Origin of the sequence: Vibrio sp. 10N.222.52.C3, from assembly GCF_041474195.1 — a bacterium.
Classification (GTDB): domain Bacteria; phylum Pseudomonadota; class Gammaproteobacteria; order Enterobacterales; family Vibrionaceae; genus Vibrio; species Vibrio crassostreae_C.
In genome coordinates this window covers 1-57,671 of record NZ_JBFRTQ010000022.1, presented here as the reverse complement: position 1 = coordinate 57,671, position 57,671 = coordinate 1, and the positions used below count along the sequence as shown (strand labels likewise).

General features: G+C 44.9%; 46 protein-coding genes and 2 tRNA genes (1 of these 48 running past the window's edge). 35 read left to right on the top strand and 13 right to left on the bottom strand.

The features are described from left to right. The 5 genes from AB4517_RS03360 to AB4517_RS03340 form a co-directional block, all read right to left on the bottom strand. Positions 1–916, bottom strand: partial view of an ABC transporter permease gene (locus tag AB4517_RS03360; RefSeq protein ID WP_017059409.1) — the 5' portion only. The gene continues 71 nt to the left of window position 1, outside the view; the window shows 916 of its 987 coding nt (coding positions 1–916); the start codon lies at positions 914–916; its stop codon lies beyond the left edge, outside the window. Positions 917–1,085: 169 nt separating this feature from the next. After that, positions 1,086–2,768, bottom strand: a complete 1,683-nt coding sequence (locus AB4517_RS03355) for an ABC transporter substrate-binding protein (RefSeq protein ID WP_372147892.1) — start codon at positions 2,766–2,768, stop codon at positions 1,086–1,088. A gap of 711 nt (positions 2,769–3,479) precedes the next feature. Then, on the bottom strand, positions 3,480–6,869 hold the full coding sequence (locus AB4517_RS03350) for a response regulator (protein WP_017063266.1): 3,390 nt from the start codon (positions 6,867–6,869) through the stop codon (positions 3,480–3,482). 216 nt (positions 6,870–7,085) lie between these two features. Then, positions 7,086–8,108: a 16S rRNA (guanine(1207)-N(2))-methyltransferase RsmC gene (rsmC, locus tag AB4517_RS03345; RefSeq protein WP_372147891.1), complete on the bottom strand. Its 1,023-nt coding sequence runs from the start codon at positions 8,106–8,108 to the stop codon at positions 7,086–7,088. Positions 8,109–8,218: 110 nt separating this feature from the next. Next, a complete protein-coding gene (locus AB4517_RS03340) occupies positions 8,219–9,304 on the bottom strand; it encodes an AI-2E family transporter (RefSeq protein WP_017059406.1) in 1,086 nt (361 codons plus the stop codon). Positions 9,305–9,380: 76 nt separating this feature from the next. Between AB4517_RS03340 and AB4517_RS03335 the strand changes: the two genes are divergently transcribed. Continuing rightward, entirely contained in the window at positions 9,381–9,506 is a 126-nt protein-coding gene (locus tag AB4517_RS03335; protein WP_004734537.1) for a hypothetical protein, read from the top strand. 141 nt (positions 9,507–9,647) lie between these two features. Here the strand turns inward: AB4517_RS03335 and hemL are convergent, their stop codons facing one another. Then, the gene (gene hemL, locus AB4517_RS03330; protein ID WP_010436060.1) at positions 9,648–10,943 is read right to left on the bottom strand and encodes a glutamate-1-semialdehyde 2,1-aminomutase; all 1,296 of its coding nucleotides are present in this window, start codon (positions 10,941–10,943) and stop codon (positions 9,648–9,650) included. 296 nt (positions 10,944–11,239) lie between these two features. Between hemL and erpA the strand changes: the two genes are divergently transcribed. The 3 genes from erpA to AB4517_RS03315 all read left to right on the top strand — a co-directional run bounded on the left by erpA (position 11,240) and on the right by AB4517_RS03315 (position 16,184). Next, the gene (gene erpA / locus AB4517_RS03325) at positions 11,240–11,581 is read left to right on the top strand and encodes an iron-sulfur cluster insertion protein ErpA (RefSeq protein ID WP_372099994.1); all 342 of its coding nucleotides are present in this window, start codon (positions 11,240–11,242) and stop codon (positions 11,579–11,581) included. A gap of 375 nt (positions 11,582–11,956) precedes the next feature. Beyond that, positions 11,957–13,081 carry an efflux RND transporter periplasmic adaptor subunit gene (locus AB4517_RS03320; protein WP_372147890.1) on the top strand — a complete coding sequence of 375 codons (1,125 nt, stop codon included), beginning with the start codon at positions 11,957–11,959 and terminating at the stop codon, positions 13,079–13,081. Positions 13,082–13,091: 10 nt separating this feature from the next. Further along, positions 13,092–16,184 (top strand): efflux RND transporter permease subunit, encoded by a 3,093-nt coding sequence (locus AB4517_RS03315; protein ID WP_372147889.1) that lies wholly within the window; start codon positions 13,092–13,094, stop codon positions 16,182–16,184. 84 nt (positions 16,185–16,268) lie between these two features. Here AB4517_RS03315 and AB4517_RS03310 read toward each other — a convergent pair whose 3' ends face one another. Further along, on the bottom strand, positions 16,269–17,558 hold the full coding sequence (locus AB4517_RS03310; RefSeq protein ID WP_372147888.1) for a peptidoglycan DD-metalloendopeptidase family protein: 1,290 nt from the start codon (positions 17,556–17,558) through the stop codon (positions 16,269–16,271). 129 nt (positions 17,559–17,687) lie between these two features. Here AB4517_RS03310 and tyrS point away from each other — a divergent pair, with 129 nt between their 5' ends. Both tyrS and AB4517_RS03300 read left to right on the top strand, forming a co-directional pair. Beyond that, positions 17,688–18,875 carry a tyrosine--tRNA ligase gene (gene tyrS, locus AB4517_RS03305; RefSeq protein WP_372147887.1) on the top strand — a complete coding sequence of 396 codons (1,188 nt, stop codon included), beginning with the start codon at positions 17,688–17,690 and terminating at the stop codon, positions 18,873–18,875. A gap of 396 nt (positions 18,876–19,271) precedes the next feature. Beyond that, positions 19,272–20,117: a magnesium transporter gene (locus tag AB4517_RS03300; protein ID WP_372147886.1), complete on the top strand. Its 846-nt coding sequence runs from the start codon at positions 19,272–19,274 to the stop codon at positions 20,115–20,117. A gap of 125 nt (positions 20,118–20,242) precedes the next feature. Here AB4517_RS03300 and dacB read toward each other — a convergent pair whose 3' ends face one another. Then, positions 20,243–21,676, bottom strand: a complete 1,434-nt coding sequence (gene dacB, locus AB4517_RS03295) for a serine-type D-Ala-D-Ala carboxypeptidase (RefSeq protein ID WP_372147885.1) — start codon at positions 21,674–21,676, stop codon at positions 20,243–20,245. A gap of 111 nt (positions 21,677–21,787) precedes the next feature. Then, positions 21,788–22,861, bottom strand: coding sequence for a porin (locus AB4517_RS03290; protein ID WP_372147884.1), 1,074 nt, complete (start codon positions 22,859–22,861; stop codon positions 21,788–21,790). A 512-nt stretch (positions 22,862–23,373) separates the two neighbouring features. Here AB4517_RS03290 and greA point away from each other — a divergent pair. Next, positions 23,374–23,847 (top strand): transcription elongation factor GreA, encoded by a 474-nt coding sequence (greA, locus tag AB4517_RS03285; protein WP_017059397.1) that lies wholly within the window; start codon positions 23,374–23,376, stop codon positions 23,845–23,847. 125 nt (positions 23,848–23,972) lie between these two features. Here greA and yhbY read toward each other — a convergent pair whose 3' ends face one another. Next, positions 23,973–24,269, bottom strand: coding sequence for a ribosome assembly RNA-binding protein YhbY (gene yhbY / locus AB4517_RS03280; protein WP_004738252.1), 297 nt, complete (start codon positions 24,267–24,269; stop codon positions 23,973–23,975). Between the two features lie 114 nt (positions 24,270–24,383). Between yhbY and rlmE the strand changes: the two genes are divergently transcribed. From rlmE to AB4517_RS03195, 17 genes are all read left to right on the top strand, one after another. Next, positions 24,384–25,013, top strand: a complete 630-nt coding sequence (rlmE, locus tag AB4517_RS03275) for a 23S rRNA (uridine(2552)-2'-O)-methyltransferase RlmE (RefSeq protein ID WP_017059396.1) — start codon at positions 24,384–24,386, stop codon at positions 25,011–25,013. Positions 25,014–25,120: 107 nt separating this feature from the next. After that, positions 25,121–27,088 carry an ATP-dependent zinc metalloprotease FtsH gene (gene ftsH / locus AB4517_RS03270; RefSeq protein WP_017068905.1) on the top strand — a complete coding sequence of 656 codons (1,968 nt, stop codon included), beginning with the start codon at positions 25,121–25,123 and terminating at the stop codon, positions 27,086–27,088. 88 nt (positions 27,089–27,176) lie between these two features. Next, positions 27,177–28,007 carry a dihydropteroate synthase gene (gene folP / locus AB4517_RS03265; protein WP_372147883.1) on the top strand — a complete coding sequence of 277 codons (831 nt, stop codon included), beginning with the start codon at positions 27,177–27,179 and terminating at the stop codon, positions 28,005–28,007. Between the two features lie 21 nt (positions 28,008–28,028). Then, positions 28,029–29,369, top strand: coding sequence for a phosphoglucosamine mutase (gene glmM / locus AB4517_RS03260; RefSeq protein WP_017059393.1), 1,341 nt, complete (start codon positions 28,029–28,031; stop codon positions 29,367–29,369). 294 nt (positions 29,370–29,663) lie between these two features. Beyond that, the gene (gene secG, locus AB4517_RS03255) at positions 29,664–29,996 is read left to right on the top strand and encodes a preprotein translocase subunit SecG (RefSeq protein ID WP_017059392.1); all 333 of its coding nucleotides are present in this window, start codon (positions 29,664–29,666) and stop codon (positions 29,994–29,996) included. A gap of 16 nt (positions 29,997–30,012) precedes the next feature. Beyond that, positions 30,013–30,097: transfer RNA gene (locus AB4517_RS03250), tRNA-Leu, on the top strand. A gap of 53 nt (positions 30,098–30,150) precedes the next feature. After that, a tRNA-Met gene (locus tag AB4517_RS03245) sits at positions 30,151–30,227 on the top strand. Between the two features lie 234 nt (positions 30,228–30,461). Further along, the gene (rimP, locus tag AB4517_RS03240; RefSeq protein ID WP_004738265.1) at positions 30,462–30,917 is read left to right on the top strand and encodes a ribosome maturation factor RimP; all 456 of its coding nucleotides are present in this window, start codon (positions 30,462–30,464) and stop codon (positions 30,915–30,917) included. A 35-nt stretch (positions 30,918–30,952) separates the two neighbouring features. Then, the gene (gene nusA, locus AB4517_RS03235; RefSeq protein ID WP_017059230.1) at positions 30,953–32,440 is read left to right on the top strand and encodes a transcription termination factor NusA; all 1,488 of its coding nucleotides are present in this window, start codon (positions 30,953–30,955) and stop codon (positions 32,438–32,440) included. 22 nt (positions 32,441–32,462) lie between these two features. Beyond that, on the top strand, positions 32,463–35,153 hold the full coding sequence (gene infB, locus AB4517_RS03230; RefSeq protein WP_017059231.1) for a translation initiation factor IF-2: 2,691 nt from the start codon (positions 32,463–32,465) through the stop codon (positions 35,151–35,153). A gap of 134 nt (positions 35,154–35,287) precedes the next feature. Beyond that, entirely contained in the window at positions 35,288–35,701 is a 414-nt protein-coding gene (gene rbfA, locus AB4517_RS03225) for a 30S ribosome-binding factor RbfA (RefSeq protein WP_017059232.1), read from the top strand. After that, complete coding sequence (gene truB / locus AB4517_RS03220) at positions 35,701–36,654, top strand: tRNA pseudouridine(55) synthase TruB (protein WP_017059233.1); 954 nt, start codon at positions 35,701–35,703, stop codon at positions 36,652–36,654. Before rbfA ends, truB begins: the two co-directional genes overlap by 1 nt. 213 nt (positions 36,655–36,867) lie before the next feature. Then, a complete protein-coding gene (gene rpsO / locus AB4517_RS03215; protein ID WP_010436144.1) occupies positions 36,868–37,137 on the top strand; it encodes a 30S ribosomal protein S15 in 270 nt (89 codons plus the stop codon). 378 nt (positions 37,138–37,515) lie between these two features. Continuing rightward, the gene (gene pnp / locus AB4517_RS03210; protein WP_017059234.1) at positions 37,516–39,636 is read left to right on the top strand and encodes a polyribonucleotide nucleotidyltransferase; all 2,121 of its coding nucleotides are present in this window, start codon (positions 37,516–37,518) and stop codon (positions 39,634–39,636) included. A gap of 124 nt (positions 39,637–39,760) precedes the next feature. Further along, positions 39,761–40,684 (top strand): lipoprotein NlpI, encoded by a 924-nt coding sequence (gene nlpI, locus AB4517_RS03205; protein ID WP_372147882.1) that lies wholly within the window; start codon positions 39,761–39,763, stop codon positions 40,682–40,684. Positions 40,685–40,837: 153 nt separating this feature from the next. Then, positions 40,838–41,245, top strand: coding sequence for a MarR family winged helix-turn-helix transcriptional regulator (locus tag AB4517_RS03200; protein WP_229647644.1), 408 nt, complete (start codon positions 40,838–40,840; stop codon positions 41,243–41,245). An 89-nt stretch (positions 41,246–41,334) separates the two neighbouring features. Next, positions 41,335–42,672 (top strand): MATE family efflux transporter, encoded by a 1,338-nt coding sequence (locus tag AB4517_RS03195; protein ID WP_372147881.1) that lies wholly within the window; start codon positions 41,335–41,337, stop codon positions 42,670–42,672. An 85-nt stretch (positions 42,673–42,757) separates the two neighbouring features. Here the strand turns inward: AB4517_RS03195 and AB4517_RS03190 are convergent, their stop codons facing one another. The 3 genes from AB4517_RS03190 to AB4517_RS03175 form a co-directional block, all read right to left on the bottom strand. Beyond that, a complete protein-coding gene (locus tag AB4517_RS03190) occupies positions 42,758–43,636 on the bottom strand; it encodes a U32 family peptidase (RefSeq protein ID WP_017059237.1) in 879 nt (292 codons plus the stop codon). Between the two features lie 18 nt (positions 43,637–43,654). Further along, positions 43,655–44,668 carry a peptidase U32 family protein gene (locus tag AB4517_RS03185; protein ID WP_408063655.1) on the bottom strand — a complete coding sequence of 338 codons (1,014 nt, stop codon included), beginning with the start codon at positions 44,666–44,668 and terminating at the stop codon, positions 43,655–43,657. A 168-nt stretch (positions 44,669–44,836) separates the two neighbouring features. Further along, a complete protein-coding gene (locus AB4517_RS03175; protein ID WP_372147880.1) occupies positions 44,837–46,876 on the bottom strand; it encodes an EAL domain-containing protein in 2,040 nt (679 codons plus the stop codon). A gap of 258 nt (positions 46,877–47,134) precedes the next feature. On the opposite strand from AB4517_RS03175, the gene AB4517_RS03170 reads away from it, so the two are divergent. The 11 genes from AB4517_RS03170 to AB4517_RS03120 all read left to right on the top strand — a co-directional run bounded on the left by AB4517_RS03170 (position 47,135) and on the right by AB4517_RS03120 (position 57,614). Continuing rightward, positions 47,135–47,662, top strand: coding sequence for an SCP2 domain-containing protein (locus AB4517_RS03170; protein ID WP_029235120.1), 528 nt, complete (start codon positions 47,135–47,137; stop codon positions 47,660–47,662). Further along, positions 47,646–48,149: a GNAT family N-acetyltransferase gene (locus AB4517_RS03165; protein WP_017063279.1), complete on the top strand. Its 504-nt coding sequence runs from the start codon at positions 47,646–47,648 to the stop codon at positions 48,147–48,149. The genes AB4517_RS03170 and AB4517_RS03165 overlap by 17 nt, the downstream gene beginning before the upstream one ends. 198 nt (positions 48,150–48,347) lie before the next feature. Beyond that, positions 48,348–48,746 (top strand): DNA polymerase III subunit psi, encoded by a 399-nt coding sequence (locus AB4517_RS03160; RefSeq protein ID WP_017063280.1) that lies wholly within the window; start codon positions 48,348–48,350, stop codon positions 48,744–48,746. Beyond that, positions 48,739–49,194, top strand: a complete 456-nt coding sequence (gene rimI / locus AB4517_RS03155) for a ribosomal protein S18-alanine N-acetyltransferase (RefSeq protein ID WP_017063281.1) — start codon at positions 48,739–48,741, stop codon at positions 49,192–49,194. The genes AB4517_RS03160 and rimI overlap by 8 nt, the downstream gene beginning before the upstream one ends. A gap of 172 nt (positions 49,195–49,366) precedes the next feature. Next, positions 49,367–50,947 (top strand): peptide chain release factor 3, encoded by a 1,581-nt coding sequence (gene prfC, locus AB4517_RS03150; RefSeq protein WP_372147879.1) that lies wholly within the window; start codon positions 49,367–49,369, stop codon positions 50,945–50,947. Between the two features lie 105 nt (positions 50,948–51,052). Continuing rightward, on the top strand, positions 51,053–51,208 hold the full coding sequence (locus AB4517_RS03145; protein ID WP_157938685.1) for a DUF5363 family protein: 156 nt from the start codon (positions 51,053–51,055) through the stop codon (positions 51,206–51,208). Beyond that, the gene (locus AB4517_RS03140) at positions 51,189–52,001 is read left to right on the top strand and encodes a TatD family hydrolase (protein WP_372147878.1); all 813 of its coding nucleotides are present in this window, start codon (positions 51,189–51,191) and stop codon (positions 51,999–52,001) included. Before AB4517_RS03145 ends, AB4517_RS03140 begins: the two co-directional genes overlap by 20 nt. 204 nt (positions 52,002–52,205) lie before the next feature. Continuing rightward, on the top strand, positions 52,206–53,468 hold the full coding sequence (locus tag AB4517_RS03135; RefSeq protein WP_017058833.1) for a NupC/NupG family nucleoside CNT transporter: 1,263 nt from the start codon (positions 52,206–52,208) through the stop codon (positions 53,466–53,468). A gap of 520 nt (positions 53,469–53,988) precedes the next feature. After that, positions 53,989–54,765, top strand: coding sequence for a deoxyribose-phosphate aldolase (gene deoC, locus AB4517_RS03130; protein WP_010436196.1), 777 nt, complete (start codon positions 53,989–53,991; stop codon positions 54,763–54,765). A gap of 223 nt (positions 54,766–54,988) precedes the next feature. Next, positions 54,989–56,317 (top strand): thymidine phosphorylase, encoded by a 1,329-nt coding sequence (deoA, locus tag AB4517_RS03125; RefSeq protein WP_017063283.1) that lies wholly within the window; start codon positions 54,989–54,991, stop codon positions 56,315–56,317. Positions 56,318–56,393: 76 nt separating this feature from the next. Further along, complete coding sequence (locus tag AB4517_RS03120) at positions 56,394–57,614, top strand: phosphopentomutase (RefSeq protein ID WP_372147877.1); 1,221 nt, start codon at positions 56,394–56,396, stop codon at positions 57,612–57,614. Positions 57,615–57,671 lie beyond the last annotated feature (57 nt).

Genomic DNA, 57,671 nt, shown 5'->3' with positions numbered 1-57,671 from the left:
GCATGAATAGCGTCATGATAAGCAGCTGACCTTGCAGTACTTGGTAGTCACGAGCGTTAATTGCGTTGAAAAGTACGCTGCCAAGACCTGGGTAGTTAAAGATGATTTCGATAATTAACTGACCGCCGATTGCCATACCTAGCGACATTGACAGGGCTGTCACACTAGGTAGCATCGCGTTACGAGCTGCGTAGTTGAATACCACTCGGTTTTCGCTCAGGCCTTTGCCTTTCGCCATGGTGATGTAGTCTTCGGCTAATAGGTTGATCATGTTGTTACGCATGTTTACTAGGAAGCCACCAATTTGAACAACAGAAGCACAGAACAGTGGTAAGAAGGCGTGGTAAGCGACATCTTTAATGAATGCCCAGCTTGTCCAATCAGGTATAGTACCAGCGGTGTAGGCATACCCTGTTGGGAACCACTTCAAGCCAATTGCAAAGGTAAATAGTGCAATCATCGCGATAACAACTTGAGGAACGGCTTGTAGAATCAGCATCCCTGGCGTTACGAAGGCATCGTACTTACTGCCGCGTTTCCACGCTGCGAAAATACCTAGGATTGAACCAATCGAGAAAGAAAGAATAACTGCGGTGCCGGCTAAGAAAAGCGACCAACCGAATGCTCCACCCAACAGTGTGTTTACAGAAAGTGGGTAGAATTGAATTGATGTACCAAGTTCCCAGCTAAGAATGTTCTTCATGTACGCCACGTATTGAACTAAGTAGCCACCATCAACGAAGCCTAATAGTTCTTTCATTGCAGCAATACGCTCTGGAGTAACTTGTACAGAAGCGTTCGCAAACATCATGGTAACTGGGTCACCAGGCATTGCTCTTGGAATAATAAAGTTTAACGTCGCAGCAACTAATAGCGCGACAAAATAAAATGACAAACGTCTTAAAAAATAACCCATAACTCACACCTTACTCACCCAGATTGTTTCCCTGTTTCTGGATTCAGGTCGCTCCTAGCGAAATTTGGAACGAAAAATCCCCTGACGACTAGCGCCATACTTTCAATTGAGAGTGTGGGGATTTTTATAAGCGGCGTAAGAGGTTACGCCGCAAGGATTGAACGATTACTTATTTAACTGGTTTTAGGTCCAGTACATGAAGTAGACGCTCTGGAATACCAGCCCAAATGTTTGGACGGCCTTTTGGATTTTCTTCGTTCCACCAACCAGTGAAGCGAGTTGTGTTGTATTGGTACATGTAAGCACCAGACATCACAGGGATTGTCACTTGGTCTGCAGCGATGATTTGCTGGATACCGTGTGCAATATCTAGCTGTTCGTTCTTATCAGCTGTTTTGTAGAAGCTGTTTAGAAGACCATCTAGCTTGTCGTTTTTGTAGAAGTGCATTGCGAAACGAGGCATACCATCACCAGATTGTAGTGATGAGTTGTAAGCACTGTTCCAGTACGTGTATGGATCCGCACCGTGGAAGTAGTTTGTGTATGCTACGTCGTATGTACCTTCAAGCATTGCTTGGTTGTAAACAGAGAAATCAGGTGTACGAGCTTTTGCTTTAATACCGATTTCGTTTAGCTGTTCTACCGCTAGTTGAACTGTGTTGTTGAAGTCAGTCCAGCCGTTTGGCGATTGAATCATTAGTTCGAAAGACTTGCCTGATGGAGTGTCAACAAAACCATCATTGTTTACATCTTTGAAGCCTGCGTCAGCAAGAAGCTTCTTCGCGCCTTCAGCGTTGTAAGTGTTAAAGCCTTTGTACTTGTTGTGAGTCTTTTCATCAGACCAAGCTTCGAATGCGTAGCCAAGACCAGATGCGAAGTCGTTCACTGTACCGCCACCGTAGAATGCGATGTCGATGATAGTTTGACGGTCAAGAGCCATAGAGAAGGCACGACGGAATTCAACGTTGCTCAATGCTTCATGCTTCGCAGCATCTGGGTGCTTGAAGTTAACAACGAATGCTTGCGTACCTGCTGGCGGGTACCAGTAGTGGTGTTTAGGGCTAGCTGCCGCGTACGTACGGTCGATATCTGGAACGAAAGAAGACGTCCAGTCCATTTCACTGTTTACAACTTTACCTAGGAATTGGTCGTTGTTAGCAATTTGTGGAACACGTAGACAGTCAACGTCTAGGTTGTCTGCATCCCAGTAGTTCGGGTTTGCACACTGGATGTATAGTTGCGCTGTAAACGTATCGATTTCTGTAAATGGACCAGAACCTACCGGGTTTTCATTGGTAAACGTTGATGGATCTTTAACGTCTTTCCAGATGTGCTTAGGTACTACAGGTACTTTAGCAATCTCGTAAGGTACGTTTGAGTTTGCTTCTGTTAGGTTGAACTTAACTTGGTTGTCGTTTAGTTTTTCTACAGAAGTTACCCAAGAGTTGATACCAGATTGGTCAAGCTCTGGCTTCTCTTTTACAAGGTTGAAAGAAAAAACAACGTCATCAGCAGAGAAAGTTTCTCCATCAGACCATTTAACACCCTTACGAATGTCGAAAACAACGCTCATCAGATCATCTGACATTTTGAAGTTTTCAGCTAGACGGAACACAGGAGTGTTACCGTGCATTTCGTTAAATACTACTAGCGGCTCGTATAGGAAGTCAGTTGTAGTATGAAGGTTAGTAGCACCAAGGTACGGGTTAAAGTTACGTACGAATGTTGTGTACTCTTTCGGGTGAATAGTCAGTTCGCTGCGTTCTGCAGCTGTTGCTACTGATGCAAAACCTGTCGTAGCAGTTGCAATAATTGCTGTTGCTAGTGCTGTTTTTTTTATATTGGCAAGCATAGCTGTTCCTTACTATTTGCTTTCATTTCACTAATGGATTGAATGTTATCTGTCGCTAAATTGGTTAGTAGATACACACTCTGGTTAAAGGCCTACCTCTTCTTCGTTACTCCAGATTCATCGCTGTTTCTGAGAAGTGGTAAGAGTGGCCTGTAGGCCTTTGGCAGGAGTAAGAAAACACCTTATCGATGAATTAATCAAACTCGTTTCCCGTCAAAAACGTTAAAAACAGATAACCTCACGTCATTAACGTCAAAATAGGGCGCTCTGGTGGTTTTTTGTACGCAATTGTTAAAGTGATGTGACTCGCATTTGGTTTTGAGGTTCTTGCAGGTTGTAAGTGGCCACTAACTTTAAAGGCTTTTTATTATAATGCCTTACCCTACGTTGGTATAATTGTAGATCTCGGTCACTTGCCAGTTTTACGTTAAATTTCCCTAGAAAATTAAATCTGCCGTTCTGTTGTGACTCGCTTCTCAAACTGCAACAAAGAGTCAGATAACGGTCAGATATGATTGAGAATAGAACGAAAAGTACTGACGGTTACCAGCACGCACTGTGCGTAATTGGCGTGAATTCCTCCTTGTTTAAAGACGTGAAAAAAGTGCGTTGCAAGCGTTGGGATTCTACTTTTTGTGTTTATGAGGCGTACAAAAAAGCCCACGCTAGGTGGGCTCTATTATTCAAAGTATCGTGATGTTGGTTCAGGGTTTAACTGGTCAGTAGTTTCTGCAGTTTATCCCTTAGCATCTCAATATGGGTTCTTTCTGGCGTCTGTTCTTTGCAGTGTTCCAGTATGAATTCGATTGAGCTCAGTACCGTTCGCCAGCGAGGCGTTTTCGGTAGGGTTTCGACGCGTAGGTATTTGTCTAGCGTTCGAGTTTGCAGCGTACTGCGGTCTAAGTAGACGCGCCACAAGCCACTCTTCTCGGCGAAAGCAAACTTGGTTTCACCCGTCACCGATTCCCAGTAGATGATGGCATTCGTCATCGCATCGACCAGTACCTCACGCATTAACTCTTGCTTGTTTTTACCTTCACCGGTTGCCTTGTCAGCAAGACGAGTAAATTCTCCGCCAAGCTCTTTAAGCTGCTGTAACTTATCTTTGTCGCCTTCAAAGGCATAACTAGAGAGAGCTTCAACCGCCGTTTCAAGGTTATTGATTCGGTTTGAGTTAACACCACCACCTACATTGAAGATATACATGGTGTCGAGCCCTGAGCCTTCAGGCAGCTTAAGGATGTCACTTGGTATGCGCTGACGTGTGTCGTCTATATAGATATCAATATCACCGCAGTAGTGGGCTTGTTCTACCTTAAGGTATTTAGGCGCAATGATCTCGTCGGCCATTGAGCGTTTGAGTTGTTCCTGTCCGCGTCTGAATAGCTTAGCTGCGGCTTCGTTAGCAAAGCGAATGCGTTGGTCATCACGAATACAGATGATGGCTTCAGGTGCCGATTCTAGTTGCTCTAGTAAGCGGCCTTGAGTTTCTAGCAAGTTAGCTTCAACCATCGCTCTATGTTTGAGCTCGAGTTGCAGTTGGTCGTTTTCAAGGCGTCTTTGTTCAGCTTTGCTTGCTGATAGATGTGCTGTAATTCGAGCCGCTAGTTCTTGTTTGTTGAACGGTTTAGACAAGTAGTCATTGGCGCCAGCTTCGAAACCTCGAACACGGTCTTCTGCTTGGTTGAGTGCCGTTAGCATGATGATTGGCAACTGAGCATGGTCATACTGTTTACGCAGTGCTTCACAAACCTGATAGCCGCTCATTCCTGGCATCATGATGTCGAGTAGAAGCAGCTCTGGCTTCTCTTTCTCAATCAGTTCAATGGTTTCAGGGCCATCACATGCAGTACGTACTCGATAACCTTCTAACTTCAAGAAGCTGTCTAATACTCGCAGGTTAACCGGCTCATCATCGGCGATAACCAATAACGGGCCATCTGGGTTTTCACTGATAACACTATTTTCTTGTTGGCTGTTATCAATTAAATCAGGCGCTTGGAAGTGCGAGTAGTGACCTGATTCGTTGTAACTGTCTAACTCATCTTGAGTAGCTAGGGGCAGGGTAAAGCTAAACGTAGTGCCGAGCATTGGTTGGCTACTAACGTACAGTGAACCGCCCATTAGCTCGATCAACTGACGACTGATCGATAATCCAAGCCCTGCACCTTGGCGGTAGTTACTCGCATCTTGGCCTGCTTGAATCAATGGCTCAAAGATGTGCTCAAGGTACTCGGCCGGTATACCTTGGCCAGTATCGACAACTTGTACACGAATGTTGTCATCGATAACGCTGGCAGAGATAACAATTTTACCTTCTGAGGTGTACTTGATGGCATTGCCGACCAAGTTATACATCACTTGCTCAAGTCGTTGAGGATCCGATGAAACCAGACCTAAATCACTTGGGACTTGGTTAATAATACGGATTGGCTTATTGCCCAATAGGTGATGAGACAACTCTAGGACCAAGCTGGTGGCTGCCGACAAATCAACGGCTGATTTCTTAATATCTAAGCTGCCATAGCGCATCTTGTGATAATCAAGCAGATCATCAACCAAGGTCGCCAATCTCTGACCGCTATTGATGATGATATCCAACTGATATTTCTGATTAGCAGGAATAGGGCCGTTAGCTCCAGATATCAACGCTTCAGCGATACCCACCATGCCATGCAGTGGTGTTCTCAATTCATGTGAAGTAGTCGCTAAGAACTCATCTTTGAGTTTATTTGCCAGTTGTAACTCTTCGTTTTGCTTTTGAATGGTCTTAAGGTTGTCCTCAAGCTCATCGTTTTGGCTTTTGATGAGCTGCATTTTTTCACGAATAGATCGCTGCATTCTTTCGAAGCTCACCGCGAGTCGGCCTATCTCATCTTTGCGCTCGGTATTGATCATGGTTTCATCGAGATCACCCGCCGATACTTTTTCGGCAGCCCACGTCAGTTTAAGCAGTGGGGATGTGATGAAGTTAGACAGATAGTGCGATGCAACGACTACCAGAATGATCGCCGTTAGCATCACGATCACGAAGATCTTTTCTAACTGATGAATACGGGCAAACGCCTCTTTCTCTGGCAGCTCTACGACAAGAGCCCATGTTGCGTATTTCAGCTCAATTGGCGTATATGCCGCGATGATCGCTTGATCTAGGGTGTTGTCGAAGGTGCCAACCGCTGTTTCGCCAGCCAATGCTTTATCGACAACATCTAGGCTCAAGTTGATAGATTCTTGTGAATGAGCAAGGCTACGCGGCAGGTGATCATCACCTACAAGCAGCGTTTGAATATTCGAACTCTTGTTGAGATCCGCAATCAACTTAGTAATGCCGTTGATTGGTAGCCTAAACATCGCGTAACTGTGTAGGTAGCCTTGTTGAACGATAGGTGCGCCTAGCCATGCGGTCTGTTTGCCATTCTCGTCTTTAAAGTCAGAAACGATAACCGGCGTGTAATCTTCGTTAGATTTGCGTCGGTCGGTTACGTCTTTGGCTAGTCGTTGAAAGGTAATACCTAGGTTGGAGTCCTTGTATTTTCCTGTCAGCAGATTGGTGCCGTAATCGTCATTTTTAAAGACGGAATAAGCGACGTTACCGTTGATATCAACTAAGAGAATATCGTCAAAATCAGAGCGTTTAAGCAGTTCTAGGTAAGCATTATGGTAGCGCTTGTGGAGCAGGCGATAACGCTCGCTGCCAATAAAGCTGCTGGATTCAGGGAGGATCGACGTTTTGATTTGATCGCCAGAGCCTTGAATATAGCGCTGCTGTGCATTACTGCGTGCCTCGTCAATATCTAACCCCAATCGTTGAAATGCATTGATCAAACCATAAAATCGCCCGCCACTGGCATTGGCCAATTCTGAGCGAACAAAGCCCATCACTTGGGATTCTTGAGCTTGTAGGTAATCGACAATTTGCTGCTGCTTAGTATCACGAACCGAAACAAGGTGTGAGGTGCTTTGTTCCTGGAGATCCTGACTGTGCGATTGGAGGAAAAATATCGCGATAAGTGTCACAGGGGTAATACTGAGGACAAGAAATGCCAGCATTAGGGTATTTTGAAGGCGCTTAAACTTCTGCTTACGATAGAATCTAAACATAAATTGGGTACTACTTTCCTTTGATGTACTGCTAAAAGGGGCGAAAACAAGTACAGAGAATAGAATTAACGGGTTCCAATTTAACGAAATTAACGAGTTTTTTTACTTTGACAAGTAAGTGGTATTTAAAGCGTGTGCAAAAGCTCATTTTTATAGAGTTTTGACAAAAATATGAACAGACAGCGCAGATAATGCCCCTGCGCTGTGCTAGAGAGGTTATTTGTTTGCGTGATAGATCGCGAATTTAGTGGTCTTATTTAGAGTCGCGCATTTTCCAAACGCTTGTTCAATAATTGGAATGTATTTTAAGAAACTATTCGCAACAATAATCATCTCACCAGAACGCTTCAAATGCTTAGGAGCCTGAGAAAGTAAGGTCTCAGTCGCGCTGTAGCTAGTGTCTAAACCTGAATGGAATGGTGGGTTACTGATGATGAACTGATAGTCTTCTGCAGTATCAGAATAGACATCGGATGCGAAGACTTTACCCGTTAAACCATTCGCTTCTAGCGTTGCTTGGCTTGATGCCACGGCAAATGCACTGATGTCGCACATTTCTAGCTCGATATCTGGGTTACGAGATGCCATCACCGCGCCCAATACGCCTGCACCACAGCCAAAATCCAGTACCTTGCCTTTTAGTTTTGGCAGAGTATCCAACAGAAGTTGGCTACCGACATCGAATTGACCGTGACTGAAGACGCCAGGAAGGCTTTTTACCGTAAGTGATTGCTCACCAATGTTAACCGTGTAGGTCTTAAACCAGTCTTGCAGGTTGAACGCTTGTGGTTGCTCGCAGCATTGACCCCAGTAGAAAGAGCAACGACGCGCTGAATCGTATTTAACAACTTTGCCGTAAGGAGCAAACATCTTCTCGATGCTTTTCACGCCTGAACGGTTTTCACCAACCACGACGATCTCTGTATCTTTGCCTAGCTTGGCAAATAGCATCGCCAACAAAAATTCCGCTTCCGCTTTGGCTTTTGGCCAGTACAACATCACTAAGTCGGCTTTGGTTTCTTCGGTAAACTCCGCACCATAAAAACGTTGGATGGTGTTGTAGCCTTCTAATTGACGGTAGTAGCTGTAATTAGAAGTAAACACAGAGACAGATTCACAATGCTTCGCTAACTCAACAGGGAACAAGTCTTCTGCCTCACCGGCAACTAAAACATGTTTGCCTTCAAAGTAGGCGAGTTGGCGTTGAGCAATCTGGCTTGGTGCAATATAAGCTGACATAGGACACTCTGTTGAATCGTTAGCAAAAAATGAGGGCGGATTTTCGCATAATCCGCCCAAAGCTTGAAGTGTTTAATACGGGTTCGCCAATCAAGTTGACGTCAAGTTCGTTAACTCTTGTCTTGCTGGTTTAAAAAGTCCTTAAACTCTTCATCGTAGATGTTGAATAGGACAATGGTAATCGCAAAAATCAGTGGTCCGTAGATAAGACCAATTAGGCCAAACAGTTGAATACCACCCAATAGTGAGAAGAAGATCATCAGGGTATTCATGCCTGCACTGCCTTGCATTAGCAGCGGACGCAGAAGGTTATCAATTGAACCAACAATCGCTACACAGTAAACCGTTAGGAAAATCGCCCACGTGGTATCACCAGTTAGGAACAAGTAGGTTGCTGCTGGAATCCAGATTAATGCGGTACCCACAACTGGGATGAAAGAGGCAAAGCCCATCATAGTACCCCAGAATAGACCTGGGAAACCGGCAATCCACATACCTAAACCGCCGGCAAAACCTTGCGCGATTGCGGTTAAGAATGAGCCCATTACTGCTGATTTAGATACTTGTTCTATCTCTGTTAGAAGTTTGTCTTCTTGGCTACGAGACAGCGGCAGAATATGACGAACCACACTGATGATTTTGTCGTGATCTCTTAATAAGAAGAACAAAACGAACAGCATCAAGAAGAAATCCATCAAGAAATTGGTTGCGTCACCTAAGATTTTGGCACTGATACCAACTAGCTTAGAACCAAAGCTTGTCGCAAACTCACCGACTTTTTGTGCGATGGCTTGGGGCTCAATATTGTCGAAAGGCAGGTAGTTATTCACAAATGACAGCGCTTTGACCACTAACGGATGAGCAAACAGAGTCTGAATGCCACCGTGGGTCACCCATTGGTAAGTATTCTGAGAGAACAGAGAACCTTGCTGAACAATTGCTGCGAATACTGCCAATAAAGGGATAACAATAATGAAGGTCAGTATGATACAGGACAGCAGAGAGACGATGTTTTCTTTATTCGGGAGCTTTTTTTCAAGCCACTCATGGATTGGGAACATCAATAGTGAAATGATAAAGGCCATCACGATAGAGTTAACGTATGGCTCGATAAGCAAGTAACAAGCATAAGCCGCCGCGAGTAGGGCAATGATGATCACCCAGTGGCTGGAATTGATTTTGAGTTTTTCTGACACGGTAATGGTCTCTATATTTGCGTTCTGAGTTTATAATGGCTGCAAAACAGAGAGTTAGCAATGAGGAGTTTTGATAATGGGATGCTGTAATAAAGATAAGAAATGCCAAGACGAAGAACAGCAAACAAAAAAAGAGATCCCTTGGTTCAGAATGTTCCTTGGTACCTTGATGTTGTTGGTTTTTCTTTTCTGGGAACGTTAATCGCTTTTGGTTCAGCTTTAGCCTTAGTCGACGGCTAAATAAGCTGTCATATTTTTTGGCTGGTGAGCGCGATATATAAAAAGGGCTGCATTTAATGCAGCCCTAAATTCAATCGGTTAGCGACTTATAAAGTGCTTTCGATTATTTGCTTTCAGCAGCAATGATCGCAAGAGAGCGGTCAGCAGCTTCTAGTGTTGCATCAAGTTCTTTTGAACCATGAGCAAGAGAAGTAAAGCTTGCTTCGAATGCTGAAGGTGCAAGGTAAACACCGTGATCTAACATTAGGTGGAAGAAGCGCTTGAAGCGTTCTACATCACACTTAGTTACATCTTCGTAGCACGTCACAGTTTCTTGGTCAGTGAAGAAGAAACCAAACATACCGCCAACTTGATGAACTAGCATCGGGATGCCGTGCTTGTCAGCAAGTTGCTTGAAGCCTTTTGCCAACTGCTTAGTTTTTGAAGCTAGACGCTTTTCGTTGCCTTCTTCTCGTAGAAGGTTCAAACATGCGTAGCCAGCAGCCATTGCAACAGGGTTACCTGAAAGCGTACCCGCTTGGTAAACAGGGCCAGTTGGTGCGATGTATTGCATCACGTCTTTACGACCACCGAAAGCACCGACAGGCATGCCGCCGCCAATCACTTTACCAAGACACGTTAGGTCTGGCTTGATGTTGTAGTAAGCCTGAGCACAACCTTCAGCAACGCGGAAACCTGTCATTACTTCATCAAAGATTAGCAATGCACCTTCTTGATCACAGATTTCACGTAGACCTTCGTGGAAGCCTTCTACAGGAGGGATACAGTTCATGTTACCCGCTACTGGCTCAACGATGATACAAGCGATCTCGCCTTTGTTTGCTGCGAAGATTTCACGTACTGAATCTAGATTGTTGAAGGTTGCTGTTAGCGTTAGTTTCGCAAAATCAGCCGGTACGCCTGGAGAGCTTGGTTGACCTAAAGTCAGTGCGCCAGAACCAGCTTTTACAAGTAGGCTGTCTGCGTGGCCGTGGTAGCAGCCTTCAAACTTAAGAATTTTGTCACGACCAGTGAAGCCACGAGCTAGACGAATCGCGCTCATTGTTGCTTCTGTACCTGAGCTCACCATACGTAGCTGTTCCATTGATGGAACCATCTCAGATACCAGTTCAGCCATTTTGATTTCAGTTTCGGTTGGAGCACCGAAGCTAAGGCCGCGTTGAGCTGCTGCAATAACAGCGTCACGAATAACCGCGTGGTTGTGACCAAGGATCATTGGACCCCAAGAGCCAACGTAATCGATATACGCTTTACCATCAGCATCAAAAATAAGTGGGCCATCAGCGCGTTCAACGAAGATTGGAGAACCACCTACGCCATTGAATGCACGAACTGGAGAGTTTACGCCACCAGGAATGGTTTGCTGTGCTTTTTCGTACAGCTCTGCTGATTTGGTCATTGATATATCCTCTTTTGACTGTCGGACCAATTGGCACGCATTGTACCTATCCCTAATCCAACTAGGAATGCTTTCGCCCAGATAATCACCCGAATCTGGTTGTTTTGTGTGGTTACACGTTTTAATTGTTAGATATTGGCGAGTTTACAGCAGTAAAAGGACCGATCCTGTGGTGAATACTTGAACGTTTCAGTCAGGTATTAGATAATCACCGGAATATAAGAAAATACTCAACAACTATGGTCTCGAATTAGATTTGTATCATGTTGTTTTTGACACAGGTAAGAGAGGTTGTCGTGAGCGAAATAAATATCCCATTGTCTTTTTCTGATGCAGCAGCTACCCGCGTACAAACGCTAATTGCTGAAGAAGAAAACCCAGAACTAAAACTGCGTGTATACATTACTGGTGGTGGTTGTAGCGGTTTCCAATACGGCTTCACATTTGATGAAAAAGTAAATGATGGCGACACTACAATTGTAAACAGCGGTGTAACGCTGGTTGTTGATCCAATGAGCCTACAATACCTAATGGGCGGCATGGTTGATTACACTGAAGGCCTAGAAGGCGCACGCTTCTTTGTGAACAACCCGAACGCTACAACAACATGTGGTTGTGGTGCATCATTCAGCGTATAGCTTGAAAGATAGCTAGAGTTAAAAGACAGCTTTAGCTGAAAGCTACACCAGAAGGTTGTAAACGCCGAACTTATGTTCGGCGTTTTTGTTTTTATATCCCCAAATTTCTCTTCATAACAAAGCTCGGTTCTGAACAAGGCACTTGTTTTTCACGCAGCTTCAAAATTGATAAGACATATTAAGTCATTGCTTTTAAAACCATTCCAACCCTCTATTTTGACATTTTTAGTACACGGCATATTTTTTAAACTGTCGATAGCGTCCAACTTCGTTTGATTTTGGTCTGTTAAGGTTACCTATGTGTATCAGGAAGTTGCACATGACAGTGTTAAGCCATTTAGCGCGCCTTAATCACATCGGACAAAAGGATTTGTTATGCCCACTCTATCTTCTAACTCACCACTTTTTCAGAAACTGAAACAGCCGTGGCTGGTGTCTCTGATTTTAGTGATGTTGTTGTCTATCTGGCTTGGTTTAGGGGGGGGGCAGGCAGAAGAGTCGCCAGAGAAAAAAGCGACAGAAATCCCGTTAGCCAAAGTTTCCTTTCAAACCTTCACCTCATCACCCACCTTTAAAACCATTGATTTATACGGTCGAACGGCACCCGATAGGCATGCTCGATTAGGCGCGGAAGTCGCGGGAAAGATTGTTCGATTGAACGTTGTGAAAGGCGATGCGGTTAAAGCAGGGCAGGCTATTGCTCAGATTGATAAAGGTGACTTGGAAATACAGTTAGAGCGTGCAACGGCTCTGTATCGTTTAAAGCAGAAAGAGTTCAAAGCAGCGCAATCACTGAAGAAAAGAGGTCTGCAAGGTGAGATCGCCTACACCACAGCAGAGGCTTCGTTAACGGAAGCAAAAGCCATGATGCGCAATGCGGAATTGGCTTTAAAGAATACCGTTATTAGCTCGCCTTTTTCGGGTGTGGTTCAAGATTTGATGGTCGAGTTGGGTGACTTTGTTGGGGTTGGCGATCCGGTTGCGGGCGTGATTGACCTTGATCCTTTGGTTATTGAGGCCGATGTCAGTGAACGTCATATCCAGCATTTGTTAGTTAACCAGTCTGCCTTGGTTCGCTTGCTAGGAAGAGAAGAGGCGGAAGGGCGCTTGCGTTATGTGTCTCGAATTTCTTCGGCCTCAACTAATACTTTTCCAATCGAGATAGAAATCGATAACTCTAAAGGCCTACTGCCTGCAGGTGTCAGTGCCGAAGTTAAACTCAACCTAGAAACAAGAGATGCAATAAAGATAACACCGGCGATGCTAGCATTGGATGAGGCGGGTAACCTAGGGGTCAAAACCTTGGTTTCAGTCGATGACTCACCAACGGTGAAGTTTGTAGGCATTCAGCTAGTAAAGGCCGAACAAGATGGAGTTTGGCTCACAGGACTTGGACAACGCGTCGATATCATCACAGTAGGCCAAGGGTTTGTGCGTGATGGTGATTCGGTGATTGCTGTTGAGCAAGTCGCTGAACTCTCTAACGTAACCGCAGAGTAGGAGATAACCGATGTATTCAATTATTGATGCAGCCTTGTCTCGTGCTCGAACAATGCTCTCCCTTTTAGCGTTAATCCTTGTAGCCGGTGTCGTCACCTATATCACGATACCTAAGGAATCGAGCCCAGACATTACCATCCCAATTATCTATGTTTCGGTCGGGCACCAAGGGATCTCGCCAACGGATGCAGAACGTTTATTGGTTCGACCTATTGAGCAAGAGCTGAGGTCGATTGAAGGCGTAAAAGAGATGACAGCAACCGCAGCAGAAGGGCATGCCTCTGTTGTGTTGGAGTTTAATGTTGGCGTCGATCTCACCAAAGCAATGGCCGATGTGCGTGACGCGGTTGATCTGGCTAAACCAAAACTACCAGAAGACAGTGACGAACCGACCGTAAATGAGGTGACGCTGGCTTCTGAGCAACCTGTTTTGTCTGTTGTGCTATTCGGTACCGTTCCTGAGCGCACCATAGTGCAAATTGCCCGAGAGCTTGGAGACAAATTAGAAAGCTATCGCCAAATCCTTGAAGTCGATATTGCGGGCGATCGCGCTGACATCGTCGAGATCATTGTTGATCCGTTATTGATGGAGAGCTACAGCTTAGATCAAGCGGATATCTATAATCTGATCGCTCTGAACAATCGAGTGGTGGCCGCAGGTTTTGTTGATACTGGCTACGGACGTTTTTCTGTCAAAGTCCCTTCGGTATTTAACTCCTTAAAAGACGTGCTTGAGTTGCCTATTAAAGTGGATGGCAAGCAGGTGGTCACTTTTGGCGATGTCGCTACGGTTCGTCGAGCGTTTCGAGATCCTGAAAGTTTTGCTCGTTTAGATGGCAAATCTGCGGTGGTGTTGGATATCAAGAAGCGTGCAGGTGAGAACATCATCGAAACCGTTGAGCTAGTCAAAGCGGTAATGGCTGGTGCTCAGCAGCAAGCGGAATGGCCAAATAACCTGTTGGTCAAATACACCTGGGATGAATCTAAAGATGTGAAGATCATGCTTAATGATCTGCAAAACAATATCTTATCCGCCATTATTCTGGTGGTGATCGTTATCATCGCGATTCTTGGTGTGCGTACCGCTTTGTTAGTGGGTATTTCCATTCCAGGCTCATTCCTAACCGGGTTATTGGTTCTTTCGGTGTTTGGCTTAACCGTCAACATCGTAGTGCTGTTCTCTCTGATTATGGCGGTGGGGATGCTAGTAGACGGTGCGATTGTGGTGACCGAATTTGCAGACAGGCGAATGCAAGAGGGTGAAGGGCGCAAAGCCGCTTACCGAGATGCAGCGAAACGGATGGCGTGGCCGATAACCGCATCGACTGCCACAACCTTAGCCGCATTTGCTCCGTTACTGTTTTGGCCTGATGTGACGGGCGAATTTATGAAGTTCTTACCACTAACTCTGATCGCGACTTTAACTGCATCATTGATCATGGCGTTGTTGTTTGTGCCCGTGCTGGGCGGTTTGATTGGCAAACCTCAATACGTATCGTCTAAAAGCCAAGCTCGAATGGTCGCACTGCATAATGGTGACTTTTCACAGGCTACTGGTTTAACCAAGGCTTACTACCACACGCTTTCTTTAGCGATTAAACACCCCTTTAAGATTTTGTTCAGTGCGATACTGCTCGCGGTTGCAGTTGGTTTTACTTATTCAAAAGCGGGTCTAGGTGCAGAGTTCTTTCCTGAGGTTGATCCGCCATTCTTTAACGTCAAAGTTCGTTCTCATGGTGATCTGTCTATCCAAGAAAAGGATGACATCATGCGTGATATTGAATTGATGATGCTCAATCATGATGAGTTCGATACCGTTTACACGCGTACTGGTGGTGACGACCAGATTGGTTTGATCTCAATTACGCCTGTTGACTGGCAATACCGTCGCAGTGTTAAGGCGATCATTGATGAGTTAAAAGTGCAAACTCATCAATACGCAGGTGTTGAGATTGAATATAAGTTTCCAGATGCAGGACCTCCAGTTGAAAATGACTTAGTGATTGAGCTGTCGGCACGAACGCCAGAGCAACTTAATCAGGCTGCAAAAATTGTGAGAGGTTGGGCAGATGGCAATCAAGCACTGACCAATATCAGTGATACCGCGAGTAAAGACGGCATCGATTGGAAGGTGGATATTCGCCGCGACGATGCTGCGCGCTTTGCAGCTGATGCGACCTTAGTGGGTAATACCGTTCAATTCGTGACTAATGGTCTCAAGATTGGTGATTATCTGCCCGATGACTCTTCAGAAGAGGTCGATATCTTGGTGCGCTACCCTAATGATAAGCGTGATATCGGGCGCTTCGACCAGCTTAGGGTGAAAACGCCAGCGGGTTTAGTACCTATTACTAATTTCGCTCAGATCGTTCCCGACCATAAGCAAGACACCATTAAACGCCTTGATGGCAAGCGTGTGGTGAACATCATGGCGGATATGGAAGAAGGTTATAACCTTGCTCTCGAACTACCAAAGATCGAACAAGCATTGAGTGAGCTAGGGCTGCCGAGTAGCGTGGAATTTCGCATCCGTGGTCAAAACGAAGAACAAGAAAACTCGTCAGCCTTTTTACAAAGTGCTTTCTTGGTTGCTTTGGCGGTAATGGCTTTGATTCTGATTACTCAGTTCAATAGCTTCTATCAAGCGTTTTTGATTCTGAGTGCTGTATTGTTTTCGACCGTTGGCGTGTTCGTTGGCTTACTGATCTTCCAACGTCCGTTTGGCATTGTGATGTCGGGAATTGGGGTAATAGCGCTCGCCGGCATAGTCGTGAACAACAACATCGTGTTGATTGATACTTATAATCAGCTCATCAAAAGAGGCTTGGACAAGCGAGATGCGATTCTAAGAACCGGTGTTCAGCGTTTAAGGCCAGTAATGCTCACGACGGTTACGACTATCTTAGGTTTAATGCCGATGGTGTTAGAGATGAACATCGACCTGATTAATCAAAAGATAGAGTTTGGCGCGCCAAGTACACAATGGTGGTCACAGCTTGCGACCGCTATTGCTGGTGGTTTGGCGTTTGCCACGGTGCTGACTTTAGTATTAACCCCTTGTTTGTTAATGCTTGGACGGAACAACAAACCTGAAAAACAGTAGCTAGTTGTGGTATGTGAGCATAAAAAAGAGCGCCTTGATGGGCGCTCTTTGCATTTTTCTATTTTGCAGTGAAGCTACAAAGGCCTAGTTAGTCGCTAGTAACTGACCGTATCGCTCAAGGTTTCTTAATCGAATCTCTGAGTTGGCAATAAAGGTTGCTTTTGCTTTACCAGTTAACGACTTGGATTGAGGCAATTTCACGGTACGCGCATTTTTATGTACGCCATTGACCAAGAATTCATAGTGTAAGTGTGGGCCAGTCACTCGGCCCGTACCACCCAAAGTACCAATGGTTTGGCCTTGTTTTACGCGCTGACCAGTTTTCACCATACGTCGCTTCATGTGCAGGTATTTGGTGATGTAGGTGTTGCTGTGGCGTATGAACACGTAGTTACCATTGAATTGGTTGTAACCCGACTTCTGAACGATACCGTCACCGGCAGCCCAGATAGGCGTGCCAACAGGGGCTGCGTAGTCAGTGCCGCGGTGAGCGCGAACCTTACCGGTTACTGGGTGTTTTCTGTTAGGGTTAAAGTTCGATGTTACACGACGAAAATCAATAGGAGAGCGCAAGAACGCTTTCTTCATTGCACGACCATTTTCATCGAAGTAGTTGCCGCTCTTATCATCTAATACCGCGGTAAATGAATCACCTTGGTTTTTGAATACGGCTGCCATGATCTTACCGCGACCAACCACTTCACCTTCAACTACTTTTTCTTGGTATAAGATTTTGAAGCTGTCATTCTTACGAATATCTAACGCAAAGTCGATATCCCAGCCGAAGATGCCCGCCAGTTCCATAATTTGGTTTGCGGTTAAACCTGCGCTTACGCCAGCATTCCAGAAATTCGAGGTGATGTCGGCTTCGGCATAATTGTATTGGTAGGCAACCTCTTTCTTGTCGAAACTAGAGGAAAACGAATCGCCAGACTTAGTGATCTTAAAGCTTTCAAACGCACTAAGCTGTCGCTTTAGCTGAATAAGGTCGTTGTTTTCATCAAAGCCAAACTGCAATACATCACCAGGTCTTAGGTTAGACAGCTGCTTCTTAATATCATTGTTGGTATTGAGTAGGGTGATCAGCAAGCGGTATGAGAGGCCAATACGTTCGAATAGAACAGAAGTGCTTTCGCCAGAACGAACGGTATATTTTTCCCAATTGAGCACAGCTGTTGGTGGCGCATCACTTGAGCCCATAAGCGCGGATGTATTGATAGTCAGTGGGTAATGTTTCCCCACCACTAAAGCGCCCGTATCGTCACGTAAACTGTTGACGTCGGGGAGTAAGAAAATCGCGACGAAAATTATGGCACTAAAAAATGCGATAAAAGCCCGGTGCAAAATAGGAAGGCGTGCAAAAATAGACAACATGTTCCGGTTCGTTCTGTAAATATTATGAAAATCGACGACGGAATAGTGTAACTGGTTTCAAAATACATCGCTATTCAAGTAAGATGTCTAATTAATGTATTTTTGCCAAATCTGTGGGAGTGAACAAGAATGGCGAGTATTGAAGCTGCACTAGCCGAGATCAAACGTGGCGTAGAAGAACTGATTCCAGAAGACGAACTGATTGCAAAACTAAAAGAAGGTCGTCCTTTACGCATTAAGCTGGGTGCCGATCCAACAGCTCCAGATATCCACCTAGGCCATACGGTTATCTTTAACAAGCTTCGTGCTTTCCAAGAGCTTGGTCATGAAGTGACATTCCTTATCGGTGATTTCACTGCAATGGTTGGTGACCCATCAGGTAAAAACTCAACACGTCCACCGCTAAGCCGCGAAGACGTATTGAAGAATGCTGAAACTTACAAAGAGCAAGTCTTCAAGATTCTAGATCCTGCGAAGACGCAAATTCGTTTCAACTCTGAATGGCTATCTGAGCTTGGCGCTGAAGGCATGATTCGTCTTGCTTCTAACCAAACTGTTGCTCGTATGCTTGAGCGTGATGACTTCAAAAAGCGTTACGCTGGTGGTCAACCGATCGCAATCCACGAATTCATGTACCCACTTCTACAAGGTCACGACTCTGTTGCACTAGAGAGCGACGTTGAGCTTGGCGGTACTGACCAGAAGTTTAACCTTCTAATGGGTCGTGAACTGCAAAAAGCAGCAGGTCAAAAACCACAAGCGGTACTAATGATGCCACTACTTGTTGGTCTAGACGGTGTTAAGAAGATGTCTAAGTCTGCGCATAACTACATCGGTATTAGCGAAGCACCAAGCGAGATGTTTGGTAAGATCATGTCTATCTCTGACGATCTAATGTGGAGCTACTACGAGCTGCTGTCTTTCCGTCCTCTTGAAGAAGTTGCGGAACTGAAAGCTGGCGTTGATGCAGGTAAGAACCCGCGTGACGTTAAAGTGCTTCTTGCTAAAGAGATCATCGCTCGTTTCCACAGTGAAGCAGATGCTGAAGCCGCTGAGCAAGAGTTCGTTAACCGTTTTGCTAAGAACCAAGTTCCTGATGAAATGCCGGAGTTTGAATTCGAAGCAGGCCTGCCAATTGCGAACGTTCTAAAAGAAGCGGGTCTTGTAAACTCGACTTCTGATGCGATGCGTATGATCAAGCAAGGCGCTGCTAAGATCGAAGGCGAGAAAGTTGAAGACAGCAAATTCGTGCCTGAAGCAGGTACTGCCGTTTACCAAGTAGGTAAGCGTAAGTTTGCTCGTATTACTATTAAGTAATAATGCACATCAATAATTGAACCAAAGGCATCCACGGATGCCTTTTTTATTGACCCCTATTTATTGACAGGAATTTGACGAAGTTTTTGAACGGCTATTGCTACACTATGCGCGCTGTCAAATTGACAGTAATTCTGGAGATTTTTATGAACAATACCGACCATCCTCCTAGTTTGAATGGAGAAGAATAACCTGTCTCGGTATTGATCTATTGTCCTGCCGTTCAGGTAGGGTATCTTTGTTTTTCCCCCGCATTCTTTTCCACACACTAGATTCTAACAAGTAGACACATCAGTAGCTTTCAGCTCTTGGTGCGCTTAGCTGTACGCTCTTGGTGTATTAGCTATAGGCTATTTGTTTTGATGGTCGTTACCTTTGCCAATCGGGAGATTCGCCATGACGGTAATGAACAACACTTTTTTATCTATTGAAGCTCTGTACTCAGAGCAAGACATCCAAGCTGTATCGAATGCATTTCAACAGTACGGACGTGAACAACAAATTAATCTTTTGAATCGAATGCCGCTCGAAGATGCGGTGCTAGTGCTGGGGCAATGCTCTTTGAGTACGATTCAGACTTTACTTAGTGAGCTAGAAGAGCAGGGCTTTGAGAAGCGCTCTCGACATCTAGCTCACCAACTAGGGCTGATCTACTCTGAGGTAGAACCTCAACAGGGTTACCTTTCGACTGGCGTCATGAGCCACGTCAGGCAGCGTATCGGTTGGATTATTTCGTTAGCACTATTGGGAATCGTCTCAGGGCTTATCATTGCTCAGTATGAAGACATTCTCAGTCAGTTGGTACTTTTGGCAATCTACATGCCGGTAATTGCTGCTGCTGGTGGTAACACCGGAACACAAGCAGCGACTTTGGTGATCCGAGCCTTAGCCACAGGTGAGTTGAAAAAACGCCAATGGGCTAACGTTCTATGGAAAGAGTTTAGAGTTGCTATTTGTTTAGCTTTAGCGATTGCTGTAGTGATGATTGGACGTATTTTGCTCTTTAGTGAAAACCAAGCGACAGGTGGTTATGATATCAACATGATTGCGTTAGCTATTGCGGTAGCGCTGTTTATTCAGGTGACCATATCAACCGTGCTTGGCGCTGGATTGCCGATAGTTGCTAGGCTATTTAAGCTTGATCCAGCGGTGTTAGTGAGCCCAGTGCTTGCTTCCATAGTTGATATCTCAGGAATGTGGATCTACTTCACTGTGGTTAACTCATTCCTCGGTATCGCTTAGCTCCTATAAAAATAGGCACCTATAAAAATAGCTAAATACATCTGAGAAACAAAAATGGCGCTGAAGATTTAAGGTCTTTAGCGCCATTTTTATTGTTTGAGTAGAAGTTTACACAGAGCTAAGCATTACTTCGATTTGCTTTGTGTTTGACTGAACTCGACCACATCTTTGTAGAAAGCACGCTCAAACTGGGTGATAGGTGCTTCCACTGGTTTGTCTGGATCTTGTTCTTCAGGGAAGTAATCACGGACAAATTGCACAAACAGAGAGTTTGGTTTTCCCGCTTTATCTAATCCGTATCCCGCCATGTTGTAACTGCCGTATAGAGAACCACTCTTGGCGATAATGTTGCCTTGAATCGGCGCTTTTCTCATGCTTGGACGGTACTTGAGCGTTCCATCAGTGCCAGATGTAGGCATAGCCTCAATCAGGTTGAGCTGTTGATCGTTTTCCCAGATATAACGAAGCACTTGAGCCATGGTCTGTGACCTCATTCGGTTGTTTCTGGATAACCCTGAACCATCGACGAGCTGCGCTTTACTGAGGTCAATATTAGCCTTGGTCAGCAGTATCTGCTTTATCGCTTCAGTACCGTTATTGAAGCTACCCGGTTGAACATAAAATGTCGCTCCTAGCGTTTTAGTTAGATTATCTGCGATAAGGTTATCCGACTTCTTGAGCATGATATCGAGCAGTTCAGGAAGCTTTTCTGAGTTGTGACTAGCGACTAACGTGGTTTTGTCTGCTTGCGCTTTTTTACCAATAATCACATCACCTTTTACTTCTATTTTCAGTTCTTTGAGAAGCGATGTAACGACTTGATAGGTGTAAAGTTCTGGATTTTGAATCGCGAACTTGAGTGGCAGTGGCTTTTTACGCTCAACCAAGCAACCAGAGAGCTTGTAAGCGTTATCTGGTGTGGTGATGAGTTCCAAGTCGCATTGTGTTGCCTTCTGCCCAGAGCGAGTTACCGTGGCAGCGGTGGTCGTCACGTCTATCGGATAGTGAGCGGGAATATAAACGCGTGTCGCACCATTATCTTTTGTATAAATAGAGGCTTGTGCGCAGTTGCTGTCTAAGGTCATTGCACTAGAAGGCGCGCTGTAACAAACCCCTAGAATGTCCCAAGGCCAACCCACCGCTCGCTGATAGCCGGTATAAGCCGAGTTATCGAGGTATAAGTTGCCTTTGATGGCTCTTGATTGAGACTTAGCGTATTGAGCCAAAAGGCTTTTAAGCTGTTCTCGTTGCAGCGTTGGGTCGCCACTAAATGAAATGATCGAATCATTGCCAGAACGAACAATGCTGGTCGTGTAGTGAAAGTCATCCCCTAACTCCAACTTAGCCGCCAAAGCTGTCACCAGCTTCAAAGTACTGGCGGGTGGATAGAAGCCATCACTATTGGAATTTAGTTTGTTTGAATCGCCTTTCAGGGATTCCAAAATTACACTGGTGCTACTGCCATCAGGCAGTTTATCTAGAGGGGGGTAAGCGAAAGCGTTAACTGAGAAAGCGCTAATGGAAAAACTACATACCAGTAGTGTGGATAGAAGGCGCATAGAAGATTTCTTGGGTGGCTGATGTTTTCAGTATACAGATATAAAAAACGCCCGCTAGATAGCGGGCGTTTTGATTCTCAATTAACTAATTAATCAATTAGATAATCAGAATTAGAAGTCGTAACGTAGACCTAGAGCGATTTCGTCTTCAGCTTGAGCAGAAGTTGCTTTGCCGTTAGAAGCTAGGTTTGTTGTACCGATCGTATCATTTTCAGAGATTAGGTTGAAATTGTACGAGATGTAAGTACGGAAGTTAGGCTTGAAGTAGTAAGTTGCATCGATTGCAACGTTATCTGCAGAAGTTTCACCGTCAGTTTCTGCATTGTTGTACGTTAGCGTGAATGCAGTTTTATCTAGTGTGTATGCTGCTGCGAATTCGTAACCTGTGTAGTCTACAGATTTGTTGCTGTACTCATCGCCATTTGAATCCGTCGCCTGCTTTTCACCATCAGTGAATACACCTGCGAAGTAGAAATCGCTCATGCGGTAAGATGCAGAAAGCATGTATTCGTTAGATTGATCTTGGTCTGCGTAACCAGCACCTAGTTTAACGCCAGAATCGCCGATTGCGTAAATAGCAGATAGAGAGTAGCCATCTTTGCCGTTGTCGTTGAATTCACCGTTTGTTTTGCCGCCATCACTGTCAGCGAAGCGGTAGCTTGCTTTAACACCTAGGTCTTGGAATTGACCTTTGTAAGAAAGCATGTTGTCAGTACGGTCAGCTACAGCAATTTTATCTGCTGCTGAGTTACCGTGGTAAGACATGATATCGGTAAAGTCAGTGATAACGCCTAGCGCACCGTCGTTTTTACCGTATGTAACTTCACCGAATGTACCGCCAATACCAGCGTATGTGTAACGGTTTGTGATGCTGTCGCTGTTGCTGTCTGTAGCACCACCGTTTTCAGCAGTTGTGAATTCGCCTTCGTAGAAACCAACGCCGTATAGGCCGTCTTGGATTTCAACTTTACCTAGGAAGTTAAGACGTACACGTGTTTTGTCTTCAGCTTTGCCATCTTTTAGAGATAGACGAGCTTCCGCACGACCACCGATCTCTAGAGAAGTGCCGTTTGAGCTGTATACAGAAGTGCCGGCAATATCACCAGCTTGTTTACCGTCGGCTGCCACTGCGTTAGTAGCAAGAGCTGCAGCAGATACAGCAAGCGCGATCATAGTCTTGTTCATGTTATTATTTCCTAATTACTGTCCATAGAAGTTTTATTAAGGATTTGAACCCTTTTGTGTATTGCCTGTATTAATCAGGCTTCATAATCATGATTAGAACAGAAGTCTGAAAATGCCAGTGCAATCCATGGGTTACTTTTTACCTCTAAAGTTCCATGGTCAGTTAGTAAAATGATATAAAACTAAAAAATGAACACTGTTTTATTATATCCTTTTTTGTTTAAGTTGTTGTTTTTGAGTGTATTTTATAAAAGTGTGATCTGTGTTTATTTTGTTTGTTTTTTGTTTTTTTAGGTATTTAACTCTCCACTTATTGATGGGGAGGTTATTATTCATTTTTGTGATGTCTGTAATTTAGACCTAGATAAAGCTTTTATAACGCAAAGTGGAATAAAGGTGATTTAGCCATAAAGTTTGTTTACACTAAGCCAAATCGTTTTGTTTCTATCATCCAATAAATACGTTGGGTGTATTTATGTTGGCCAAAGAAAGCTTTGGCATAGAGGTAAAAAATGGAAAAGGTTCCAATGACAGTACGTGGCGCTCAGCAGCTACGTGACGAATTAGATCGCCTACTTAAGCTACGCCCTGTTATCTCAGCAGCTATTGGTGAAGCACGTGAACTAGGTGACCTGAAAGAGAATGCTGAATACCACGCCGCTCGTGAAGAGCAGGGTATTTGTGAAGCTCAGATCCGTGATATTGAATATAAGCTATCACTGGCTCAGATCATCGATGTAACGCAAATGGATAATACGGGCAAGATTATCTTTGGTACGACAGTGACACTGATTGATGTGGATACCGATGATGAGTTCCGCTACCAAATCGTTTCAGAAGACGAAGCAGACATCAAAACGGGTCGCATTTCTGTGAAATCGCCAATTGCTCGCGGTCTTATCGGTAAAATGGAAGGCGACGAAGTCATGATCTCTACCCCTGGTGGTGACAAAGACTTCGAAATCGACAAAGTAGAATATATCTAATTGAATTTTCTTTGTTTCTGATAAGTAAAAAGGTCGCTAAATGCGACCTTTTTCGTTTCTCACGCTACACTAAAAGATAAGCGCTGTGGCTTCCTATTAGTGAAGTTAGCTTATATCAAACTCGCTTATTTACGTGGAATCTCGATTTTACGTGCTTCTGACTGGCGGAACAGTACTAGAACTTTACCGATAGTCTGTACTTTCTCAGCTTTAGTTTCACGTACAATTGCATCGATAATCAGTTGCTTAGTCTCACGGTCTTCTGATGCAACTTTAATCTTGATCAGTTCGTGGTGGTCTAGAGCTAATTCGATTTCCGCTAGAACAGCTTCAGTAAGTCCATTTGCGCCCATTAGCACAACAGGTTTTAAACTGTGAGCTAGGCCCTTTAGATGCTGCTTTTGTTTGGTACTTAGGTTCATTACGCGGCCAATTTTCTTTACTATTAGGGTTGAAAAAACCTATTTTAACGCCATCTAAAGCTGAAGACTATAATTTATTCAGCAATTAGTACTTTCCTCCAATTTAGGTATCCAATGAGCAAACAGAAACACTCGGCCAGTTCAGGCCGTTGGTTGAAGGAACACTTCGACGACAAGTACGCAAATGAAGCAAGAAAGAAAGGCTATCGTTCACGTGCTTATTTCAAAATGGAAGAGATTCAAACGAAAGATAAATTGCTGTCTCCTGGGATGACCATTGTGGATTTGGGTGCAGCACCTGGCGGTTGGTCTCAATATGCTGCTAAGATTGTTGGAGACAACGGACAAATCATTGCGTGTGACTTGTTACCAATGGATCCGATTGCTGGTGTTAGCTTTTTACAAGGCGATTTCCGCGAAGAAGCTGTGCTAGATGCCTTGTTGGAACGTATACAACCAAACATGGTTGATGTCGTGATGTCAGATATGGCACCTAATATAGCAGGCAACAATTCTGTGGATCAGCCAAGAGCTATGTATTTAGTTGAATTAGCTTTGGATATGTGTCGACAAGTTCTAGCTACCAATGGTAGTTTTGTTGTAAAAGTATTCCAAGGCGAAGGGTTTGACCAATACGTTAAGGACGTCCGCGAGATGTTTAAAACAGTAAAAGTTAGAAAACCCGACTCTTCTCGAGCTCGATCTCGTGAAGTGTTTATCGTAGCCACTGGTTACAAAGGTTAACGATTCTCTTCCAAGAGTGAGAGTTAACAACATGGCTACAGGTTACAAACTGTAGTACCCTACCTTTAATTACAATTAGTTATCGAGAGGCTTACACCTTGAGTGACATGGCAAAAAATTTAATTCTGTGGCTTGTTATCGCTGTAGTGTTGATGTCGGTATTCCAGAGCTTCGGCCCTGGGGAAAGTAACGGCAGAGCAGTAGATTACACCACGTTTGTACAGGAAGTTGGCCAAGGCCAGATTCAAGACGCACAGTTCAATAACAGCGAAATCACTTTCACACGTCGTGGTGGTGGTTCTAAGTATGTAACTTACATGCCTGTTTATGATCAAAAGCTACTTGATGACTTAATTAATCAAAACGTAAAAGTTCAGGGTACACCACCTGAAGAGCAGAGCCTGCTTGGCACTATCTTCATCTCATGGTTCCCAATGATCTTACTGATTGGTGTATGGATTTTCTTCATGCGTCAAATGCAAGGCGGCGGCGGCGGTAAAGGCGCGATGTCTTTCGGTAAGAGTAAAGCTCGAATGATGAGCGAAGAACAAATCAAAACCATGTTTGCTGATGTTGCTGGTTGTGACGAAGCAAAAGAAGACGTGAAAGAGCTTGTGGACTACCTTCGTGACCCAAGCCGCTTCCAAAAGCTAGGTGGTAAGATCCCGACAGGTATCCTGTTGGTTGGTCCTCCTGGTACGGGTAAAACATTGCTTGCAAAAGCGATTGCCGGTGAAGCGAAAGTACCGTTCTTTACTATCTCTGGTTCTGACTTCGTTGAAATGTTTGTTGGTGTTGGTGCATCTCGTGTGCGTGACATGTTCGAACAAGCGAAGAAAGCGGCACCTTGTATCATCTTTATCGATGAAATTGATGCTGTAGGTCGTCAACGTGGCGCTGGTGTTGGTGGTGGTCACGATGAACGTGAACAAACACTGAACCAAATGTTGGTTGAGATGGATGGTTTCGAAGGTAACGAAGGTATTATCGTTATCGCTGCGACTAACCGTCCAGACGTACTAGACCCTGCATTACTTCGTCCTGGTCGTTTTGACCGTCAAGTTGTGGTTGGTCTACCGGATGTACGTGGTCGTGAACAGATTCTTAAAGTACACATGCGTAAAGTGCCACTATCAGGTGATGTTGAACCGTCGCTGATCGCTCGTGGTACTCCAGGCTTCTCTGGTGCAGATCTTGCGAACCTTGTGAACGAAGCGGCGCTATTTGCTGCTCGTGGTAACAAGCGCAATGTATCTATGGTTGAGTTTGAACTTGCGAAAGACAAAATTATGATGGGTGCAGAGCGCCGTTCAATGGTTATGTCTGAAGAAGTGAAAGAGTCAACGGCTTACCACGAAGCGGGTCACGCAATTGTTGGTCGTTTGGTACCTGAACACGATCCAGTGTACAAGGTGTCAATCATTCCACGTGGTCGTGCGCTTGGTGTAACCATGTACTTGCCAGAGCAAGATCGTGTGAGCATGTCTCGCCAACATCTAGAGTCTATGATTTCTAGCCTGTACGGTGGTCGTCTTGCTGAAGAACTTATTTACGGTAAAGACAAAGTGTCAACTGGTGCGTCTAACGATATCGAACGTGCAACTGATATTGCTCGTAAGATGGTTACGCAGTGGGGCTTCTCTGAGAAATTGGGTCCTCTTCTTTACGCAGAAGAAGAAGGTGAAGTTTTCCTAGGTCGCGGCATGAGCCAAGCTAAGCACGTTTCTGATGACACGACTAAGCTTATCGATGAAGAGATTCGTATCCTTATCGACCGTAACTACGATAGAGCTAAGAAGATTCTTGAAGATAACATGGATATCATGCATTCGATGAAAGACGCTCTAATGAAGTTCGAAACGATCGATGCAGGTCAAATTGATGACTTGATGGAGCGTAAGCAAGAGATTCGTGATCCAGCTGGTTGGGGTGATCAGGTAAAAGCTGAACCTACAAAGGAAGAAGCAAAACCTGAAGCTAAGGCAGAAGAAGCTAAAGCGGAACCAAAAGCTGAAGAGTCGAAAGTTGAAGAAGTTAAATCTGAAACAGATGATGCTCAAAACAAAGATTCTTAATCGCTAAGTTATAAATTAAAACCCTGAGTACGCTCAGGGTTTTTCTGTTTCTAGCCCTAGATGTTTTTACCTTTAAGACCCACCTTCCATGATATTAAAAGCACATAATAAAACGCTCGTTTTAGACCGCCCACATGTGATGGGTATCCTCAATGTTACGCCTGACTCTTTCTCTGATGGCGGAAAATTCAATTCATTAGATAATGCTTTACTGCAAGCAGAGCGAATGATTCAAGCTGGTGTTAGCATTATTGACATTGGTGGTGAATCAACTCGCCCGGGAGCGCCTGACGTTCCTTTAGAAGAAGAGCTCGCTCGCGTTATTCCTGCCATTAAAGCAATTCGCGCTAAGTTTGATGTGTGGATCTCCATTGATACCAGTAAAGCTGAAGTGATGCGCCAAGCCGTTGAAGCGGGGGCTGATTTGATCAATGATGTGCGCGCACTGCAAGAGCCCGGAGCTTTAGAAGCGGCCGCCGATGCTAATGTGCCCGTTTGCCTGATGCACATGAAAGGTCAGCCAAGAACCATGCAAGCTAACCCTAATTACGATGATGTCCTAATGGATGTTGAAGCGTTCTTAAAAGAAAGGGTGGAGGCTTGTGAGGCTGTTGGTATATCAAAAGATCAGCTGATTCTGGATCCTGGTTTTGGTTTTGGTAAAACCATTGAGCATAATTACCACCTATTAGCGCACCTTGAAAAGCTTCATTCGTTAGGCTTACCTGTTTTAGCGGGGATGTCGAGAAAATCGATGATCTTTAAATTGCTAGACAAGGTTCCGGCCGACTGCATGGTCGCAAGCGTCACTTGCGCGACGATTGCCGCGATGAAAGGCGCACAAATTATTCGCGTTCATGATGTCGAGGAGACACTGGAAGCGATGAAAATAATCGAAGTGATGAACAACAATCACTAAATATAATTAAGGAAAATCACTATGTCTGATAAAAGACGTTATTTCGGCACAGATGGTGTGCGTGGCAAAGTAGGCCAGTACCCGATTACACCTGATTTTGTTCTGAAGCTTGGCTGGGCTGCGGGTCGTGTTCTTGCGAAGCAAGGCACAAAGAAAGTCATCATTGGTAAAGATACTCGTATCTCTGGTTACATGCTTGAGTCAGCGCTAGAAGCTGGCCTTGCTGCTGCTGGTCTTCAGGCTACGTTTACTGGCCCAATGCCAACACCTGCTGTGGCTTACCTAACTCAAACCTTCCGCGCTGAAGCCGGTATTGTTATCTCTGCATCACACAACCCATACTACGATAACGGTATCAAGTTCTTCTCTTCTGAGGGAACAAAACTGCCGGACGATATCGAGTTGGCAATTGAAGCAGAGTTGGATAAAGACATCGAATGTGTTGATTCTTCAGAGCTAGGTAAAGCAGTACGTTTGAACGATGCGGCTGGCCGTTACATCGAGTTCTGTAAAAGTACGTTCCCACATAAAATGACATTAGCTGGCATGAAGATCGTTATCGATTGTGCACATGGTGCGACTTACCACATTGCGCCTGCTGTATTTAAAGAACTGGGTGCTGAGGTCGTTGCGATTGGTGTTGAGCCAAACGGTACTAACATCAACCACGAAGTCGGTGCGACGGATGTACGTGCTCTGCAAGCAAAAGTGCTTGAAGAAAAAGCGGCATTAGGTCTTGGCTTTGATGGTGATGGTGACCGTATCATCATGGTTGACGAGCTAGGCAACAAAGTTGATGGCGACCAAATCGCTTACATTATTGCTCGTGATGCACTGCGTCGCGGTGAGTTGAAAGGCGGCGTTGTTGGTACACTAATGACCAACCTGGGTATGGAAAACGGCCTTAAGCAGTTAGGTATTCCGTTTGTACGTGCTGCTGTTGGTGACCGTTACGTAATGGAACAGCTTCTTGCTAAAGGCTGGAAGATCGGCGCTGAAAACTCGGGGCACGTTATCCTACTAGATAAAGTGACGACGGGTGATGCTATCGTTGCTGCTCTGCAAGTTTTGGCTTCAGTTGTTGATAGCGAAATGACACTGAATGAGTTGTCTCAGGGCATGACGTTGTACCCTCAAGTTCTAGAAAACGTTCGTTTCAGCGGAGATTCAAACCCACTAGAAGCCGAAGCGGTAAAAGCAGCGGTTGTTGAAGTAGAAGCAGAGCTTGGCGAGAAAGGCCGTGTACTATTACGCAAGTCTGGTACCGAGCCACTACTGCGTGTCATGGTTGAAGGCGAAGATGCAGAGCTTGTTCAAGCATCAGCGCTTAAGATTGCAGATGCAGTAAAAGCAAACTGCTAATTTAACCTTTTACTTAGCTGGCGCAGCGAATAGCGCTTGTGATTAGAAGTGGTTGACTTATATCACGGTCAAAAGATATAACGGTCAAAAGAGACATAAATGAGTTTTGTGTCGCTTTTGACCTTTTTTTGACCATTCACTTAGTAAAGGCTTATTTTTTAGCAAATTCTCCTTGTCAGCCATCGTCGCATTCGCTAGTATTGCTCGGCCTTCAGTTAGGAGGTCGCTAGCCTTGTTCTTAAAAATAGTTTTTTGAACGGCGCTGGCTCAACAATTAGGAACATAGGTGGAAAAATGTTTACAGTTCTACTTGTGATTTACCTGTTGGCAGCGCTTGGTGTAATTGGCCTAGTGTTGATTCAACAAGGTAAAGGCGCAGATATGGGAGCCTCTTTCGGTGCTGGCGCTTCAAACACTGTGTTTGGTGCTGGTGGCTCAGGAAATTTCCTTACCCGAATGACTGCAATTTTTGCAACTACATTTTTTATCCTTAGCTTAGTGCTTGGTAATATGTCTACACATAAAACTGAGTCACAATGGATTGACCCGACCCAAGGTCAGGTGATTCAACAAGCTGATGATGCAGTGAGTGAAGTTCCGGCGCAAGGCGACGAAATCCCACAATAATCTGTAAAGATTTGATGCCGAGATGGTGAAATTGGTAGACACGCTAGCATGAGGTGCTAGTGCCTTAGGGTGTGAGGGTTCGAGTCCCTCTCTCGGCACCATGTTTACAAACTTGTAAAACATCTTGTTGGGCGTATAATGCTCGCAAGTCGGACGCGGGATGGAGCAGTTTGGTAGCTCGTCGGGCTCATAACCCGAAGGTCGTCGGTTCAAATCCGGCTCCCGCAACCAATTTCAATGCTATTATATAGCTTGTATTGGTAGCAAGTTTGCACAGTGTGAACCTCACTGTGAGTTAGGTGCGATATCGAATGTGATGGCACTTAACATATAAGGGTCCAGCAACAAAAACCCCGGCTTATACGGGGTTTTTTGTTATCTAAGCATTTGTAAATGTATTTAGATAATGTTTGCTTGGAATTTAAATTGGGCTTTGAGCCCTTTTTTTGTTTCTGGAGTGGTTAAATGACTGGTTTAGAAAGACAACTTACTGAAATGCTTGACGCTCCAGTAGCAGCATCAGGTTATGAGTTAGTTGGATTAGAATTTATTCGTGCTGGTGAGCACTCAACGCTACGTATTTACATCGATTCACCAAACGGTATCAATGTAGATGATTGCGCTGAAGTTAGCCACCAAGTAAGTGCCGTAATGGACGTTGAAGATCCAATTTCAGTGGCTTATAACCTTGAAGTGTCTTCACCAGGTTTAGAGAGACCACTGTTCAAAGCAGAGCATTACCAACAATTTATTGGTCACGAGGTAAGCATCGTTTTGAAAATGGCTGTCGGCAACCGTCGTAAATGGAAAGGTGATATCCAATCTATCGAAGGCGAGACAGTGAAAGTATTGGTTGAAGGACAAGAAGAAGAATTCGTCCTGAGCAATATTGCGAAAGCTAACCTGATCCCTAAATTTTAGTTCTCCTAGAGAGAAGAGCTTAAGAGGCTAGATTAATGAACAAAGAAATTTTGGCGGTAGTAGAAGCTGTTTCAAATGAGAAAGCAGTTCCTCGTGAGCGTATTTTTGAAGCGCTTGAAATCGCGCTTGCAACGGCAACAAAAAAGAAAAGCGAACTAGAAATTGAAGTTCGTGTTGAAATTGACCGTAAAACGGGTGATTTCGAAACTTTCCGTCGTTGGGAAGCTGTTGAGGAAGTTGAATTCCCAACAAAAGAAATCTCTATTGAAGCTGCAAAGTACGATGACCCAGAGATCGAACTTGGCGGTTTCATTGAAGATGATATCGAATCAGTAACGTTTGACCGTATTACGACTCAAACGGCTAAGCAAGTTATCGTACAGAAAGTACGTGAAGCTGAACGCGCTCAAATCGTTGAGCAGTTCATCGATAACGAAGGCGAGCTAGTAACTGGCGCAGTTAAGAAAGTTAACCGTGACACTATTATTCTAGACCTAGGTAACAACGCTGAAGCGGTAATCCTTCGTGATGACCAACTTCCTCGTGAAAACTTCCGTCCAGGTGACCGTGTTCGTGGTCTTCTTTACGCAGTTAAACCAGAAGCTCGTGGTTTCCAGCTTTTCGTTACTCGTTCGAAGCCAGAAATGCTAGCTGAACTATTCCGTGTTGAAGTGCCTGAGATTGGTGAAGAGCTAATTGAACTTAAAGGTGCTGCACGTGACGCTGGTTCTCGTGCTAAAATCGCTGTGAAAACAAACGACAAACGTATTGACCCAGTTGGTGCGTGTGTTGGTATGCGTGGCGCACGTGTACAAGCTGTTTCTAACGATCTTGGTGGTGAGCGTATTGATATCGTTCTTTGGGATGATAACCCGGCTCAATTCGTAATCAACGCAATGGCTCCTGCTGATGTTGCTTCAATCATCGTTGATGAAGACGCACACTCTATGGATATCGCTGTTGAAGCGGATAACCTAGCACAAGCGATTGGCCGTAGCGGTCAAAACGTACGTCTAGCGTCTCAACTTACTGGTTGGGAACTGAACGTAATGACTGTTGCTGATCTTGAGAAGAAGCACCAAGAAGAAGCAGTTGCTTCTATTGAAAACTTCATGAAGCACCTAGACATTGAAGAAGACTTTGCTCAAATGCTTGTTGAAGAAGGCTTCTCTACGCTTGAAGAAGTAGCATACGTTCCTGTGAACGAGCTTCTTGAAGTAGACGGTCTAGACGAAGGTATCGTTGAAGAACTACGTAACCGCGCAAAAGACGCACTGACTACTCTAGCGCTAGCGAAAGAAGAAACTTTCGACGGTGTTGAGCCTGCTGAAGACTTACTTGCACTTGAAGGTCTTGAGCGTGAAATGGCTTACAAGCTAGCAGCAAAAGGCGTTGCGACACTGGAAGACCTAGCTGACCAAGGCGTTGATGAACTAGAAGGTATCGAAGACCTAACTGCAGAGCGTGCAGGCGAGCTAATTATGGCTGCGCGTAACATCTGTTGGTTCGGCGACGAAGAATAATTCAGCAAGGAGAGAAAGCGGTATGACACAATTAACAGTTAAAGCACTGAGTGAAGAGATTGGTACGCCAGTTGACCGCTTAATTGAACAACTTGCTGATGCAGGCATGAAGAAAGCAGGGTCGGATCAAGTGACTGATTCAGAGAAGCAAACATTGCTAACGCACCTTAAAAAGGAGCACGGCGATACTTCAGGCGAAACAGAACCGACTCGTTTAACTCTTCAACGCAAGACCCGCAGCACGCTAAGTGTTGCCGCTGGAGGCGGTAAGAGTAAGGATGTTCAAGTAGAGGTACGTAAAAAGCGTACTTACGTGAAGCGCAGCACTATTGAAGATGAAGCGAAACGTGAAGCTGAGGAAGTAGCTAATCGTGAAGCGGAAGAGAAAGCACAACGCGATGCTGAAGAGCAAGCGAAACGTGATGCTGCAGAGAAAGCACAGCGCGAAGCTGAAGAAAAAGTAACACGTGAAGCGGATGCAAAACGTGAAGCTGAAGAGAAGGCTCAACGCGCACAAGCTGAAAAGGCTAAAAAAGACATGAATTCAAAAAATGCAGACGCTAACGCACAAGCGAAAAAAGAAGCGGATGAACTTAAAGCTCGTCAAGAGCTAGAAGCAACTCGTAAAGCAGAAGCTGAAGCAGCTAAGCTTGTTGAAGAAGCTCGTAAGTTAGCAGAAGAGAACCAAGAACGTTGGTCTGAAGAAGAGAAGAAGAAGAAAGAGCAAGAGAAATCTGCGGATTACCATGTGACTACTTCTACTTACGCTCGTGAAGCTGAAGATGCGGCAGATAAGAAAGATGAGAAAGCACCTCGTCGTCGCAAGAAGAAAGCAGCTCCTGCTAACCAACCTGCAAACAACCGTGGTGGTCGTAACCAGCGTGGTCGTGGCGGTAAAGGTAAGCTTGCTAAACCAACTTCAATGCAGCAAGGCTTCGATAAGTCAGCAACTGTTGCTAAATCTGACGTTGCTATCGGCGAAACTATCGTTGTTTCTGAACTGGCTAGCAAAATGTCAGTTAAAGCAACTGAAGTTATCAAAGTAATGATGAAGATGGGCGCTATGGCGACTATCAACCAAGTGATCGACCAAGAAACAGCACAACTTGTTGCTGAAGAAATGGGTCACAAGGTAATCCTACGTAAAGAAAACGAACTTGAAGAAGCAGTACTAGCTGACCGTGATAGCGATGCTATCGCTGAAGGTCGTGCTCCTGTTGTTACTATCATGGGTCACGTTGACCACGGTAAAACTTCAACACTTGATTACATTCGTAAAGCACACGTTGCTTCTGGCGAAGCTGGCGGTATCACGCAGCACATTGGTGCTTACCACGTAGATACTGACAACGGTATGATCACTTTCCTTGATACTCCTGGACACGCGGCGTTTACAGCTATGCGTGCTCGTGGTGCTCAAGCGACAGATATCGTTGTACTTGTAGTTGCAGCAGACGATGGCGTAATGCCACAAACAATCGAAGCAATCCAGCACGCGAAAGCGGCAGGCGTTCCTCTGATTGTTGCTGTGAACAAGATCGATAAAGAGGGTGCAAACCCAGACAACGTTAAGAATGAGCTAGCTCAATACGACGTTATCCCTGAAGAGTGGGGTGGTGAGAACATCTTCGTTCACATCTCTGCTAAACAGGGTACAAACATCGATGGTCTTCTAGAAGCTATCCTTCTTCAGTCTGAAGTTCTTGAACTTACAGCGGTTAAAGAAGGCATGGCGTCTGGTGTTGTTGTTGAATCTCGTCTTGATAAAGGTCGTGGTCCAGTTGCAACAGTACTAGTACAGTCTGGTACTCTAAACAAAGGCGATATCGTTCTTTGTGGTCAAGAGTACGGCCGTGTTCGTGCAATGCGTGATGAAAACGGTAAAGACATCGAAACTGCAGGTCCATCTATTCCTGTAGAAATTCTAGGTCTTTCTGGTGTTCCTTCGTCAGGCGATGAAGCGACTGTTGTACGTGATGAGCGTAAAGCACGTGAAGTTGCGAACTACCGTCAAGGTAAATTCCGTGATGTTAAACTAGCTCGCCAACAAAAAGCGAAACTAGAGAACATGTTCGCGAACATGACGGCTGGCGAAGTTGCTGAGCTTAACGTGGTACTTAAAGCTGACGTTCAAGGTTCTGTAGAAGCGATTGCTGACTCTCTACTGAAACTGTCAACTGACGAAGTGAAAGTGAACATCGTAGGTTCTGGTGTTGGTGGTATTACTGAAACTGATGCAACGCTTGCTGCAGCTTCTAACGCTATCATCCTTGGTTTCAACGTTCGTGCTGACGCAACTGCGCGTAACACGGTTCAGAACGAAAACCTAGATCTACGTTACTACTCAATCATTTACCAACTAATTGACGAAGTTAAACAGGCGATGGGCGGTATGCTTGCTCCTGAATTCCGTCAAGAGATCATTGGTCTTGCACAAGTTCGTGACGTATTTAAGTCGCCTAAACTTGGTGCAATCGCTGGTTGTATCGTGACTGAAGGTACGATTAAGCGTAGCAACCCAATCCGCGTACTTCGTGAAAACGTTGTTATCTACGAAGGTGAACTAGAGTCACTTCGTCGCTTTAAAGATGACGTACAAGAAGTTAAGAACGGTTACGAGTGTGGTGTCGGCGTTAAGAACTACAACGACGTTCGCGTTGGTGACCAGATCGAAGTATTCGAAATCGTTGAGGTTAAACGTACTCTAGACTAATCAGTCTGTACGACTCGACATATTGACTAAGGTTACTAACATTACTAGTAAAGGTAATAAGTAATCGGTTGTTGAATACACCATGGGGGGCTGGTAATTACCAAGCCCCCCATCTTTCTAAGTGAGAAAAGAAAATGTCAAAAGAATTTAGCCGCACACAACGTGTGTCTCAGCAGCTTCAAAAAGAGCTTGCTCTTATCCTACAACGTGAAGTTCGTGACTCACGTATTGGTATGGTAACTATCTCAGACGTAGAAGTGTCTCGTGACCTTGCTTACGCAAAAGTGTTCGTGACTTTCCTGTGTGTTGGTGAGCAAACTCCTGAATCATGCCTTAAAGCTCTTAAAGAGCATGAAGTGCCAGTTCGTATGGCTCTTGGTAAGCGTATTCGCCACCGTCTAACGCCTGAAGTTCGTTTTACTTACGACAACACACTAGTAGAAGGCATGCGTATGTCTAACCTAGTAAGTGAAGTTCTGAACGATGATAAGCGTAAGCAAGAAGAAGCTGGCCGCACTGACGAAGCTCAGTCTAAGGGCGAAGAGTAATGGCTCGCCGTCGTAAAGGTCGCCCTATCAACGGGGTAATTCTATTAGATAAGCCGACTGGCATTTCGTCTAATGATGCACTGCAAAAAGTAAAGCGTATTTACTTTGCAGAGAAGGCAGGGCACACCGGTGCTCTGGATCCTCTTGCGACTGGCATGCTGCCAATTTGTCTTGGTGAAGCAACGAAGTTCTCTCAGTTTCTTCTAGATTCTGATAAGCGCTACGTTGTTATCGCTAAGCTTGGTGAGCGTACCAATACCTCTGACTCTGATGGTGAAGTGGTAGAGACACGTGATGTTAACGTGACTCAAGAACAGCTTGAACGTTGCATTGCGAGCTTCAAGGGTGAAACCGATCAGATACCATCAATGTTTTCGGCATTGAAGTATCAAGGTAAGCCTTTGTACGAATACGCACGTGCAGGTATTGAGGTTCCTCGTGAGTCTCGTAAGATCACTGTGTACTCTATTGAACTGCTTCGCTTTGAAGGTGATGAAGTTGAAATGGAAGTGCATTGTTCGAAAGGCACATACATCCGCACAATTACCGACGATCTTGGTGAGATGCTAGGTTGTGGTGCTCACGTGACCATGCTTCGTCGTACAGGTGTCGCAAAGTACCCATACGAGCGTATGGTGACTTTGGAGCAGTTAAACGAGATCCTAGAGCAAGCACAGGCGCAAGAAATTGCACCGAAAGAGTTGCTTGATCCATTGCTAATGCCAATGGACACGGCTGTAGAAGATTTACCTGAAGTTAATTTGAATGCGGAACTGACTGACCTAGTTCAGCACGGTATGCCAGTTCAGGTTGCTGGTGCGCCAACTGAAGGCACGGTTCGTATGACAAGTGGCGAAGAGAAGCTGTTTGTCGGCGTAGCTCAGATTGCTGAAGATGGCCGAGTTGCACCGAAGCGTTTGGTTGTTTTCAGAGATGAAGAGCCACAAGCGTAGCGCTTACATCGGATCTTAGCGCTGAGTCGTGAAAAGCGAGCAAATAAGATAGAAAGCGAACGCCTAATTTAGGTGGTTCGCTTTTTTCGTTTTTAATGGGTTCGATTGTTATTGCACCAACTGACAAACTTCCCTATAATCCTCGGCTCGCGTAGCGGCTGAATCAGAGATTGGCTGCTACAAATATAAACTTACTCTTATCAGGAGAGAATTATGTCTCTGAATGCAGAAACTAAAGCAGCAATCGTTGCAGAATACGCACAATCTGAAGGCGACACAGGTTCACCAGAAGTACAAGTAGCACTACTTACTGCTTCTATCAACCACCTACAAGGTCACTTCAAAGCGCACAAACACGATCACCACAGCCGTCGTGGTCTACTACGTATGGTTTCTAGCCGTCGTAAGCTTCTTGATTACTTGAAAGGCAAAAACCTTGCTCGTTACCAAGACCTAATCAAGCGTCTAGGCCTACGTCGCTAATAGCGATGTCTGCAAAGACAGTTTGAAGAAAAGGAGCATTTATGCTCCTTTTTTTGTGCCTGTAAGAAAATGCTAGGCTGGATGCTCAGAATATCATCTGGCTTTTTCTGATAGGAAATATATCTCCTAATAAAAATAGTTTATACTACGCCCGCCTATAGCGTTTTCAGCGTTTGGCAATCAACCTCTCAAGAGATTACAGTCACAGATGTCGGCCAATAGGTCGCGACTATTCAAAGGCGGATTTGGTCTTAATTCGGCGTATGAACACATACAAAGAGTCACCATCCTAAGTCCCTTTTCACTAGTCGCGATTGGTAATGTCTTGAGTCATTATTCACTTAATCTAAAGTCTGACTTTAGAGCTAAGGATATACAATGTTTGAAAAACCAGTTGTAAAATCGTTCCAGTACGGTAACCACACCGTTACTCTAGAAACGGGCGTAATTGCACGTCAAGCTACTGCTGCTGTAATGGCGACTATGGACGATACTTCAGTATTCGTTTCTGTTGTTGCTAAGAAAGAAGCAGTTGCAGGTCAAGACTTCTTCCCACTAACAGTAAACTACCAAGAGCGTACATACGCTGCGGGTAAAATCCCTGGTGGTTTCTTCAAGCGTGAAGGTCGTCCATCTGAAGGCGAAACACTAACAGCTCGTCTGATTGACCGTCCAATTCGTCCACTTTTCCCAAGTGCGTTTAAAAACGAAGTTCAAGTTATCGCTACGGTTGTTTCTATCAACCCTGACGTAAACCCAGACATGATCACTATGATCGCAACATCTGCTGCGCTTGCTATCTCTGGTGCTCCATTCAATGGTCCTATCGGTGCTGCACGTGTTGGTCACATCGACGGCGAACTTGTTCTTAACCCATCAAATACTGAGCTTGAAAACTCTAAACTAGACCTAGTTGTGTCTGGTACAGAAGGCGCAGTACTTATGGTTGAATCTGAAGCAGATAACCTATCTGAAGAAGAAATGCTTTCAGCTGTTGTTTACGGTCACGACCAACAACAAGTTGTAATCAAAGCAATCAACGAGTTTGCTGCTGAAGTTGCAACTCCATCTTGGAACTGGGAAGCACCAGCAGTTAACACTGAGCTTAAAGCTCAAGTTGCTGAACTTGCTGAAACTCGTCTATCTGACGCGTACCAGATCACTGAGAAAATGGCTCGTTACGAGCAAGTTGGCGTAATCAAGAACGACGTTGTTGAAGCTCTAATTGCACAAGACGAAAACCTAGATGAGCGCGAAATCCGCGGCATGCTTGGTTCTCTAGAGAAAAACGTAGTACGTAGCCGCATCATCGCTGGCAACCCACGTATCGATGGCCGTGAAAAAGACATGGTTCGTGCGCTAGACGTACGTACTGGTGTTCTTCCACGTACACACGGTTCTTCTCTATTCACTCGTGGTGAAACTCAAGCACTTGTTACTGCAACGCTTGGCACACAACGTGATGCTCAAATCATCGACAGCCTGATGGGTGAGAAGAAAGACAACTTCCTTCTACACTACAACTTCCCTCCATACTGTGTAGGTGAAACTGGTTTCGTTGGTTCTCCTAAGCGTCGTGAAATTGGTCACGGTAAGCTTGCTAAACGTGGTATCCAAGCAGTAATGCCTTCTGTTGAAGAATTCCCATACACAGTTCGTGTTGTATCGGAAATCACAGAATCTAACGGTTCTTCTTCAATGGCTTCTGTATGTGGTACATCTCTAGCTCTTATGGATGCTGGTGTTCCAATCAAAGCTTCTGTTGCGGGTATCGCAATGGGTCTTGTTAAAGAAGGCGACGATTTCGTTGTTCTTTCTGACATCCTTGGCGACGAAGATCACCTAGGTGACATGGACTTTAAAGTAGCAGGTACTAACGCTGGTATCACTGCACTTCAAATGGACATCAAGATCGAAGGTATCACTAAAGAGATCATGCAAATTGCACTTAACCAAGCGCAAGGTGCACGTAAGCACATCCTTTCTGTAATGGATGAAGCTATCTCTGGTGCTCGTGAAGATATCTCTGAATTCGCTCCACGTATCCACACAATGAAAATCAGCTCTGATAAGATCAAAGATGTTATCGGTAAAGGCGGCGCAGTTATCCGTGCTCTTTGTGAAGAAACTGGTACTACAATCGAAATCGAAGACGATGGCACAATCAAGATTGCTGCTACTGAAGGCGCAGCTGCTAAAGAAGCTATCCGTCGTATCGAAGAGATCACAGCTGAAGTTGAAGTTGGCCGCATTTACCAAGGTAAAGTTGCTCGTCTAGCTGACTTCGGTGCATTCGTTACTATCCTTCCAGGTAAAGATGGTCTAGTACACATCTCTCAAATCGCTGACAAGCGCGTTGAGAAAGTGTCTGACTACCTAACTGAAGGTCAAGAAGTTCCTGTTAAGGTTCTTGAAATTGACCGTCAAGGCCGTGTACGTCTAAGCATGAAAGAAGCAGTTGAAACGCCAGCTGAAGGCGAAGCACCTGCTGCTGAGTAATTCTCAGTGTGTCGATGGTGATATCGCTTTTTAGTGATTTCTAACCTATCGTCAACAAAGCATGTTATAAAGGGGAGCATATCGCTCCCCTTTTTTATTGCGGTCATAACAGGAGTAATTATTTGTGAAATGGTTTCAAACCGCGAGTATGTGTTTACTGCTTGTACTAACAGGTTGTGCGACAACATCAGATAACACCTCAAGTTGGGTTTATCCACCGATGGCTGTGCCACTGCAACCAAGCGTTCAGCAAGAAGTTCAAATTGCACGTCTTAGTCAGTTATTACAGCGCCCAGATTTGAACGATGAAGTTCGAGCTAAGATGCTGTTTGAACGTGGTAACTACTACGACAGTGTTGGCCTGCGTGATCTCGCGCGTCTCGACTTCAACCAATCTCTTTCATTGAACCCTGCTCAACCTGATATCTTCAATCTTTTGGGTGTTTACTTTACGCAGGTAGGGGAGTTTGATGCGGCTTATGAATCTTTTGATTCTACGTTAGAGCTTGATCCTGCAAACTCTTACGCAGAAAGGAACCGCTCTATCGCGCTTTACTATGGCGAGCGTTACGACTTAGCCAATGAAGAGATGATGAAGCACTATGCCGACGATCCTAGCGATCCGTTTCGCGCTCTGTGGTTGTACATCATTCAGCATGAGCTGACGCCAGAGCAGGCTAAGCTTGAATTGCAAAAACGTTACGAGAGCCGTGATGAGCAGTGGGGTTGGGTATTAGTCGCGATTATGCTTGATGACATTACTGAAGAGCAGGCTTTCAAGGCGATCTTAACCGGTACTCGTGACAACACGTTACTTGCGCAGCGTCTAACAGAGACGTACTTCTACCTTGCTAAGCGTTACCATATGAATGGTGATTACGCGAATGCTATCTCTTTGTACAAGTTAGCGGTTTCTTTTAACGTGTATGAATACGTAGAACATCGTTACTCTTTCTTAGAGTTAAGCCGTATCTTCACCACACTTAAAGCTGAGCACTTAGCGCAAGTTAAGCTGGCTGAGGCCGAAGAAGAAGCCAACGCTAAGTAAGCAACACATTTTGATTCCGAAAAGCCGCTGTCTGTCAGCGGTTTTTTTATGCTCATTTTTTATGATCTTCATCTCGTTTTGATTGCTTTTTATTTAAACAACACTAAAATAGTTAGTCTTGCTAACTAAATGCCATTCTTTGATTAGGTGAATATGCTGAACCAGAATTTAGAAAAGATTGAGCGCTTCGCCTCTAAGATATGGCGCACTCAGGTAAATGAAGATCCTATTTGCCAATTGAGCTTCAATGAATATGACTATTTGAAGGTCATTCAAGCCTCTCTTGAACCGATCCGATTGACAGATCTGGCGATTGAAATGCAAGTAACCAAGCCTTCAGCAACTACTATGGTTCAAAGGTTAGAGAGAAAAGGTCTCGTTGAGCGTAAAGCTTCGCTCGAAGATGCGAGGTCTAAGTTGGTCGTACTGACCAGCAAAGCGGAAGTCGGCTTGGAAGAAGAAAGTAAGATCTATCAGGTCATGGCACAGATACTGGAAAGCCGTTTGTCTGAGCAAGAATCTCAGCAGTTAAACCTATTATTAAATAAAGCTTTAAAGTAAATAATTTAGATATTTAGTTAGCCTTGTTAACTAATTTTTCGAGTCATATCTTGTTGATATGCGACTCACAAATGAAAGTAGAGTAAGAAATGAGTAACTCAATTAGTCGTCAATTTTGGCGATACACAATCCCTACCGTGGCGGCCATGTTGGTTAATGGCCTGTACCAAGTGGTGGATGGCATCTTCATTGGCCGCTATGTTGGGGCTGATGGACTTGCAGGTATCAATGTTGCGTGGCCTGTGATTGGTTCGATTCTTGGTATTGGTATGTTGGTGGGTGTGGGCACAGGTGCGCTTGTCTCGATTCGCCAAGGTGAAAAAGATACTCAAGGCGCTAAGCAGATCTTAGCAACGGGCTTAACCTTGTTGTTAGCGATAACGCCTATTGTCTCTGCATTGCTGTTCTTGTTTGCTGATAACTTCTTGCTTTGGCAGGGCGCTGAAGGGCGAGTGTATGAACTTGGTCTGCAGTACTTACATATTCTGATTGGTGCTAGTGTCTTCACGCTAGGTTCGATCGCGATGCCGTTTCTACTGCGTAACGATGACAGTCCGAACTTAGCGACGATACTGATGATCGTTGGTGCGGTGATTAATATCGTGCTCGATTACCTGTTTATCGCTCTCTATGGCTGGGAGTTGATGGGTGCAGCATTAGCAACAGCGATTGCCCAGTTTGTAGTAACGGCTCTCGGCTTGGCTTACTTCTTCTCGCGTCGAGCAAACCTACGTTTACGTTGGAATGAGTTGAGATTGAAGCTGGATGTGATTCCACAAATCTTCGCCATTGGTACATCAAGCTTCTTTATGTACGCTTATGGTTCGATGATGGTGGCGTTGCACAATGCGTTGTTCTCTCAATATGGCGACCAGTTGATGATCGGTGCTTACGCGATTTTGGGCTACATCGTGACGGTTTATTATCTCACGGCTGAAGGTATCGCCAACGGCATGCAACCATTGGTGAGCTACAACCATGGTGCGCGTAACCAAGCAAACATCCGCAAGCTACTTAAGATTGCGATGATGAGTTCGGTATTGATTGGTGTGGCGTTCGTGCTGCTTCTCAATGCGTTCCCACGTGAGTTTGTATCAGTATTTAACTCAGACGAACCTCAGTTGGTTGAGTACACCGTGTTGGGTATTCGCCTTCACATGTTTGCACTGGCGCTGGATGGCTTCTTGGTAGTCGCAGCTGCTTACTATCAAGCGGTGAACAAGGGCAGCAAGGCGATGTTTGTGACTATAGGTAATATGCTTATCCAACTACCGTTCTTGTACATTATGCCTAAGTTGTATGGTGTGCCGGGGATCTGGATTGCGTACCCACTGTCTAACATCGCACTAAGTGTGGTGGTGATGGTAATGCTCTACAAAGGCTTAAAGAAGCTCGATGCCTCACCGATGGAAACAGCGACGGCATAGGCCGTGTTTCTTAAGTCGCATTAAAAAGGTCTAGCGAACGCTAGACCTTTTTTGTATCTGTTGCTGGTTAGTCCAATGCGAGGAACTAGATGTTCTTAACGTCTAAACCTGCAAGCTGATGCCAGTAACCATTACATTGGCGGCTTTCAATCTTCATCGGTTTTTGACCTTGCTCGTTCGCTCTGAAGTTATTGATTTCAGAGAAGGTATCGATACCGAGAGGGCTTAAACGAACCACATCAACCAGGTCGTGCATGTTCGGTAAATCATTGACTAGGTTGTAGCAGTAGCCTGATTGCGTCTGAATACCGTTAAGGTTGAAGACTGATTGGCCTTCTTGGCTTTCTACTTGTAGCCCTGTTGGGTACTTGATACAGCAGGTTTCGCAATCGTCTTTAGCTTTGTTTTCAGCGCGAGCGGTAAAGCAGCGTGCTGAGTAAGCAAGCGGCAGGTAGCCGTGGCTAAACACTTCAACTTCGAACTTGTTACGAATATTTAGCTCTTCGCACTGGGTCATTACGTTGCTTAGCCATTCGCGAGAAAGCTCAACCGGCATACACCAACGCGTCATGCCTTGTTTCAAGAATAGGTTCAGGGTGCGTGCGTTGTAGGTGTTTACTGCCGGGCCAACCACGAAAGGTACTTTGCTTTCGCTGGCCAGTTGAATTGCAGACACATCATTGGCTTCGATCGCAAAGTCACCGTTATCGATGTACTTCTTCATGATGTTGACTTCGCTTGGTGCTTCTAGCAATGCCATGGTGGAAAGTACGACTTGCTTACCTGAAGCCGACAGCTCTTTAGCAATGTCCATCCAGTGTTTCGCTTTCATCTCACGACGCTTTGAACACACCGCTTCACCTAGGTAGATGATATCGGCAGAGCTTGATTTCGCTTGCTCATAGAAGCTTTCAACGTCTTGTTTTGGCCAAAAATAAAGTAGAGGGCCTAATGCGTATTTCATTGAGTTCTCCATTTGGCTCTATTGCCATTTACGGTGATAAGCGCCAAGCGTGGTTTGTGTACCTTCAGATACATTCGCCAGTGTCGCATTCCAAGCTTGTTCCACTTGGTATTGTTCTGGGTTCGCTAAGTAGCGATCGATAGCTGCGCGCCAAGTGCGAGTGACTTGTTCAACATAAGCCGGGCTGCGTTGGCGACCTTCAATCTTCACTGAGGCAACGTTTGCCGCGAAAAGCTCAGGCAACATGGATAGCGTGTTGAGGCTGGTGGGCTCTTCAAGTGCGTGATAGCGCTTACGTTCACCATCGATCTCGGCTTCAAAGCGGCCTTTACACAGCGTTGGGTAACCTGCGTTCTCACCTGCTTCATACTTATCGATAAGGATTTCGTTCAAGCGAGACTCGAGGCCAGTTTCTGTTTCTTGCCAGCGAACGTATTTTGCGGGAGAACAAGCACCAACGGTATTTGGTGAATCGCCTGTCATGTATGAAGAGAGGTAGCAACGGCCTTCTGCCATGATGCACAAGCTACCAAAAGCGAATACTTCAAGGTCAACGTCAGAAGTGATGTTACGAGAAAGCTGTTTGACCTGATGAATCGACAACACACGCGGTAGTACGACACGCTTAACGTTGAAGTTTTTATGGTAGAAGTCGATAGCTGCCGCATTGGTCGCAGATGCTTGCACTGATAGGTGCAGTTCGAGATCTGGATACTTATTTGCTGCGTACTCAAGCACCGCGATGTCTGCGATGATCAGCGCATCAACACCCAGAGCAGCGGCGTTGTCTACGGCATTAGTCCAACGGTCGAAGCCATTTGGGTGAGCAAACGTATTTAGGGCAACATGAATTTTCTTGTTGTGGTCATGCACATACTGCACAGCACGATCGAGCTTTTTACCCGCAAAGTTTAGGCCTGCAAAGTGTCGGGCATTGGTATCGTCTTTGAATCCGATATAGACAGCATCCGCACCACAATCAATAGCGGTTTTCAAAGCAGGTAAGTTACCCGCTGGGCATAAGAGTTCCATTTGCTCACTACCAGTAGAATTAAGTTGAAGCGAGCATTTTATGAAGAATTGTGAATGACGGAATTGATGTAAGGCAGGTTTAGATGGATAAATCTGCTTTTACTCCGTTTGAGGTACTGACGAGTGACCGTTTTACATGTTGGCTTGGTTTAAATATGAGGTACTTGATTAGTTCTTATGACGGCGGTTTTGGGCAAACAACTCTTCGACATCTTGTTTTGGTTGCGGACGGTAGAAGTGGAAGCCTTGAATCGAACTACAGTTGAGGTTCGATAGCAGAGTTGCTTGCTCACTGGTTTCGACACCTTCAGCAACCACGGTCAAATCGAGAGATTTACCTAGGTTGATGATGTTTTCAATTACGGTGATTTGCTTTGGTAGGGTATCGATATCAGAGATGAAAGCACGGTCTATCTTAAGCTCATCAATTGGGAAGCGAGCAAGGTAAGACAGTGAAGAGTAACCTGTACCAAAATCATCAATGGAGAGAGCAAAGCCAAGTTTCTTGATGGCGTTAAGCATTTGGAGTGTGTGTTCACTATCACTCATCACCGCACTTTCCGTTAGCTCGAACGTAATCGCACTTGGATCAAGCTCGGTCGAACGCAGTAGCTTTTCCATGTAATCAATCAGTTTCGGGTTACCAAACTGTTCTGGTGAAAGGTTGATAGCCACTCGACCTGGAAGGATACCTTGCATCTTCCAGCGCTTAACCGTAGCAAATACTTCACGCATTACCACTCGGCCAAGTTGTTCAATAAGCCCTGCTCGTTCCGCCACAGGAATGAACGCGGCCGGACTGATATAACCTTCGACAGGATGCTTCCAACGTACCAGAGCTTCAGCGCCGTTGATGGTGAAATCACGGGCATTCACTTTCGGTTGATACCAAACCTCAAGTCCATTTTGTTGCAGTGCTTTTTGGAGCTCTATCTCAAGCCACAGTCGCATACGCGCTTCTTTATTCATCTGTTCGTTGAACTTGATCAGACGATTACGACCACGATCTTTCGCTTCATACATTGCTGTGTCTGCATTTTGCAGCAAGATACGAGCATCAGTACCATCTTGAGGAAAGCTCACACTACCAATAGAGCAGGCTAAGCGCTTGCTAAAGTGGTGAAGATCGAAGGGTTGATTGATCAGGGAAATGATCTTTTCAGCGAGCATTTCAGGTGTTCGCTGATGTTCAGGTTCTGGAAGGATAATACCAAACTCATCCCCGCCTAAATGTCCAATCACGGCCTTACGAGGCAGTAAGCGTTTAAGACGCGAAGCGACCTCTTTAATCACCTTGTCACCGATGTGATGACCAAGTGAGTCATTGATATTTTTAAAGTTATCAATGTCTAAGTAGAGCATCACCACCGGCGTATCGTTGTAAATGAACTGCTCAAGACGCTTAGTAAACCCAACTCGATTGTAGAGTTTGGTCAGTGCATCTATGTAGGCATCTTCACTGTTTGCTGGTGTGTATTGTTTTGCGGTTTCTTGTGCGTCTTGGATAAGCACCAACTGAGTGTTGCTTCCAAGAACAGTGGTGGAGTCGATGTTGAGCTGAACCTTACGTTCAAAGCCGCATCGTGCACCCGTTAAGCAAACCAAACCAGACTCAGAAATAATAGAGCTGAGGTTATTATTGAAGACTGTTTTGGTTTGTTCATCGATAAATAGGCGTCCCAACTCTTCACCAATTAACTCTGTGGTTGAGTTAAAGCCAAGCAAGCGCGCTGCTGCTGGGTTAGATGACAAGATGTAGTCACTTTCAACGAGCAGTAATCCATCTGGAAGTAGTTGAGATAGTTTGTGGAATTTGGCTTCGGATTCTTCTAAAGAACGGACAAGTACTTGGTTTTCTGATGTGTCGAAGGCGTGAAAGACGATGTAGTCGGTTTTGTTGCCATTGGTAAGCGGAGATAGGCTGAAATGGAGGCTGGTATCGAGGTCTGTTTCGTTGAGGGTGACTTCGGCCTCAATCGTTTCGCCACTGAATGCACGCTCATAGTAAGGCTTGAGATGTTGGTAGAACTGTTCGCCCAATGTTTGGCGATCATTCATGCCTGCAAGCTCTGTTTGACTCAAACCAGCAATATCGCAGTAACGCTCATTCACCATAAAATAGTTATGTTGAGCATCAAGTACTGCAAAAAAGAACGGACTATTTGCAGTTAGCTGGGTAAACCAATGTTGTAGTTGTTGGGGAGGCATCAAAGTACTACCAATTCTCCAAGAGCTTGAATATTCACTATCGATAAATATTTATTACTTTTTGTGTGGCTATCGATATTTACCTGTGAGTGCAGCGATCCGCTGTAATTCTCATTACCTGAGTTACTATAACTGTGATTTTCAGGATATTAAAGGTCGAGTATCAAACAGAAGTTAATTTGATACATAACAGTAACTGAGATCTCAACATCATCTATGATGCATTCCATATTATTGACAAAGTTACGGATAAGTCACGTGATAAACAAGATTCGCACTCAACTAGTTCAAAATGCCGCATCAATTTTGCGATCTCCAGTCCAGTTATTGCCTAAAACAGTACAAAAAAGAGCCTTATTGGAGGCGCTTAAGAATGTATTCAAGGAAGCTTTAGAGGACGGTGACTTTGAGTTTTTAGAAGACAAATGGCTGAAAGTCTCAATAAAAGACATGGGGTTAAGTTGGTGTATTAGCTACAAAAATGAGCAACTGGTTGTAGCTGATAAAGAGGTGGTTGAAGATGTAAGCTTTAGCGGCAATCTTAACGATCTTGTGTTGATTGCGGGGCGTAAAGAAGACCCAGATACGCTTTTCTTCCAACGTAGACTGTCTATTGAAGGCGATACCGAGCTCGGTTTAGAAGTTAAAAACTTGATGGATAGCGTAGATTTGGACTTATTGCCGACTCCTATGAAAACTTTGTTAAATCAATTAGCTGATTTTGTGCAGAAGGGAGTACAATCCCCAGATACACAAAGTGAGGTAATGAATGCTTATTCGAACTGAAGCACCGGCAGATATACTTGTCATTGATCGTTTATTGAAATCTGTTTTTGAAACAGATGCAGAAGCTAACTTGGTTATGAGCTTGCGTGAGAATAGCCATTTAACGCTATCGCTGGTGGCTTGTTCTGATGAAGGCGAGGTGGTTGGTCACCTGATGTTTAGCCCTATCACTCTTGATGGCGACGATCATAACTGGCAAGGGCTTGCGCCTCTCGCTGTGAAAGAAGAGTTCCGCAACCAAGGCATTGCCAAATCTCTAGTTGAAGATGCGTTTTCCACTTTGGTTGATTTTGGTTACCCAGCTTGCGTTGTGTTGGGTGACCCTGCTTATTACAGCCGCTTTGGTTTCAAGGCTGCGAGCGAGTTTGGCCTGAGTTGTGTTTGGGATGTGCCTGAAGGTGCTTTCCAAGCGATTGAATTGGTAAACGGTGCGTTTGCTGGACATGCTGGTGAGATTGCTTACAGCCCCGAGTTCAACGACTTATAAGCTGATTTATCACGCAACAAGATACAAACTGATTTAGTCTAAATAAAGGAGCTTGATGCTCCTTTATTTTTTGTTAGTATCAGCCCTGCTCTAATAAGCGCTCTTTCAATAGAGGCAGCTTTCACAAAACTAGTTCTAACAAACTTCTGGCTCCAATAAACTTTGGCTCCAATAAACTTAAGGTTACTACCGCTAGATATGTCACAAACACACGCGCAATACCTACATGAGATGGGCATTAGCCAATGGGAACTAAGTCACCCAGAGCGTTTAGCAGGTTATGAATCTGAATTGACTCCGCTCTCGAGCGATTGCAAGTTACTGTTGGTTTCGCCTGAAAAACCTCAGGAAGATCTCGCCGTGATGTTTGAGCGAGTACTCAAAAGTATCAAGCTCGACTTATCTCAGGCTTTACACCTTCAACCGCAACACTTGTCTACTGTGGATTTAGGTTCGGTTGAGTGGATATGGTTTGCTGGTTGTGAGTCGGCTCAAGAGCTGAAGGCTAAAACACTTCAATCGCCATTACTGTCTGACATTAACGGTAACAACCAACACCGCCGCGACTTATGGCAACAAATTTGTGCTTATGACTAATCAATTTTTACCGACTTCACAACAACACCTAGACGCCATTTGGAAGATAGAGCAGGCCGCGCATTCTCACCCTTGGTCTGAAAATATGATCCGAGATCTTGATAGCCGAGGCGCTTGTCATCATGTCCTTGAAGTTGATGGACAAGTGGTGGGCTATTTCTTCGCGCAAAACATCGTTGGCGAAGTCACATTGCTTAATATCGCGGTAGACCCAAGCCAGCAAGGCAAAGGGTATGGAAAAGCGTTAACGGAACATTTCCTTGATATGTGTGAGCAAGCTGACGCTGAAAGCGCTTGGCTGGAAGTTCGCGAAAGTAATGTGAACGCGTTTAATCTTTACGAAAAGGCAGGCTTCAACGAAGTTGATCGCCGTCGTAATTACTATCCAACTAAACAAGGCAACGAAGATGCCATCATTATGAGCTATCTTTTTATGTCTTTTAGCTAGTCATGTTACGTCTTTTCGCTAACTAGATAGCTAATCACAAAATTAGCCAAAAAATAGGGTGTAAACTGACCCTTTAGAAAGTGATACGCTTTCTGTATAATCCGCACACAGAATTCAAGGGCAAGTATTATCTACTTGCCCTTTTTACGCTTTAGATCAGCAAAGGGCGACTATGTCTTTCCAACAAGAAGTGAGCAAACGTAGAACGTTTGCGATTATCTCTCACCCGGATGCGGGTAAAACCACGATTACTGAAAAAGTTCTTTTATTCGGAAACGCGATTCAAAAAGCGGGTACCGTAAAAGGCCGTGGCTCTAACCAGCACGCTAAATCTGACTGGATGGAGATGGAAAAAGAACGTGGTATCTCGGTAACTACGTCGGTAATGCAATTCCCATACAATGATTGCCTAGTAAACCTACTAGATACTCCAGGACACGAAGATTTCTCGGAAGATACGTACCGTACGCTAACAGCGGTTGATTCATGTTTGATGGTTATCGATGCTGCGAAAGGTGTCGAGGATCGTACTCGTAAACTAATGGAAGTAACACGTCTGCGTGATACGCCAATCGTAACGTTTATGAACAAACTTGACCGTGACGTTCGTGACCCAATGGAAGTGCTTGATGAAGTAGAGAGCGAGCTAGGTATGGCTTGTGCTCCAATCTCATGGCCAATTGGTTGCGGTAAAGAGTTTAAAGGTGTTTACCACATTCACCGTGATGAAACGATCTTGTATGAATCTGGCCACGGCCACGAGATCCAAGAAGTTCGTATCATCAAAGGTCTAGATAACCCTGAGCTAGATGAAGCAGTAGGTGCTGATCTTGCGGAAAGCGTACGTGAAGAGCTAGAGCTTGTTATCGGTGCTTGTCCTGAGTTTGATCATGAACTGTTCCTAGCGGGTGAACTAACGCCGGTTTACTTCGGTACTGCATTGGGTAACTTTGGTGTTGACCACATGCTTGATGGTCTAACGAAGTGGGCTCCTGCACCTCAAACGCGCCAAGCGAATGAGCGTGATGTAGAAGCGACAGAAGAGAAATTCTCTGGTTTCGTCTTCAAGATCCAAGCAAACATGGACCCTAAACACCGTGACCGTATCGCATTCATGCGTATCGTTTCGGGTACTTACAACCAAGGTATGAAGATGAACCATGTTCGTACAGGCAAGAGTATAAGTATCTCTGATGCGGTAACCTTTATGGCGGGTGACCGTGCACGTGCTGAAAAAGCATACGCGGGTGATATTATCGGTCTACATAACCACGGTACTATCCAGATTGGTGATACCTTTACTCAAGGTGAGAGCCTTAAGTTCGCTGGTATTCCTAACTTCGCACCTGAGCTATTCCGTCGTATCCGTCTACGCGATCCACTGAAGCAGAAGCAACTTCTAAAAGGATTAGTTCAGCTTTCAGAAGAGGGCGCAGTACAAGTATTCCGTCCTATGCAGAACAACGATCTGATCGTTGGTGCGGTTGGTGTACTTCAGTTCGACGTGGTTGTAGCGCGCTTGAAAGCGGAATACAACGTAGAAGCTATCTACGAAGGTGTTAACGTTGCAACAGCTCGCTGGGTTGAGTGTGACGACGCTAAGAAACTGGAAGAGTTCAAACGTAAGAACCAATCTAACCTAGCGCTAGATGGCGGTGACAACCTGTCTTACATCGCACCAACTATGGTGAACTTGAACCTAGCTTCTGAACGTTTCCCTGAAGTTCAATTCCGAGCGACGCGCGAGCACTAATTTCTCCGCGATCTATTAGAGTTAAACAAAAACGTCTATTGTTCTGCAATAGGCGTTTTTTAATGCGTTTTATTTGAGGTTTAAAGGCTGAGGTTAGAGGCAGTTATGTTGGGTTGGATAAAAACTTGGGTTAAAAGATACGATAAGTGGTGTGAAGAGCTTGGGTTAACGCCTGAGAACAAGCGCAGTTGTGTTGCTTATCGCCGTGATCCTCAAGGGAAACAAACAGAGAGTAGGGAAGATGACACAGCAAATAAGTGACTTTCCGCTGTTTGATACTCATTGCCACGCGGATTTTGAGGCGTTTGAGCAAGGTTTTACACCTGAACAAAGTATTGATGGCTATCTTAAAGAAGCAAAGCAAGCTCAAGTCGAGAAGTTAATCATCCCTTCTATTGGCCAAAGTAACTGGAGGAAGCTCGATGAAATCGCTCAATCTCACCCCAATGTTTACTACGCATTAGGCTTTCATCCTTACTTTTTAGAGCAAGCGGATGAGATGCAATTTGAAGAACTTCACCAACTACTCGCATCAAAAACACGTCAGTGTGTGGCCATTGGTGAGTGTGGGTTGGACTTTTTTGTGGATGTGGAACAGGAGAAACAAGAGCGCTTTTTCATCCAACAAATGGAGCTTGCGAAGGAGTTTGACCTGCCTTTAATCATCCATGAGAGGAAGTCTTATAACCGACTTATTGAGTTGTTAAAGCAACACAAGTTTACTTTTGGAGGGGTCATTCACGGTTTTTCTGGGAGTGAACAGCAAGCTTTGGCGTGGATCAGGCTCGGTTTCTATATTGGCGTCGGTGGAACGATAACTTACCCAAGAGCGCAAAAAACACGCACAACCATCGCAAAATTGCCCCTTGAATGTCTGGTATTGGAAACGGATGCTCCGGACATGCCCATGTATGGAAACCAAGGAAATGTTAATCATTCCAAATATTTAGTTACGATCTTAAATGAACTTTTTTTGCTTAGAAAAGAGCCAAAGCAATCGATTGCAGCGCAAATTTGGCAAAATAGCCATCGCGCATTCGGTATATGTGAATAAAATCGAAGGTTTTTGTTTATCGTTTGCGTAAATTGCACTGAGCTTGTGATTTGGGTCACATTTGCGTGTGAATGGTACATGAATCTTCTACGAAAGTGTGAGGACGGCATTACTTTATTAGTGGTCGCATGAGTATAATTGCCTCCGCTTTATAGCCCCATTTTGTAACACGCCAATAAATAACTAATAAGGAAGTCATAAACTATGAGCCTGTTTATGAGCCTAGTCGGAATGGTTGCACTGATCGCAATCGCAGTACTACTATCTGACAACCGCAAAGCTATTAATCTAAGAACAGTGGGTGGCGCTTTCGCTATCCAATTCGCACTTGGTGCATTCGTACTTTACATCCCTTGGGGTCGTGATCTACTTGCAGGTTTCTCTGCTGGTGTAGCAAACGTGATCGACTACGGTAAAGACGGTACTGGTTTCCTATTCGGCAGCCTAGTTAACTTCTCAGTTGACGGTATCGGTTTCATCTTTGCTTTCCAAGTACTACCAACTCTGATTTTCTTCTCTGCACTTATCTCTGTACTTTACTACATTGGTGTTATGCAAATTGTAATCAAAGTTCTTGGTGGTGGTCTTCAGAAAGCTCTAGGTACTTCTCGCGCCGAGTCTATGTCTGCAGCAGCAAACATCTTCGTTGGTCAAACTGAAGCACCTCTAGTTGTTCGTCCATTTGTTCCTAAAATGACTAACTCTGAACTATTCGCAGTAATGTGTGGTGGTTTGGCTTCTGTAGCTGGTGGTGTACTAGCGGGTTACGCATCTATGGGTGTACCTCTAGAGTACCTTGTAGCAGCATCATTCATGGCAGCACCAGGTGGTCTACTATTCGCTAAAATCATCAAGCCTGAAACAGATACGCCAGACGACAACATCGCTGACGAAATGGACGGTGGCGATGACAAACCAGCTAACGTTATCGACGCAGCAGCAGGTGGCGCATCAGTTGGTCTACAACTAGCACTTAACGTTGGTGCAATGCTACTAGCATTCATCGGTCTAATTGCTCTAATCAACGGTATCCTAGGTGGCATCGGTGGTTGGTTCGGTATGGAAAACCTAACTCTAGAACTTCTTCTAGGTTGGATCTTCGCACCGCTAGCATTCATCATTGGTGTTCCATGGGAAGAAGCAACTATCGCTGGTTCTTTCATTGGTCAGAAGACAGTTGTTAACGAATTCGTTGCATACCTAAACTTCGTACCATACGTTGGTGAAAACGCTCAAGTTGTTGCAGCAACTGGTCAAGTGATGTCTGAGAAGACTCAAGCTATCATCGCATTCGCACTATGTGGTTTCGCAAACCTTTCTTCAATTGCGATTCTTCTAGGTGGTCTAGGTGGTATTGCACCAAGCCGTCGCCACGACATCGCACGTATGGGTGTTAAAGCGGTAATTGCTGGTACTCTATCTAACCTGATGGCAGCAACAATTGCTGGCTTCTTCCTGTCTTTCTAATTAGTTAGAAATCGATATATAGACGCCATAATAATATCGCCCCGTAGCAAGAAATTGCTGCGGGGCTTTTTTGTTTTTAGGCCTGCCGTTTTTAGTATATGCACGCGCTTATGCTTAGATTCGATGTAGGGTCTAGAATGTTTTTTTGAGATACAAACCGTTTGCGTTCTAAGGAGCACTACAATTTATTGATGGATACCTATAATGTATAAGCTAAAGGGATAGGATGTCTCTGTTGGCAAGAAAGTAACCTCGAAATCAACTCGAACGTTATTCTTCTGGGATTAAGCCAAAATTAGCGATACGCTATAGATGTTAGACACAACATGACTGATTTGTTGTGCCATAGACCAAACTGGTACTGTGCGGTGACAAGGATTGCAATTGGTAGCGAAAGTTATCAAGTCTTCAGGGAACCAAGTCCGTTCATTTGTGGCTACTGAGCATTACTAAAATATCCATCTATACTGGATGGAGGGCGAAGTAGTTAACTATTTGAATATATTGATCGGAGATAGAAATGAGCGATTTAAAAGCAGCAGCTCTACGTGCACTTAAACTTATGGACCTAACTACGCTAAATGACGACGATACTACTGAAAAAGTAGTGGCGCTTTGTCATGACGCGAAGACTGCAGTAGGCAACACCGCTGCAATCTGTATTTACCCTCGCTTTATCCCAGCAGCTAAGAAAGCGTTGCGTGAGCAAGGTACTCCAGAAGTACGCATTGCGACTGTAACTAACTTCCCTCATGGTAATGACGACATCGAAATTGCTGTTGCAGAAACAAAAGCAGCGGTAGCGTACGGCGCAGACGAAGTTGACGTAGTATTCCCATACCGTGCTCTTATTGCTGGCAACGAAGAAGTTGGCTTTGAGCTAGTTAAACAGTGTAAAGCAGCTTGTGGTGACATCACGCTTAAAGTGATCATCGAAACAGGTGAACTGAAAGAAGAAGCACTAATCAAGAAAGCTTCTCAAATCTGTATCGAAGCAGGTGCAGACTTCATCAAAACTTCAACAGGTAAAGTGCCAGTAAACGCGACTCCAGAGTACGCGCGCATGATGCTTGAAGTTATCCGTGACATGGGCGTTGCTAAAACAGTTGGTTTCAAACCAGCTGGTGGCGTACGTACTGCTGAAGATGCAGCACTATACCTAGCAATGGCTGATGAGCTACTAGGCGCTGAGTGGGCAGACAACATGCACTACCGTTTTGGTGCTTCAAGCCTACTAACTAACCTTCTTAATACATTAGAAGTGACAGACCAGACTGCTGATCCAGCAGCATACTAATTTACTCGTCATATTTGACACCGCAGCGTTGTTGACTGCGTAAGTTCCTCCTAATCACATAGAGCCTCTATGCTCATAGGAATGAACTCACTGGTCGCCTAACTGCAACGCCAAATATTTAGAGTATTGAACATAATAAGTCTGTTTGATGGAGTGGCGTCAAGCCACTCCATATTACCTCTTTTCCCTACAAACCATACTCACTAGAGTTTGGGAGGCACTAATGTATCTACCTCAAGAAATTATTCGCAGAAAACGTGACGGTGAAGTCCTAACAGCTGAAGAAATTAACTTCTTCATTCAAGGTGTGGCTAAGAACACGGTTTCTGAAGGCCAAATTGCCGCATTCGCAATGGCTATCTTTTTTAATGAAATGACGATGCCAGAACGTATCGCACTAACGTGTGCAATGCGTGATTCAGGCATGGTGATTGACTGGAGCCACATGAACTTTGATGGCCCAATCGTTGATAAACACTCTACTGGTGGTGTTGGCGACGTTACTTCTCTGATGCTTGGCCCAATGGTGGCAGCATGTGGCGGTTTCGTTCCAATGATCTCTGGTCGTGGTTTAGGCCACACTGGCGGTACGCTAGACAAGCTGGAATCTATTCCGGGTTACAACATTACACCAACCAACGATGTGTTCGGTGAAGTAACGAAAGATGCTGGCGTGGCTATCATCGGTCAAACAGGCGATCTAGCTCCTGCTGACAAGCGTGTTTACGCAACTCGTGATATCACAGCAACAGTCGATAACATCTCGCTGATCACGGCTTCAATCCTATCTAAGAAACTGGCTGCGGGCCTTGATTCTCTAGTGATGGATGTAAAAGTAGGTTCAGGCGCATTCATGCCGACTTACGAAGCATCTGAAGAGCTAGCGAAATCTATCGTTGCAGTAGCAAACGGTGCGGGTACTAAAACAACAGCAATCCTAACGGACATGAACCAAGTGCTGGCTTCTTCAGCGGGTAACGCAGTAGAAGTTCGTGAAGCGGTTCAGTTCCTAACGGGTGAATACCGTAACCCTCGCTTGTTAGAGATCACTCTAGCATCGTGTGCTGAAATGCTGGTGCTCGGTAACCTAGCTAAAGACTCAGACGAAGCGCGCGAAAAACTGATGGCAGTACTGGATAACGGTAAGGCAGCAGAGTGCTTCGGTAAAATGGTAGCGGGCCTTGGTGGTCCAGTTGATTTCGTAATGAACTACGATAACTACCTAGAAAAAGCAGACATTATTAAGCCAGTGTACGCGTTAGAAAGCGGTGTGGTATCAGCAATGGATACTCGTGCAATTGGTATGGCTGTGGTTGGTATGGGCGGCGGTCGTCGTGTAGCAACTGACAGCATTGATTACGCAGTCGGTTTTGATCACTTCATTCGCCTAGGTGAAGTAGCAAGTGAAGATAAGCCATTAGCAATGATTCATGCTCGTAACGAACAACAGTGGCAAGAAGCTGCAACAGCATTACAAAATGCAATCACTGTGGGCGGAGAATATACAGCAACGCCAGACGTTTACCGTCAGATTCGTTCTGAAGACGTGTAAATAACAGGTATCGGTATACCTCGCGTATACCGATAAACAGAGTTCTGGTGCAAAGAGCAATAAGTTGGTGAAGAAAATGAAAAGAGCATTTATTTTAGTTTTAGATTCATTCGGTATCGGTGAAACAGCGGATGCAGACAAATTTGGTGATGTAGGTTCTGACACTATGGGCCACATCGCAGATCATTGTGACCAAGGTCTTGCAGACAATGCAGATCGTAAAGGTTCACTGGCACTGCCAAACCTGTCTAAGCTAGGTCTAGCGATGGCTCACAAAGAGTCTACGGGTCGTTTTGCTCCTGGTATGGATGCAGACGCTGAGATCATTGGCGCTTACGGTCACGCTGCTGAGCTGTCTTCTGGTAAAGACACGCCATCAGGTCACTGGGAAATCGCAGGTGTTCCTGTACTGTTTGACTGGGGCTACTTCACCGACAAAGAGAACAGCTTCCCAAAAGAACTGACTGACCGCATCCTTGAGCGTGCAGGCCTGTCTGGTTTCTTGGGTAACTGCCACTCATCTGGTACGGAAATCCTAGATAACCTAGGTGAAGAGCACATGAAGACTGGTCTGCCAATCTTCTATACTTCTGCAGACTCTGTTTTCCAGATCGCTTGTCACGAAGAGACATTCGGCCTGCAAAACCTATTAGACCTTTGTCAGATTGCTCGTGAAGAGCTAGAAGATTACAACATTGGCCGTGTTATCGCTCGTCCGTTTGTTGGTCCGGGTAAAGGTCAATTTGAGCGTACGGGTAACCGTCGTGATCTTTCTGTTGAGCCACCTGCAGCCACCATTCTTCAGAAGTTGGTTGATGAGAAGGGCGGTAACGTTCACTCAATCGGCAAGATCTCTGATATCTACGCGGGTTGTGGCATCACTCAGAAAACCAAAGCAACAGGTATCCCTGCGCTATTTGAAGCAACCAAAGAAGCGATCAATGAAGCGGGCGACAACACTATCGTGTTCACTAACTTCGTTGATTTCGACTCAGCTTACGGCCACCGCCGTGATGTTGCTGGTTACGCAGCGGCACTTGAGTACTTCGATGGTCGCATCGATGAAATCATCGATATGATGAAAGAAGACGATGTGCTTATCCTAACTGCAGACCACGGTTGTGATCCGACATGGCCAGGTACAGACCATACTCGTGAGCACATCCCTGTGATTGTTTACGGTCAGAAGGTTCCAGCTGGTTCTTTAGGCCGTCGCGATACGTTCGCTGATATAGGTCAAAGCTTAGCGTCATACTTTGGTACATCGCTAATGGGACACGGTACAAGCTTTCTATAATAGTTAACGAAGAGAGAGGGAAACCTCTCTCTTCTTTTTTGTGCGCCGAGCATGACG

Bases quoted from the DNA above. Each gene is read 5' to 3' on its own strand.
- AB4517_RS03335 (WP_004734537.1), top strand. From the start codon at position 9,381: ATGGGATGCTGTAATAAAGATAAGAAATGCCAAGACGAAGAACAGCAA.
- rpsO (WP_010436144.1), top strand. From the start codon at position 36,868: ATGTCTCTGAATGCAGAAACTAAAGCAGCAATCGTTGCAGAATACGCA.
- tyrS (WP_372147887.1), top strand. From the start codon at position 17,688: ATGGCGAGTATTGAAGCTGCACTAGCCGAGATCAAACGTGGCGTAGAA.
- AB4517_RS03315 (WP_372147889.1), top strand. From the start codon at position 13,092: ATGTATTCAATTATTGATGCAGCCTTGTCTCGTGCTCGAACAATGCTC.
- yhbY (WP_004738252.1), bottom strand. From the start codon at position 24,269: ATGAACCTAAGTACCAAACAAAAGCAGCATCTAAAGGGCCTAGCTCAC.
- AB4517_RS03135 (WP_017058833.1), top strand. From the start codon at position 52,206: ATGAGCCTGTTTATGAGCCTAGTCGGAATGGTTGCACTGATCGCAATC.
- AB4517_RS03350 (WP_017063266.1), bottom strand. From the start codon at position 6,869: ATGTTTAGATTCTATCGTAAGCAGAAGTTTAAGCGCCTTCAAAATACC.
- pnp (WP_017059234.1), top strand. From the start codon at position 37,516: ATGTTTGAAAAACCAGTTGTAAAATCGTTCCAGTACGGTAACCACACC.
- rsmC (WP_372147891.1), bottom strand. From the start codon at position 8,108: ATGTCAGCTTATATTGCACCAAGCCAGATTGCTCAACGCCAACTCGCC.
- prfC (WP_372147879.1), top strand. From the start codon at position 49,367: ATGTCTTTCCAACAAGAAGTGAGCAAACGTAGAACGTTTGCGATTATC.
- deoC (WP_010436196.1), top strand. From the start codon at position 53,989: ATGAGCGATTTAAAAGCAGCAGCTCTACGTGCACTTAAACTTATGGAC.
- greA (WP_017059397.1), top strand. From the start codon at position 23,374: ATGGAAAAGGTTCCAATGACAGTACGTGGCGCTCAGCAGCTACGTGAC.
- AB4517_RS03175 (WP_372147880.1), bottom strand. From the start codon at position 46,876: ATGCCTCCCCAACAACTACAACATTGGTTTACCCAGCTAACTGCAAAT.
- hemL (WP_010436060.1), bottom strand. From the start codon at position 10,943: ATGACCAAATCAGCAGAGCTGTACGAAAAAGCACAGCAAACCATTCCT.
- rimI (WP_017063281.1), top strand. From the start codon at position 48,739: ATGACTAATCAATTTTTACCGACTTCACAACAACACCTAGACGCCATT.
- rlmE (WP_017059396.1), top strand. From the start codon at position 24,384: ATGAGCAAACAGAAACACTCGGCCAGTTCAGGCCGTTGGTTGAAGGAA.
- deoA (WP_017063283.1), top strand. From the start codon at position 54,989: ATGTATCTACCTCAAGAAATTATTCGCAGAAAACGTGACGGTGAAGTC.
- AB4517_RS03355 (WP_372147892.1), bottom strand. From the start codon at position 2,768: ATGCTTGCCAATATAAAAAAAACAGCACTAGCAACAGCAATTATTGCA.
- AB4517_RS03165 (WP_017063279.1), top strand. From the start codon at position 47,646: ATGCTTATTCGAACTGAAGCACCGGCAGATATACTTGTCATTGATCGT.
- glmM (WP_017059393.1), top strand. From the start codon at position 28,029: ATGTCTGATAAAAGACGTTATTTCGGCACAGATGGTGTGCGTGGCAAA.
- nusA (WP_017059230.1), top strand. From the start codon at position 30,953: ATGAACAAAGAAATTTTGGCGGTAGTAGAAGCTGTTTCAAATGAGAAA.
- rbfA (WP_017059232.1), top strand. From the start codon at position 35,288: ATGTCAAAAGAATTTAGCCGCACACAACGTGTGTCTCAGCAGCTTCAA.
- AB4517_RS03320 (WP_372147890.1), top strand. From the start codon at position 11,957: ATGCCCACTCTATCTTCTAACTCACCACTTTTTCAGAAACTGAAACAG.
- AB4517_RS03195 (WP_372147881.1), top strand. From the start codon at position 41,335: ATGAGTAACTCAATTAGTCGTCAATTTTGGCGATACACAATCCCTACC.
- infB (WP_017059231.1), top strand. From the start codon at position 32,463: ATGACACAATTAACAGTTAAAGCACTGAGTGAAGAGATTGGTACGCCA.
- AB4517_RS03290 (WP_372147884.1), bottom strand. From the start codon at position 22,861: ATGAACAAGACTATGATCGCGCTTGCTGTATCTGCTGCAGCTCTTGCT.
- folP (WP_372147883.1), top strand. From the start codon at position 27,177: ATGATATTAAAAGCACATAATAAAACGCTCGTTTTAGACCGCCCACAT.
- AB4517_RS03310 (WP_372147888.1), bottom strand. From the start codon at position 17,558: ATGTTGTCTATTTTTGCACGCCTTCCTATTTTGCACCGGGCTTTTATC.
- secG (WP_017059392.1), top strand. From the start codon at position 29,664: ATGTTTACAGTTCTACTTGTGATTTACCTGTTGGCAGCGCTTGGTGTA.
- truB (WP_017059233.1), top strand. From the start codon at position 35,701: ATGGCTCGCCGTCGTAAAGGTCGCCCTATCAACGGGGTAATTCTATTA.
- AB4517_RS03145 (WP_157938685.1), top strand. From the start codon at position 51,053: ATGTTGGGTTGGATAAAAACTTGGGTTAAAAGATACGATAAGTGGTGT.
- rimP (WP_004738265.1), top strand. From the start codon at position 30,462: ATGACTGGTTTAGAAAGACAACTTACTGAAATGCTTGACGCTCCAGTA.
- AB4517_RS03200 (WP_229647644.1), top strand. From the start codon at position 40,838: ATGCTGAACCAGAATTTAGAAAAGATTGAGCGCTTCGCCTCTAAGATA.
- dacB (WP_372147885.1), bottom strand. From the start codon at position 21,676: ATGCGCCTTCTATCCACACTACTGGTATGTAGTTTTTCCATTAGCGCT.
- ftsH (WP_017068905.1), top strand. From the start codon at position 25,121: ATGGCAAAAAATTTAATTCTGTGGCTTGTTATCGCTGTAGTGTTGATG.
- AB4517_RS03185 (WP_408063655.1), bottom strand. From the start codon at position 44,668: ATGGAACTCTTATGCCCAGCGGGTAACTTACCTGCTTTGAAAACCGCT.
- AB4517_RS03160 (WP_017063280.1), top strand. From the start codon at position 48,348: ATGTCACAAACACACGCGCAATACCTACATGAGATGGGCATTAGCCAA.
- AB4517_RS03300 (WP_372147886.1), top strand. From the start codon at position 19,272: ATGACGGTAATGAACAACACTTTTTTATCTATTGAAGCTCTGTACTCA.
- AB4517_RS03140 (WP_372147878.1), top strand. From the start codon at position 51,189: ATGACACAGCAAATAAGTGACTTTCCGCTGTTTGATACTCATTGCCAC.
- AB4517_RS03190 (WP_017059237.1), bottom strand. From the start codon at position 43,636: ATGAAATACGCATTAGGCCCTCTACTTTATTTTTGGCCAAAACAAGAC.
- AB4517_RS03120 (WP_372147877.1), top strand. From the start codon at position 56,394: ATGAAAAGAGCATTTATTTTAGTTTTAGATTCATTCGGTATCGGTGAA.